The sequence below is a fragment of the Vibrio qingdaonensis genome (genome assembly GCF_026191675.1).
In the GTDB taxonomy this organism is placed as follows: domain Bacteria; phylum Pseudomonadota; class Gammaproteobacteria; order Enterobacterales; family Vibrionaceae; genus Vibrio; species Vibrio qingdaonensis.
The window spans coordinates 57,672-106,969 of sequence record NZ_JAKRRY010000018.1; the positions used below are offsets into that span (position 1 = coordinate 57,672).

General features: G+C 44.9%; 26 protein-coding genes (1 of these 26 only partly in view). 15 read left to right on the forward strand and 11 right to left on the reverse strand.

Translation table 11 applies throughout. The features are described 5' to 3' along the window. The 8 genes from MD535_RS14055 to MD535_RS14090 all read left to right on the forward strand — a co-directional run. Positions 1 to 1,101, forward strand: the 3' portion of a protein-coding gene (locus MD535_RS14055; protein ID WP_265675655.1) for a lipopolysaccharide biosynthesis protein. 111 nt of this gene lie to the left of the window's left edge; 1,101 of the gene's 1,212 nt are visible here — the last part of the coding sequence; its start codon lies off the left edge, out of view; its stop codon occupies positions 1,099 to 1,101. Beyond that, positions 1,098 to 2,474: a capsular biosynthesis protein gene (locus MD535_RS14060; protein WP_265675656.1), complete on the forward strand. Its 1,377-nt coding sequence runs from the start codon at positions 1,098 to 1,100 to the stop codon at positions 2,472 to 2,474. The genes MD535_RS14055 and MD535_RS14060 overlap by 4 nt, the downstream gene beginning before the upstream one ends. Continuing rightward, positions 2,471 to 3,469: a glycosyltransferase gene (locus tag MD535_RS14065; protein WP_265675657.1), complete on the forward strand. Its 999-nt coding sequence runs from the start codon at positions 2,471 to 2,473 to the stop codon at positions 3,467 to 3,469. The genes MD535_RS14060 and MD535_RS14065 overlap by 4 nt, the downstream gene beginning before the upstream one ends. Then, complete coding sequence (locus MD535_RS14070) at positions 3,466 to 4,677, forward strand: glycosyltransferase family 4 protein (protein ID WP_265675658.1); 1,212 nt, start codon at positions 3,466 to 3,468, stop codon at positions 4,675 to 4,677. The genes MD535_RS14065 and MD535_RS14070 overlap by 4 nt, the downstream gene beginning before the upstream one ends. Then, positions 4,674 to 5,780, forward strand: coding sequence for a glycosyltransferase family 4 protein (locus MD535_RS14075; protein WP_265675659.1), 1,107 nt, complete (start codon positions 4,674 to 4,676; stop codon positions 5,778 to 5,780). The genes MD535_RS14070 and MD535_RS14075 overlap by 4 nt, the downstream gene beginning before the upstream one ends. Then, the gene (locus tag MD535_RS14080; protein WP_265675660.1) at positions 5,773 to 6,201 is read left to right on the forward strand and encodes a hypothetical protein; all 429 of its coding nucleotides are present in this window, start codon (positions 5,773 to 5,775) and stop codon (positions 6,199 to 6,201) included. Before MD535_RS14075 ends, MD535_RS14080 begins: the two co-directional genes overlap by 8 nt. A 20-nt stretch (positions 6,202 to 6,221) precedes the next feature. Then, complete coding sequence (locus MD535_RS14085; RefSeq protein ID WP_265675661.1) at positions 6,222 to 7,655, forward strand: DUF4832 domain-containing protein; 1,434 nt, start codon at positions 6,222 to 6,224, stop codon at positions 7,653 to 7,655. A 136-nt stretch (positions 7,656 to 7,791) separates the two neighbouring features. Further along, on the forward strand, positions 7,792 to 9,045 hold the full coding sequence (locus MD535_RS14090; protein ID WP_265675662.1) for a DEAD/DEAH box helicase: 1,254 nt from the start codon (positions 7,792 to 7,794) through the stop codon (positions 9,043 to 9,045). Positions 9,046 to 9,155: 110 nt separating this feature from the next. Here the strand turns inward: MD535_RS14090 and MD535_RS14095 are convergent, their stop codons facing one another. Next, complete coding sequence (locus MD535_RS14095) at positions 9,156 to 10,415, reverse strand: adenylosuccinate synthase (protein ID WP_265675663.1); 1,260 nt, start codon at positions 10,413 to 10,415, stop codon at positions 9,156 to 9,158. 155 nt (positions 10,416 to 10,570) lie between these two features. On the opposite strand from MD535_RS14095, the gene MD535_RS14100 reads away from it, so the two are divergent. From MD535_RS14100 to MD535_RS14115, 4 genes are all read left to right on the forward strand, one after another. Next, positions 10,571 to 11,434: a LysR family transcriptional regulator gene (locus tag MD535_RS14100; RefSeq protein WP_265675664.1), complete on the forward strand. Its 864-nt coding sequence runs from the start codon at positions 10,571 to 10,573 to the stop codon at positions 11,432 to 11,434. A 202-nt stretch (positions 11,435 to 11,636) separates the two neighbouring features. Further along, positions 11,637 to 13,400, forward strand: coding sequence for an ABC transporter ATP-binding protein (locus MD535_RS14105; RefSeq protein ID WP_265675665.1), 1,764 nt, complete (start codon positions 11,637 to 11,639; stop codon positions 13,398 to 13,400). After that, positions 13,394 to 15,181: an ABC transporter ATP-binding protein gene (locus tag MD535_RS14110; RefSeq protein ID WP_265675666.1), complete on the forward strand. Its 1,788-nt coding sequence runs from the start codon at positions 13,394 to 13,396 to the stop codon at positions 15,179 to 15,181. The genes MD535_RS14105 and MD535_RS14110 overlap by 7 nt, the downstream gene beginning before the upstream one ends. Before the next feature lie 100 nt (positions 15,182 to 15,281). Then, the gene (locus MD535_RS14115) at positions 15,282 to 26,996 is read left to right on the forward strand and encodes a VCBS domain-containing protein (protein ID WP_265675667.1); all 11,715 of its coding nucleotides are present in this window, start codon (positions 15,282 to 15,284) and stop codon (positions 26,994 to 26,996) included. Between the two features lie 155 nt (positions 26,997 to 27,151). On the opposite strand, the gene MD535_RS14120 is transcribed toward MD535_RS14115, so the two are convergent. Genes MD535_RS14120 through MD535_RS14130 form a run of 3 tightly spaced genes read right to left on the reverse strand, consistent with a single transcriptional unit; the run spans position 27,152 to position 32,136 of the window. Next, complete coding sequence (locus tag MD535_RS14120) at positions 27,152 to 28,447, reverse strand: HlyD family type I secretion periplasmic adaptor subunit (RefSeq protein WP_265675668.1); 1,296 nt, start codon at positions 28,445 to 28,447, stop codon at positions 27,152 to 27,154. After that, positions 28,440 to 30,521 (reverse strand): ABC transporter transmembrane domain-containing protein, encoded by a 2,082-nt coding sequence (locus MD535_RS14125; protein ID WP_265675669.1) that lies wholly within the window; start codon positions 30,519 to 30,521, stop codon positions 28,440 to 28,442. The genes MD535_RS14120 and MD535_RS14125 overlap by 8 nt, the downstream gene beginning before the upstream one ends. Beyond that, positions 30,514 to 32,136 (reverse strand): ABC transporter transmembrane domain-containing protein, encoded by a 1,623-nt coding sequence (locus MD535_RS14130; protein ID WP_265675670.1) that lies wholly within the window; start codon positions 32,134 to 32,136, stop codon positions 30,514 to 30,516. Before MD535_RS14130 ends, MD535_RS14125 begins: the two co-directional genes overlap by 8 nt. A gap of 358 nt (positions 32,137 to 32,494) precedes the next feature. On the opposite strand from MD535_RS14130, the gene MD535_RS14135 reads away from it, so the two are divergent. Continuing rightward, on the forward strand, positions 32,495 to 34,315 hold the full coding sequence (locus MD535_RS14135) for a PhoX family protein (RefSeq protein ID WP_279348287.1): 1,821 nt from the start codon (positions 32,495 to 32,497) through the stop codon (positions 34,313 to 34,315). Positions 34,316 to 34,479: 164 nt separating this feature from the next. Here the strand turns inward: MD535_RS14135 and MD535_RS14140 are convergent, their stop codons facing one another. The 7 genes from MD535_RS14140 to MD535_RS14170 form a co-directional block, all read right to left on the reverse strand. Further along, complete coding sequence (locus tag MD535_RS14140) at positions 34,480 to 35,574, reverse strand: protein-glutamate methylesterase/protein-glutamine glutaminase (RefSeq protein WP_265675672.1); 1,095 nt, start codon at positions 35,572 to 35,574, stop codon at positions 34,480 to 34,482. A 2-nt stretch (positions 35,575 to 35,576) separates the two neighbouring features. Further along, positions 35,577 to 36,401 (reverse strand): CheR family methyltransferase, encoded by an 825-nt coding sequence (locus MD535_RS14145; RefSeq protein WP_265675673.1) that lies wholly within the window; start codon positions 36,399 to 36,401, stop codon positions 35,577 to 35,579. Then, positions 36,401 to 39,625: a methyl-accepting chemotaxis protein gene (locus tag MD535_RS14150; protein ID WP_265675674.1), complete on the reverse strand. Its 3,225-nt coding sequence runs from the start codon at positions 39,623 to 39,625 to the stop codon at positions 36,401 to 36,403. The genes MD535_RS14145 and MD535_RS14150 overlap by 1 nt, the downstream gene beginning before the upstream one ends. Next, a complete protein-coding gene (locus tag MD535_RS14155; protein ID WP_265675675.1) occupies positions 39,618 to 40,160 on the reverse strand; it encodes a chemotaxis protein CheW in 543 nt (180 codons plus the stop codon). Before MD535_RS14155 ends, MD535_RS14150 begins: the two co-directional genes overlap by 8 nt. A gap of 133 nt (positions 40,161 to 40,293) precedes the next feature. Continuing rightward, positions 40,294 to 42,453 (reverse strand): chemotaxis protein CheA, encoded by a 2,160-nt coding sequence (locus tag MD535_RS14160; RefSeq protein WP_265675676.1) that lies wholly within the window; start codon positions 42,451 to 42,453, stop codon positions 40,294 to 40,296. 383 nt (positions 42,454 to 42,836) lie between these two features. Continuing rightward, the gene (locus MD535_RS14165) at positions 42,837 to 45,668 is read right to left on the reverse strand and encodes a methyl-accepting chemotaxis protein (protein WP_265675677.1); all 2,832 of its coding nucleotides are present in this window, start codon (positions 45,666 to 45,668) and stop codon (positions 42,837 to 42,839) included. Beyond that, positions 45,658 to 46,203, reverse strand: coding sequence for a chemotaxis protein CheW (locus MD535_RS14170; RefSeq protein ID WP_265675678.1), 546 nt, complete (start codon positions 46,201 to 46,203; stop codon positions 45,658 to 45,660). Before MD535_RS14170 ends, MD535_RS14165 begins: the two co-directional genes overlap by 11 nt. A 293-nt stretch (positions 46,204 to 46,496) precedes the next feature. Here MD535_RS14170 and MD535_RS14175 point away from each other — a divergent pair, with 293 nt between their 5' ends. Next, entirely contained in the window at positions 46,497 to 47,882 is a 1,386-nt protein-coding gene (locus tag MD535_RS14175; RefSeq protein ID WP_265675679.1) for a TldD/PmbA family protein, read from the forward strand. Between the two features lie 29 nt (positions 47,883 to 47,911). After that, a complete protein-coding gene (locus MD535_RS14180) occupies positions 47,912 to 49,255 on the forward strand; it encodes a TldD/PmbA family protein (protein ID WP_265675682.1) in 1,344 nt (447 codons plus the stop codon). Positions 49,256 to 49,298: the final 43 nt, after the last annotated feature.

Consider the following 49,298-nt stretch of genomic DNA (forward strand, 5'->3'; position numbering starts at 1 on the left):
GGCTCATACGCGCTAACGTACAGTATTGCCTTAATAGGCGCGCAAGTTTGTACATTAGCATCGCAGCTACTCTTACCAAAACAACAACCTCATGCGCTAGGGCAGAATGTATCATTTTGCTTGCTGTTTAGTGTTTGTACTTCGTTCGTGTACTCCCTTGGCATTGCATGGTTTTTCGACCGTCCAATTCTTCAAATACTGATGTTAACGTTGGCGCACGCATGGGTTTTGATCTCTGAGAACCTACTGCTTAGAGAAGAGAAAATGAAGTCACTCGCCTTACAAAGAACGTCGATCTCGATGTTAGTGTTGCTACTCATTTTTGTCAGCGAAGACTTAACGACATTCTACTGGGCTTGGGGGGCATCATTGTTAGTCTACATGCTGCTATGTATTGCTTATTTGCTGCCAAAGAATGCGATCAATAGGAAGCAGTTCTCGCTGTCGTCGTTGTCATTGTTTATACGTAAGCACCAACATCATATCGCCAAAGTTGGGAGTGCTGAAGTTTTGGCAATGGTGAATAACAATTTACCAGTAATTCTCATTAACGTGTGGTTTAGCCCTGTTGTAGCCGGCTATTACGCTGTCGTTAGCCGATTTTGCTTGGCACCTATTGTGATTGTGGGTAATGCAGTTAGAAATTCTATTTTTTCCAGTTGGTCCGTCGACTTTCGTCATAATCAATTTAATTACGCTGAATTTGCCAAGGTGCGCCGATTACTCTTTGCATTGGGGACGATAGCAGTGCTCGGTGTCTTCATTTTCTACCCTGTGGTTATGCAACTTGGCTTTAGTGCTGAGTGGGTCGCGTCAGTGCCAACGTCTCGCTATATGTTGCCGTACTTGTTTATGGCGCTAGCAGTATGCCCATTGACGGTACTTGAATTGGTCTATGGGTCGCCAACGTATTTCCTTCGTATTCAATGTGAACAACTTGCAGTGGTGTTATTGGCTTTTGGTGCGCTTCCTTATTTTGTTAGTGATTATGCGTATTCGGTTATTGCTTTTGCAGTGCTATCTTCGATGCGATACCTGTTTATTTATTTCAAAGTAAATAAAACGGCAGTGAAACTTCGTCACACGATGGAGGTTACTTGAAGGTCAATAATGGGCGGTTCTTACAGGGTTACACCTTCGTTACATTAGTCGTTTGTGGGCTTGTGCAGTATTTAACAGGGGTAGGGGCCGTACTTTGGCTGCCGTTCGTTGCTGCCTTTGCAATGCTGTTGCTGCTATTGATGCAAACTAACTATGAGGCGGCTAAGTTAGATAATACAGAAACGGTACTCGCCGTATTGCTGGTTGGTGCTTATACGTTAATCTTAGCGTCGACAGTACTACAAAATGGGCTAACCGTGACCATTGTCGGTTGGAAAAATGAACTCGCACTGTCGCTTATTTTTCTGTGTTTACTGTTGGGATTTATCCGTGAATCTCAGCTCTACCGCGCCGTTCAAGTGTTGTATGGGATTTTCTATCTACAGTTTCCGGTTATCTTGTATCAGATTTTAGTTGTCGTTCCGCAGCGTGTGGCTGTTAAAGGTGAATTCGAAAAATGGGACTCTGTCGTCGGGACGTTCGGCGGCGATCCTATGGGGGGCGGAAACACGGCTGCGTTAGGGCTGTTCTGCTTACTTGTCATGCTCCTGAAGTTATCTGAATTTAGACACGGTGTAATCAGCCGACTTAACATGATCCTGCATATTGTCGCCGCGTTTATTTTGTGTGTCCTTGGCGAAGTAAAGTTCGTCATTTTACTCGCTCCTATACTTTTAATCTTTGTTTGGCTATGCCCCAGTTATGTTTATGGTGTTAAGCAAAAGGATATTAAGAAAGTGCTTCTTATGGTTGGGGCTATGGGGTTGTTGGTTGTGTTGGCGATAGTTGTCCTTGCCGCTTCGTATGCGACAGCTTTTGATACCGACCCTGACCACAGCGCACTAAAAGTGTTTTGGGACTCGTTAGAATACATATATGACTCAAATTATGTGTTACCAACGGGAGAACTAGGGCGGATGACCACGCTATTTTTTTGGTTGGAAAATAGTCAGCTGTATGGATGGTCCAACGTGTGGTTTGGCTATGGATTAAATGCTACCAATCACGGCAGCTCAGTCGCTCCCGGTTTCTTAAATCAAATATTTAATGTGCTTCTGGATTCTACATCGTTAAGTATGATGCTGTGGGAGTTCGGTATCGTAGGGCTAGTGCTATTTTTATGCCCCATTTTATTAGCAATAAAGGTGTCGATACCCAAGGAAACACTGATTCGAGAGCAGTTATCGACGCAAGATATCCAGCTACTTTCCTGGCAACCGGCGTTTATTGCCTTTGGTTTTGCCAGTTTATTAAGCTTGCCTTACAGCCAAATTTTAATGTTAGTGCCTATGTTGCAGTTCCTCTTCTATTTTTCACTTGGCGCGAGCCTAGTTATCCGCAAGTCTGTTATTCAATCGGGAGCAAGATTATGAGCTCTTTGCCTAGTATTACCGTGATTATCAAAACACTCAATGAACAAGATGGCATTGCCGCAACGATTAAAAGCGTTCAACGCCAACTTGAGAATTATCAATACCACGTCATTGTTGCTGATAGCTTATCCAATGATGACACGCAAAAAATCGCGTTGGAAAACGGTGCTAAAGTTGTGACGTTAATCAACGCGAATGATCGTTGTTGCGGTGTAGGGCATCAACTCGGTTATTTATATAGCGAGGGTGACTACTTACTGTTATTGGATGGCGATATGCGTTTGCAGGACGGGTTCATCGATGCGGCGATAGCATTTCTGGAAACAGAGCCGAGTTACGCTGGGGTCGCGGGAACGGTTGAAATGGATGAAGCGACGAGTTACGAATTTAAATCTCGTCAGCAAAGGCACCACAAAATCTATCCTATTGGTGATTGCAGTCATCTAGCTGGCGGTGGGGTGTATCGAGCGAGCGCCGTGAATGATATCGGTTATCTTACGCATCGTACATTGCATGCCTATGAAGAGGCGGAGCTTGGCATGAGGCTCCAGTGTGCGGGTTATAAATTGCGCCGTTTGGATACGCCGTTTTTTCACCATACCTCTTATGATATGCCGACGCTAATGCTATTGCGCTACCGATGGAAGCGTGGTTATTTGTTTGCCTCAGGCGAATTACTAAAGAGTGCGTTTGGAAAAGCGTATTTTCGACAAGCTGTGAGTGTGGTTCGCAATGAGCTGATCTTTGCTTGCTATCTTGCTTGGTTAATTTTGGTTTTATTGGTGGGCAACGGTTCAGTGTTGGTTATTAGCCTTTTGCCACTGATGTTGTTCTTTGCAATGAAAGTATTTAAAAACCGCTCGATAAAGGATGGGGCGCTGAGTGTTGTTAATTTGACCGTCTTCTCAGCGGGATTGGTCAATGGCTTGTTATCCCCTATCAAAGATCCGAACCAAGCGCCGCAACATAAAGTGCTAGAGCGAGAAGCGTCATGAAAGTGTTAGTGGTGAATAAGTTTTTTTTCTTAAAAGGAGGCGCGGAAACGGTCTTTTTTCAAGAAAGAGACATGTTGATAGAGCGAGGGTTTTCGGTTATCGATTTTTCAATGATTCACAATGACAATTTAGCGTCTGACTACAGCGCTAGTTTTGTCGATAATGTGGATTATCACGCCAACGCGAGTTTATTCGGCGCGTTGAAAACCGCAGTGCGGTTTGTGCATAACACCGAAGCGTGTGAAAAGCTTTCGGAATTGATTGCCACTGAACAGCCCGATATCGTCCATTTTCACAACATTTATCATCAACTGACGCCTTCAATCATTAAGATCGCTAAACAAGCTGGGTGTAAAACGGTACTCACGGCTCATGATACTAAAATCGCTTGTCCTAGCTATACCATGTATAGAGATGGACATACCTGTGAAGCGTGTTTACAAGGCAGTGTGTTTAACGCGTTAAAGTATCGATGCCAGCAAGGGTCATGGTTTAAAAGTGGTTTACTTGTTGCAGAAGCCTTGTATCAATCGCTCGTTAAAAACTATCAATGCCTAGATGTAATCGTGTCACCTAGCCAGTTTTTAGCCAATATTATTCGCCGTAAGCTCCCCAATAGTAGAATTGAGGTCATTGTGAATGGCATTGATGAGAATGTTAATCAGCAAGATGTCGCTGATCATCGATATTTCTTGTATTTAGGGCGATTAAGTCAGGAAAAAGGCGTCGCAACAATGGTTGCAGCTTACGAGCAGTCTAACCAATCGATCCCATTAAAAATCGCGGGAACTGGGCCGCTTGCTGACGCCTTGTCTGGTAGGAAGAACAAGGTTGAGTGGCTTGGCTTTAAAACGGGTGAGGCGTTGCATTTGCTCATTAAACAAGCCAGTGCTGTCATTGTTCCTTCTGAATGTTATGAAAACTGCTCGATGTCGGTTCTTGAAGCAATGGCGTATGGTAAGCCTATTATTGGCGCCAATATCGGTGGCATCCCTGAACAAGTTCGAGATGGAAAGGAAGGGCGTTTATTTGAAGCAGGTAATGTCCATGCTCTTGCCTGTGTGATGGATGAATTTGCGATACGTCCGGAGCTGACAAAGTACTACGGTGAACAAGCAAGGCAACGGTTAGAGACGCATTATTCATTGAGCTCTCATCATCGACAGTTGGTCGATTTGTACCAACGTTTATTGGGTGAACAATCATGAAAGTAACCGTATTAGGGACACGTGGCATTCCGGATGTATTAGGGGGCGTCGAAACACATTGCCAGCACCTTTATCCTCTTATTGTTGAACAAGGATTTGAGGTAGAGGTTATCGCACGCTCGCCTTATGTCTCTTACAAAGCCGCGAGTTATAAGGGGGTTAAGACCAAAGCATTGTGGGCACCTAAAAAAACCTCATTGGAGGCTATTGTTCATTCCACTATTGCGGCAGCTTCTACCTTAACTGATGGCTCGAATGTGGTACATGTTCATGCGATAGGTCCAGGGTTAGTCGTGCCATTGCTACGTCTAATGGGGAAGAAAGTGGTATTCACCCACCATGGCCCTGATTATCAGCGTGAAAAATGGGGGAGGTTAGCAAAGATTGTTTTGAAGCTTGGTGAACGTTTAGCTGTTAAATATGCCAACGAAGTCATTGTTATATCAGAAGTGATTAATGATCTTATTAAGCAATCTTATCAACGAGATGATGCAAAACTCATTTATAATGGCGTTAACTCTGCCAAAGCTCTGCCATCGGATGTCGTACAATCTACATTAGAGCGCTATCAGTTATCTGCTCGAGGCTATATGGTCGCAGTAGGTCGTTTTGTAGAAGAAAAAGGCTTTCATGATCTTATACAGGCATACAAAAAATCCAAGCTTGATATGCCTCTCGTATTGATAGGGGATACTGATCATGAAAGTGATTACAGTCACGCATTAAAACAGGCCGCGAAGGAGACACCTGGTGTGATCCTGACAGGCTTTCTAAAGGGAGAGGCGCTACAAGTGGTCTTTTCTCAAGCTAAGTTATTCGTCATGCCTTCTTATCATGAAGGTTTGCCTATTGCACTGCTGGAGGCGATGTCGTATTCCTTACCTGTGGTGGTGAGTGATATTGCACCAAATTGTGCGGTTGAACTTGGATCTGATTGCTACTTTTCCGTTAAAAATATCGATGAATTATCGCAGGCAATTCAGCAAAGGTGTGTGATGCCGCGACAAGATTACCAACACTTTTTAGCGCGATATGACTGGCATAAAATCGCTCATCAAACGGTGGGTGTTTACAACAAAACGTTGGGAATTGAGCGTGACTAATCATCTTAATAAAAGTAGTGACTCGGATGAGCCTGATAAGAGCCGGGCAGTGACTCAATTTTACCGAGTTTTACAGCAAGAAACGCAACAAAGCTTAAGCGAAGAGCAAAAGCAAGCCATTGAAAAAGCGGTGAATCAAGTTGGTTTGGTCGCAAAGCATTCGGTTGATATTCGCAAAAGCTTTCCTTGGTTCGGTAAGCGCTACTATGTGGTGGTGCTGAGTGGGCGAGATCGCCGTGCGGCGGCCCGTCAAGGCGAGTCGAAATGGATAGTCTACGCAACGACAGCATTGATCACCACGTTTGTTCTTGCGGGTGGGGTGCTCGTGTTGCTGGCATTGTATTTATTAAAGTCTGCGCTGGGTATTGACTTGTTCGAGAACTTTTCACTAGGAATCTGGGATTGGTTTCAATCATTGTAAGGATTGAGTGGGAGCGTTAAATGACAGGAAATAAACAAGGTCAATGGTCCGCTAAGCGGTGGTTAGGTTTATTATCATTATTGTACCCCGTTACTTTCCAAGCTTACGCTGTCGATGAGCTCGAGAAAGTCACATCGATCGTGGGACTTAACACGCCCGTCACCAATCCGGGTATGGGGGTTGAAACTTTCCACGATGGGTGGGGCACCGTCTTAACGCTAGAGCAATACCCTGTGTCAGGAATGGGATACTACCGGTATTATTGGAGTGAACTCGAGCCACGCGAAGGTGAATACAATTTTACTCTCATTGATGACTTGCTGGAAAATAACACGAAGCAATCACGGCGAGTCGCGTTGCGCTTTATGGCTCTAGATGAACCGTTTTCAGGTACAAAAATCCCACAATGGCTTATCAAAAAAGGTGTTGCAGGGCAGTGGGTTGAAAATGGCAAAACCTTTGTGGCTAATCTTGACGATCCAATATATATCGCCTACGTCGAAAAGTTACTCAGCGCTTTTGGAGAGCGTTACGATAATGACTCACGGCTTGCTCAGGTTGATATTGGCATCGTGGGCTCCTGGGGCGAGTGGCATAACAGCAACTTTCCTGAACTGGAGCCACTGCATAGTAAGTATTCATATCAGCAGTTAAATAAGTACGTCGATCTGCATTTTTCAGCGTTTCCAACTACTGAAAAATTAATGCTGATAAGCGGAGGTTCCTCTCTCGCATACGCGATTGAAAAAGGTTCAGGGTGGCGTGCCGATTGTTGGGGCGATTGGCATAATTTTTCCCCGACTTGGAGTCATATGAACGATGACTACCCGTATCGTATTCAGCAAGTAAAACAGCAGACGCCGTTATTTGATACCGCTTGGCAGCGTAAGCCTGTTAGTTTTGAAGTGTGTGGGGACATGCATGGCTGGTGGGCTACGCAACAATACACCCGAAATCAAGTGACAGCGTCACTCGATTGGGCAATTAGCCAGCATGCGAGTAGCCTAAATTTGAAATCGACACCCATTCCTGAGCAGTACCGCGATTTATTAGATAAGGCACTGCTAAAAATTGGCTATCGCTTTCGAGTTGATACGATTCGTCATTCTAGTTCCGTGTCGGCGGGGCAAGAGTTCGCACTGGAAACTCATATTTTTAACGATGGTGTGGCACCAACCTATCAACCTTATTATGCGTATTATCGATTAGTTAATAGCAGTGATGAGGTGGTGTCTGTTGTAGAAGACACGACAAGCACTGAGACTTGGCTTCCAGGGTTATATCAATCCACAGTGAACATGGTGTTGCCTAAAGGGATAAAGGTAGGTCATTATTTTGTCGAAATGGCTGTGAGCGAAAGCCGTGATAGTCAGCCTTTGAATCTCGCCAACGTGGGACAGCAACCGGATGGATGGTATCGCTTAAGCGAAGTCGTTGTTAAAGCATCACAGTGAGAATGACGATAGAAGTCGTCGCTATATAGCGACGGTATGTCGACAAAATAGGGATTTTTTCTGATTTTATTAACGGCTACGGGCGGAAATAGACTAATATACCCGGCTATTATTTTAGCCTGAGCCCTTTACATCAATGAGCACTATCACAACCCCAGCCAACTTTACTGAACTTGGCCTTATTCCACCGCTATTAGCCCGACTAACTGAGCTGGAATACCAACAGCCAACACCCATTCAGGCGCAAGCGATACCAAGTGTTTTAGCTGGACGTGATCTCATTGCTGGGGCCAATACCGGTTCAGGTAAAACGGCGACCTTTGCTTTACCGCTATTGCAGCAATTGCACGAAGAAAAGCCGTCGATGAGCAAAACTGCGAAAGGCAATTATGTCTCGGGCCTTATACTCGTCCCAACTCGTGAACTGGCTAAACAAGTTGCGGACACGATTCGCTCTTATGCCGTGTACTTTAATGGCGCGATCAAAACCGTTGCCGTGTTTGGTGGGGTGTCGGCCAACACGCAAATGCTTTCGCTGCGCGGTGGCACAGATATTCTTGTCGCAACCCCAGGTCGACTACTGGATCTCATTTCAAGCAACGCGATTAAACTCGATAAGGTCAAAACGCTAGTGCTTGATGAAGCTGACCGAATGCTAAGCCTTGGTTTTACCGATGAACTCACAAAATTGTTGGCGCTCGTACCACAGAGTAAGCAAACCTTATTGTTCTCAGCAACGTTCCCTGAACAAGTTCAGACTTTAACTCAAGGCTTGTTGAACAACCCAGTTGAAATCCAATTGCAAAGTGCCGATGCCAGCACTTTAGTACAACGCGTATTCTCTGTGAACAGAGGTGAGAAAACAGCGGTTCTTGCGCACTTGATTCAACAGAACCAGTGGCGACAAGCCCTCATATTTGTCAATGCTAAAAACGCCTGTAATCACCTTGCTGAAAAGCTATCGAAACGCGGCATTACCGCAGAGGTATTTCATGGTGACAAAGGTCAGGGCGCTCGTAGCCGAGTACTTGAAGCCTTTAAAGCAGGTGAGATTGAAGTACTCATTGCCACCGATATCGCCGCGCGTGGTTTAGATATTGAAAAATTACCCGTAGTGATCAACTTTGATTTGCCAAGAAGCCCGGCAGACTACATGCACCGTATTGGTCGAAGCGGTCGAGCTGGAGAAGTGGGTCTAGCATTGTCACTGATTGATTACGAAGATTACCATCACTTCAAAATTATTGAGAAAAAGAACAAAATTCGTCTAGAACGGGAAGAAGTCGCTGGCTTTGAAGTTGAAGAGGAGTTTAAAGAAGAATACCTTCAGTTAAACAAACCAATGGCCAAGCCTGCTGGCACTGGCAAGAAAAAGAACAAGCGTAGCTAGTTTGGTAAATAGGTGACTGGCGAGTAAACGTCATTTCGCTTAAATCATGCTTATTGAACGAATAAACCCGGCGATATCGCCGGGTTTATTCGTTTCTATACGGGTGGAGTCTAATCTCGAATGATCATCTGCTCACGCTCAGGACCAACAGATACCATACGAACGGGTACACCCATCAGTTCTTCAATACGAGTGACATAGTCTTGAGCACCTTTAGGTAAGCTCTCGAAAGTACGGCAGCCTGTAATGTCCTGTTCCCAACCCTGCATATTTTCATAGACAGGTTTAAGCGCAGCAGTTTGAGGCCAAATTGGGTTCTCCGTATGTTCACCGTCATACGCGACACAAATTTTTAAATCCTTAAGGCCAGTCAAGCAGTCGATTTTGGTTAGTGCAATTTCCGTTGCCGCTTGGAGTTCCACGCCATTTTTGGTGGCGACAGCGTCAAAGAATCCCATGTCGCGAGGGCGACCAGTAGTAGCACCGTATTCATTCGCGCATTCGCGGAAGTTGTCTTGCTCTTCCATTGCAGTCACCAGCGTACCCGTGCCGACTGAAGAGCTAAAGGCTTTGGCTACCGCAATAACTCGCTCTGGTCGTAGTGCAGGTAATCCACTGCCAATACCAGCATAAGCGGCAGTCACATTGGAGGACGTCGTCCAAGGGTACTCACCATAAACCAAATCGCGACCAGCCCCTAATTGAGCTTCAAAAAGTAAGTTTGCGTCTTTGGCTTGCAGCGCTTTTAGTGGCTCTGTTACGTTGCAGATAAATGGACGCCAAGATTTCGTCACTTCTAGCAACCATTCCGTGATTTCTTTTGCGCTTTGAGAGTAGTCACAGTTAGGGTAAAGCGCTTTAAGTTGAGGCATTTTCCAGTCGAGCATAAATTGCAGGCGCTGTTCAAGGACGTCTGGTTGCTTCAACCAACCAACAAGAATGCCTTTTTTCATAACTCGGTCACCATAGGCTGGCGCAATACCTTGCCGAGTGGATCCGTAAGCCGCATCACCTAAGCGTTGTTCCTCTAGCGTATCTTCAAGCGCGTGAAGAGGAAGACAAAGTGTCGCGCGATCTGAAATGCACAGATTAACGTTCACACCTGCCGATTCTACTTCGGCGATTTCTTCGCTAAGCGCGGCTGGGCTGATCACCATGCCAGGGCCGAGTACAGCGGTGCAATTAGGATTAAAAATGCCGCTTGGAAGTTGGTGTAATTTGAACGTACCAAAATCATTGACGACGGTATGACCTGCATTGTTACCGCCTTGAAAGCGAATACTTGCAGACGCATTTGCTGCTAAAAAGTCAACGATACGGCCTTTACCTTCATCACCCCAGTTAGCACCCACAACAACAATAGACGACATAATACTTCTCCTAATTGATTAGGGAATCAGCTTAATCTTGTAGAGTGAATAAGAAAAATTAATTATAATTATTAGCTTGATAAGAAACTCATATGGGGAGAGTTCGTTTCCTCAAACTAAATCTGTGTCCAAACGGCACGCAATGGAAGCGGAACATGTTAGATATTCATTGGCTCAAAACGTTTGTGGTACTCGCTGAATACCAGCATTTCGGTAAAGCTGCGAATGCATTGCACATGACCCAGCCCAATGTAAGCTTGCACCTGAAGCAGCTTGAACAGACGACGGGCGTAAAATTGTTGGATAGAAACCCTTTTCATTTAACACAGGCAGGCCAGCGATTGTTGGAAAGTAGCAAAAAGACACTTCAGGAATTGCAGGTCTGCCAAGCCGATCTCACAGCGCTTAATGACTTAAATCGCGGCACCATTACGATTGCAGCGAGTGATATTATTTCTAGGATGCTACTGATAGAAGCGTTTAAGCTGTTTAAAGAGGCCTATCCTGGAATGGATCTGGTTCTCCTTAATACGACGTCTTCACAGGCTTCAGCGCGCGTTAAAAGCGCGGAGGCAGACTTAGGATTTGTTATCTCTCAGAAGCAAACTCAACCCTTACATTTTGTCGAGCTTCAACAAGTAAAATGGGTCGCTTTTGGTCATGGTTTTGAACAACACATTAAAGACCAGAGCGAGCTCACGCTTATTCTTCTTGGGCATGATACACGAACGCGAGATCTGATTGATGAAGCGCTGCCAAAATTAAATTTGTCAAACTATCGAGTGATGGAGGTGGGGAGCGTAGACGCACAAATTGATTGGGCTGAAGCGGGGTTTGGTGTGGCGATTGTCCCAGAATTTGCTTTATCAACGAAGCGTAATACGCAAACCACAGTGACACCTTTACCAGACTTTCCCACAACCAGTCTGGGGTATATTGTTCGGCAAAATCAAATTTTGTCCAAAGCGATCAAGCAGCTCTTACAATGGGTTGGATACGACAGTGTAGTGGATAAATAGAACCTAAATATTGTTTGTATAGTGATGGTTGATTAATAAAATACGTCGATAGGGTTCGCTATTTTTATGGAATATGTCAATAATACACGAGATGCTTAAGTGCCGTTTTCGTTTTCCAAACGATTCATCATGACTCTAGGTGTTGGTTAGCAAGCTCAGGCAATTTCTCTTCATAACAGCGCACATGATTAAATAAGCTTACATGACTAAAAGACAGTTTATCGCGCACTATGTGCGTATGAATCGCAAGTCGTACACGCTCGCGATTATTTTCATTTTTCTCGTTAATTGGCTTCAAGTTGAAATCCCGCGCTACATTCAGTTGGCGATCGACCTTATTGATGATGCGAGTAATGTTGGGCACCAGCAACTTCAGACTTATGTTGGCGTCGTGGTTGGCATGTCGGTGGCGATGGTGTTGGTTCGTATTTTATCCAGAATGTATGCGTTAAACCCAGGGAGGGTGACGGAAGCGGCGCTTAAAAATACGTTGTTGGAGAAGTTGAATCGCCTACCGAATAGCTATCACGAAAAGTTTGCGTCAGGACGGCTCATTTCGATCATTAACAATGACGTGATGGGTATTCGACTCTTATTTGGCATCGGTTTCTTGCAATTTTTTAATACCATGTTCGCGTTGTCACTCACTCCTGTCTACATGTGGCGGATCTCGCCAGAGTTAACATTGTATTCCATTCTTCCTATTTCCATCGCGTTTGTGATTTTCCGTGTCGGTTTCATCCGTATGAAAGCACTCCATATGGAGCATATGAATCGGCTACAAAACTTGTCGGCGCAACTGATGAGCTATTTATCGGGCGTTGATTTAATTAAAAGCCAGCAGATGTCTGGTTGGGTATCGGCAGAAATGGAGAAGCTCAACCAACAATTACTGCGTTGCCGCTTGCGCATTACGCGTATTCAAGTTTTCTTCATGCCAGTGTTGGATTACGCGAATGACTTGATGAAGATCCTCATTCTTGGTTTAGGTGGCTACATGCTGATGAATCAAGCATTGACGCTGGGTGAGATAACCGCATTTTTGACCTACTCCGTGCTACTAGCGATGCCATTAATGCAACTCGGACGAATCGCAACAGTGTATCAGCGGGGGATTGTGGGGATTCAAAGTGCACAAACTATTCTGAATGCGGAAGTGCCAGCTAATGATCAATCCGAGCTTTCCGCTACGGACGTTGAATCACTGAAAGGACAAACCTTTTCTGTTCGAAATCTTAGCTTTCAGTATCAAGGAGAAACCCGCAGGGTGCTTGATGACATCAGTTTTGATATTCCAGCAGGTAAAAAAGTGGGGATTTTGGGCGGTATTGGCGCAGGGAAAACAACATTAGTGAATTGCTTGAATCACCATCTCGATGTACCCAAAAGTACGGTTTTTCTCGGCGACAAAGATGTGACTGGCATCTCCCGCAGCGATTTAAGGCGTTATGTTAAAACGGTCACTCAAGACCCGTACTTATTTTCAGCAACTGTTGAAGAAAACATTCGTTTTGGCAGTCCGCACGCCGATGTGGCAAAGCAGCAAGTAGATGAAGTTTTGGAGTTGAGTCAGCTAGCGTCAGATGTTGCGCGCCTTGAAAACGGCGATCAAACGTTAGTAGGTGAGAAGGGAATTATGCTTTCCGGTGGTCAAAAGCAGAGGCTGAGCATTGCTCGCGCGCTGCTTGAACCTGCCGATCTTATTATTATGGATAACGTGCTTTCAGCGGTGGATTATGAAACCGAGAGAAAAATTTTGGACGCATTGTTTCAACGCTTAGCGCATCAATCTGTATTAGTGGTCTCTCATCGAGTGAATGCGTTGGAATACATGGACGAAATTATTGTACTCAATGAAGGAAAAATTATCGCTAAAGGTGACCACATAACGCTGTTGGCGACCTGTCCCTATTACAAGGAAACCTGGCTATTGCAGCAACATGAAGCGGAGACCTCAGTATGTTAAAAGGGGTGGACATAAAGTATTTAAAGCACTTTTTTAAGTTTGCTAAGAAATACAAAAAGACCGCGATGATTGGAATCGCAATGCTTCCGCTCTCGGTCATGACGAGTTTGTTGTTCCCATGGCTTATTATTCAAGTGATTGATGTACAGCTGAGTCAAAATGATCTTAGTGGCTTATTGCAATATGTGGCTTATCTCGTCATTGTGCTAATTGCGAGTTACGTCGTGGATACGACGTATTCGTATAACCTTCGGAAAACGGGCCAGCATACGATTACCGACATGCGCTCGGTATTATTTGAACGAGTACTTAAGCTTCCACGCCGCTATTTCGATACCACGCCTGCGGGTGTCACTCTCTCCCGTCTCACTAGTGACTTAGAGACCATCGGAGAAACATTCGTTCAGTCTGTTGTCGGGCTGGTAAAAGACTCGATCAATACCATCGCATTGCTCGTGATGATGCTTTTCATTGATTGGAGGCTGACGTTAATTGTATTGGTGGTGATGCCACCTGTGATGTATCTGACGGTGCGAGTGAGAAACAAGTTACGTGCGATGCATAAAATCACGCGCTCAGCGCTGGCGAGAGGGATTGGGTTTTTGCAAGAAGTGCTGTTCGGCATGGATACGGTTCAGATGTATCGTGCGGAAAAGCAGGTGGAAAAAAAATATCATGGCCATATTGATGAATTCTTAGTGGCTCAAAAGAAAATCAACAAGTATGACGCCATCTTGTTTTCTTTTATCTCTGGAGTAACGTCCATTACCATTGCGTTGATGATTTGGTACGGTTCTGAGCAAGTATTGCAAGGTACGCTGACATTAGGCGTGCTGATTGCGTTTATTAACACGTTAGAGAAAGTGTTTGTGCCAATTCGCGATTTCACTTCTCAAATTGCGTCGATTCAAAGCTCGTTCGCGGCATTTGATCATATTGAAGAGCTTTTTACGGAGCGAACGGAAGAGGAGGGGCGGAATTTACTTCCCGGTCATAAGGTTGAGAAGCCGTTGCAAACGTTCCGTCGTTTAGAATTTAACAACGTCAGTTTTCGCTATAAACCAGACTCGCCGTACGTGTTGAAAAATGTATCGTTTGTGTTGGAAAAAGGACACCAGATTGCGCTAGTGGGGGCAACGGGTTCGGGTAAATCAACGATCATGCGCTTGATATCGAAAACCTATCAAGATTATGAAGGCAGCATCTTATTAAATGGTATTGAATTATCGAAGATTTCTGCAGATGACACTGCGCATCTTTTTTCAATGATGATGCAAGATGTCCATTTATTTGAAGAGAGTATTCAGTTTAACATTGCGTTGGGCAAAACCGGTATTTGTCGTGAGCAAGTAGAGCAGGCCGCACAATATGTCTATGCCGACAAGTTTATCGCACAACTTCCCAATAGCTATGATTTTATGCTCGACAAAAACGGTTCAAATCTGTCGGTAGGACAAACTCAGTTGGTCTCGTTCGCACGCGCGATTGCGCAAGGCGGGCAGGTGATGATGTTAGATGAAGCGACCAGCTCGGTAGACTCGATTACGGAAGATCTCATCCAAAAAGCGATGCAACGTTTGTTTAAAGAAAAGACGGTTATCGCCATCGCGCACCGTTTAAGTACTATCAGACATTCGGACAAGATTCTGGTGTTAGAGCAGGGGCAGATTGCTGAGCAAGGTAATCATCGTGAGTTGGTGGCTCTTAATGGCATCTACGCAGGTTTATTGAATGAATCGATTGTGGTCCCCCAAGAATCTGAGTGCCTAATCGTTCGTTAGCATTGATGTTGGAGTTTAAGATAAAACAGCGAGAATAATTAGCAAAATTGCTTTCTATATCCTTAACTTAATGAAAGGTTTTGAAGTTAGGATTGGAAGAATGACGGATAAGAGAAACGAACTCGCCAATAGTCAAGATAAAACGGAATTAACGGGCTCACGTTCGTCTGCGTCCCCTCGCCATGATAAGCTACCGCAACGGAAGAAAAAACGTCGCCTTTTTAGTACGTTACGTTATCAGGTTAGTCTTCCTCCAGCACTGAGCCTTATTTTACCGTCTTTAGCGAGTCATCACGCGAGCGCGAACGTTGACCTGGAGTCAGACAGTGAACGTTCAAATGCAAAAGTGGATAACAACGCTGACAAGGTTTCGTTGAGCCAGACGGAACGAAGTGTTGACTTATCGTCATCAGAAGTCGCCACCTCTGAAACGCAAGCGTCAGTGGACAAGGAGGGCGTAGCTCTGCCAAGCCGGAGACTCGAACTCCACCATTATCCAATGCATGTGTCGACGCACGCCAGTTTGCTCACTCGCACCGGAACGACGTCTACTTCATTATCGAACTCGCAAGTCACACCTCTGGTGATGACGCCATCCGATAATACACATGCACAACATTCGAATTCCACTTATCAACCTGTGTTTGTTAAACCAGACATTCAAAACCAAAACATCTCGATAAAAGAAGATGACCACTTACTGCATGGACAGTTATCAGCGACAGACAAAAACGTAGGAGAGACGATCCGTTTTACCAGCGCAGTAATGGTAGATGGTTTTACTCTCAATCCGGATGGTTCTTTTACGTTTGACCCAAGTAACAACGCCTATCAAAGCTTAAAAGAGGGGGAAGTCGATCATTTAACGGTCCCTGTGACTGTCACGGATTCGTCCGGTCTTCAATCGCATGCGAATTTTGTAATTAAAATCACCGGCACCAATGATGTTGCTCAGGTTACGGGGCAAATTACAGGCCAATTAAAGGAAGACGTTAACGTTAATGCTGCGGGTTTGCTAACGGTTAATGGCCAAGTGTTCGTGCAGGATGCCGATCATGGGGAGTCCCATACTATTGCAGAAGTAGTTAATGGACAATTTGGGGCGCTCACCATTGATGAGCATGGCCATTGGCGCTATCAAGTTGATAATAGTTTGGGCGCTGTTCAGCAGTTAAACTCGAAACAACAGTTAACCGAAGTTATCACGATTCACACCGCAGACCACACAAGCCAGCAAATCCAAATCGTCATTGGTGGTCGTGATGATAATGCCGTTATTTCTGGTATCGATTCTGGGAATGTGGTTGAAGATCTCAACGTTATTAATGGCAGTTTGAAGACGACTGGCGATCTACATGTTGTCGATGCCGATAAAGGAGAGGCTCATTTTTTGCCGCAGTTACTGGTCGGTCAATATGGTAATTTGACGATAGATAGCAATGGACATTGGTACTTTGAGGCAAGCAATCAGCAATCGATTATCCAGCAAATGGGTAAGGGAGATGAGCTTAGAGAGGCGTTTACGGTTTCGTCGGTAGATGGAACGACACATCAAATACATGTCGAGATCGATGGTGTCAACGACCTGCCTCATATGATTGGCCAGTCACAAACCGTCAAAGAAGACGGGGCGGTGTTTAACGGCCAAATGGTTGCCACCGATGTTGACCACGACTTACTCACGTTCACCACTTCTCATCCCATTGACGGGCTAACGTTTAATGTCGATGGCAGCTACACCTTTGATCCAAGTCATACGTCCTATCAGCACCTCGCGAAAGGGGATACGCAAGTGGTGACCACCACGGTGACGGTCACCGACAGCGCAGGTGGGACTCACGATGAAGAATTGAAATTCACCATTGAAGGTACGAACGACCTGCCGACCATGAGTGGCCAATCTCAAACCCTCAAAGAAGACGGAGTGGTGTTTAACGGCCAGATGGTCGCGACGGATATTGACCACGACTTACTGACCTTTAGAACTTCCCATCCAATTGACGGGCTAACCTTTAATACCGATGGTAGTTACACCTTTGATCCAAGCCATTCGTCCTATCAGCACCTTGCGAAAGGGGATACGCAAGTGGTGACCACCACGGTGACGGTCACCGACAGCGCGGGTGGTACTCATCGAGAAGAATTGAAGTTCACCATTCAAGGCAGTAACGATTTGCCGACCATGACCGGTCAGTCTCAAACCCTCAAAGAAGACGGGGCGGTGTTTAACGGCCAAATGGTTGCAACGGATGTTGACCATGACTTACTGACCTTCAAAGCTTCTCATCCCATTGATGGGCTAACCTTTAATACCGATGGCAGTTACACGTTCGACCCAAGCCATGCCTCGTATCAGCACTTATCGAAGGGGGATACACAAGTCGTAACGACGACTGTCACAGTCACTGACAGCGCGGGCGGTATTCACGATGAAGAATTGAAATTCACCATTGAAGGTACGAATGATTTGCCGACCATGACTGGTCAATCTCAAACCCTCAAAGAAGACGGAGTGGTGTTTAACGGCCAGATGGTCGCGACGGATATTGACCACGACTTACTGACCTTTAGAACTTCCCATCCAATTGACGGGCTAACCTTTAATACCGATGGTAGTTACACCTTTGATCCAAGCCATTCGTCCTATCAGCACCTTGCGAAAGGGGATACGCAAGTGGTGACCACCACGGTGACGGTTACCGACAGCGCGGGTGGCTCTCATCGAGAAGAATTGAAATTCACCATTGAAGGTACGAACGATTTGCCGACCATGAGTGGCCAATCTCAAACCCTCAAAGAAGACGGAGCGGTGTTTAACGGCCAGATGGTTGCGACGGATGTTGACCATGATTTACTGACCTTTAAAACTTCCCACCCAATTGACGGGCTAACGTTTAATGCCGATGGCAGCTACACGTTCGATCCAAGCCATACGTCCTATCAGCACCTTGCGAAAGGGGATACGCAAGTCGTGACCACCACTGTGACGGTCACTGATAGCGCGGGCGGCTCTCATCGAGAAGAATTGAAATTCACCATTGAAGGTACGAACGATTTGCCAACCATGATTGGCCAGTCACAAACCCTCAAAGAAGACGGAGCGGTATTTAACGGCCAAATGGTTGCGACGGATGTTGACCACGACTTACTCACGTTCACCACTTCTCATCCAATTGATGGGTTAACGTTTAATACCGATGGTAGTTACACCTTTGATCCAAGCCACGCCTCGTATCAGCATCTTGGAGAAGGGAGCAGCCAAGTCGTTAGAACGATGGTAACCGTCACAGATACGGCAGGTGGAACCGATCAACAAGAGCTTGTCATCACGGTTTCTGGTACCAACGATGCGCCAACTGTCCAACAGATACACCGTCAATTTACCGAAGATCAATTAACACACCTAGATATTAACTTACTGACCGGATCGCAAGACATAGAAGGCGATACGTTGAGTGTAGGGAATCAATTTCAAGTTAAAATTGATGGTCAGATTTCGGGGTTGCCTTCCGGGTTTAGCATTGTGAACGGGCATCTGAAAATTGATCCATCCAGTCAACGATTTCAACATTTAGCGCAGGGTGAAACATCCACTTTTGAACTCCTATATCACGTCACCGACAGTCACGGGGCAAGTACACCACAAAGTACGATTGTTGATATAGTAGGCACTGACGATAAAGCGAACTTAGCGTCTAGTGCCATTAATATCCAAGAACATACAGCAGAGCAAACCTTCAGGTCTGTGAGTCATGTATCAGGAAAATTACAACTCACTGATGTGGATACGAGTGATCATCCTGCGTTTATCGATGGTGGCTATCAAGCCAGTTCAAGAATTGGTGTGTTCGCGTTGCAATCGGATGGCACCTACGATTACTTTCTTCAGGGTAACTACGTTAAAGGGACGAATGCGCAAAAAACGGTCGCGGCCCTTAAAGCGGGCGAATCAATAACTGAGACATTCCAAATCAAGACGGCAGATGGACAAACGAAACCGGTCACGGTGACGATTCATGGTGAAGAAGACAGTGCTCGTATTATTGTCGACATGGGGACTTTAAATAACACAATTGATGAAGAGCATCTTACATCTCCAGCGTATCCAACCGAGTTATTCCAAACTGGTCACCTTAGCGTTATTGACCCTGATCATGACGATAACGCCCTCAAACCTCAAACCATTACAACATCAAAGGGTGGTACATTCCTCATCACTGAAGGAGGGATGTGGCAATATCACATAGACAATAGCCTTGCTGTTGTTCAAACATTAGGCGCCGGAGAGAGCTTTACTGAGCAGATCACGGTTGAATCTAAAGATGGCTCTGCGCATAAGGTCATTTCGGTTACCGTGCATGGCACTAATGATAACCCTGATGTTTCATCGGCAGTGACCTTACCGCAAGGCCATGAAGATAACCCTTATGTTATTCACGCATCGAGCCTGATTGCCAATGCAAGCGATACGGATGCCAACGACATAGGGCAACTTCATCCTGCGCATGTACAAGCATTGAAAGCTGATGGGACATCCGCCGGAACCGTGGTTGATAATCGCAATGGTACGTTTACGTTTACGCCAGAAAAAGATTATAACGGACACGTTGAGTTTAAGTACGATGTGCAAGACGTGCATGGCGGAAGCACGGCGGCGAGTGCGAATGTGGCATTGGCACCAGTCGCAGATAATGCCCAAATTGGATATGCTGCAATTGATCACCGTCAAAGTGGCGTGACAGAGGATCGCAGTTATATTGATACACACGATAATTTGCATTTCGACGGGCGCTTAACTATCACTGATCCTGATGCAGGGGAAGGCTATTTTGACATCAACCTTGGCAGTCAAACCTATCAAGGGATTGGTTACGACACCAAGCTAGGTGGGCATGTTCTTCTTCTGCGAAATGGCGAATATACATATACAATTCGCGATCATCAGCCTTTGGTTCAAGCACTTAAAGAAGGTGAAGTGATTACGGATGAGTGCGTGGTTCGAGCGAAAGATGGCACGACCTTTACGATTGAAGTCAATATCCACGGTACCAATGATGCACCAGTTCTGAGAGCCCAAACTCAGACTGTCACCGAGGATGGGTTGGCTTTAAGTGGACAAATGCAAGGGACAGATATTGACCATGATGCGACACTCCGTTATTCCATTGCGAACTCTGTCGCCGGGCTTACGTTTAATAAAGATGGGTCGTATACGTTTGACCCATCGAATCAAGCATACCAACACCTAAAGTCAGGTGAACTCGATACCCTTACTATTCCCGTCACACTCACCGATGAACACGGCGCTACCGCGACAGAGAATTTAGTTATCAAGATTACCGGCAGCAATGACGCGGCTGTTATTTCTGGCACTGATACGGGTGATTTACACGAAAATCATGGCTACAAAAATGCAGGGTTTGATTACACTGATCGCTCACCTGACTATGCTCATGGCAACATTGCGAAGCTCTGGAATGACGACATTCACATTGATGGTAAGCTTACGATTACGGATGCTGACCAAGGACAAAGTGAATTCGATACACGTAATCTTGGTCAATATAGCGGTCAGTATGGTCAGCTTATCCTGCAAAAAGACGGAAGTTGGTCGTACTTTATTTCAGCAGGGCAAGATGCGGTAGGTCGAAAAGTTGACCACCTTGGTGAAGGGCAGCAGTTTACTGATTCGATTGTCGTTAAAGCGCTGGATGGAACGATGCATACAATTGTTGTGACGATACATGGTGATAACGATAGACCATATTGCACGTCAGAAGTGACGTTAACCCCTGGCATTGAAGATACGTCGCAAATTATTAGTGTCGCGGATTTGCTAAGTCATAGCATTGATGTTGATGAAAATGATGCGGGTAAATTATCTATTACTCATTTACATGCCGACAATGGCTCACTTCAAGATAATCACGATGGGACATTTACGTTTACACCCGGCAAAGATTACAACGGACAGGTTCATTTTAGTTACGACGTAATAGATGCGCATGGCGGAGTGACTTCAACGGGTGCATCTGTCCAAATCGCAGCGGTTTCGGATGCCGCTCAGATTACGGCAGTAGGAGATACACTCAAAGAAGATAATGTCCAGCTTGGTTCCACCAACCTTCATTCAGAAGGGAATTTTCATGTGACCGATCCGGATGGTGTGTCAGAGTCCTTTTTCGCGACGACTTATCTTGGTATGAATGCTTTTTATAAAGGGACGTTAGGGGGAACGCTTCAAGTCAATAAAGGCGGTCACTATTTCTATAATGTGAGTAACTACAACGTTGACCACTTAAGAGATGGTGAGGTTATTAAAGACTTATTTACCATTAAAAGTGCTGATGGCACAACGAAGCAAGTTGAGTTTACGATTCAGGGAACAAGCGACAAACCAACCATTGCTCAAGCAAGTTTGCATCATTATATGTTTGAAGATGCAAAAGTGCTGCATGGTACGCTGTATGGCATCGACCCAGATCTCGGCGACCAACAAACGTTAACGTATAGTGCAATGGGGGCGACGGCTGGCTTTACGTTACATTCTGATGGGCGTTATACATTCGACCCATCCGATAAAGCTTATCAACACAATTCGTTGTCATCCGGGCGTGATGAACACGTGATTGTTGCCGTTAAAGTCACCGATAGTGAAGGGTTGTTCACTATCCAAAATTTGCGATTAAGCATTATTCCACAAAACGACGCGCCTACCGTCACCAGTTCAATTTCCCTTACGTCTGGTCATGAGGACCAAGTAATCGTGTTACGCAGTGCCGCCTTATTAGCTCACGCTACCGATGTGGATGATTACGATAGACTTAGCGTGACAGGTTTACAGGTGGATCACGGTGTGGTCACCGACAATCATGATGGGACGTTTACCTTTGTTCCCAAGAAAAACTACAACGGAGCGGTGAAGTTTACTTATGACGTTACTGATAACCATGGTGCGTCGACTCACACCGATGCCTCATTAACATTAACGCCTGTCGATGATAGAACCGAATTTACGGGTATACATCATGGTGTAGCAACAGAAGATGTCGCGACCTCAATGAGTACCCATGTCAACATACTTGATGCGGTTGATTGGCAGGCGCTACAGATAACCGATGTTGATAGTACGAATAACCAGGTGACGGTGGAATTTTCAGGCAAGCAATACATATGGGATCTTGGCCACGATCTCGATGTGACGACGCCTTATGGTACGTTCCAGTTTCATACCATCACAAGTGGTCCCCACAAGGGTGAGCATGCATGGAGTTATATTGGTGACAACAACAATAGTGATGTTCAAGGCCTAAAAGGTGGTGAGTCCATTCACGAATCCATTAAGTTGATTGCAAAAGACGGCACAGAATTCCCCATTCAGGTTGAAGTTAAAGGCACCGAAGATGGAGTGGTGATCGACTCGACCAGTGAGCTGGGGCATGTGACGGAGAATGCTCAAACGGGCGCGTCCGTCAGTGGTCAGCTCAATGCGCATGATGCGGACATACACGACCAAGTACATTGGACGGCAACGCCAGCTGCCGGGACATCGGGAAGCTATGGGACGTTCCATGTTGATGCTTCCGGTCATTGGCACTATTCGGTCGATCAAGGCTTAGCGACAACACTCGGTGCGGGTGATGAGAGGTGGGAGTATTTTAATGTCGAAGCGGTATCAAGTGATGGTAGTCATGTGAGTAAGAAAGTGGCTGTGGTGGTGCATGGGCATAACGATAACCCAACGGTCACCACGGATGTCATCTTGAGTCCGGGAACAGAAGATAAAACAATTCATCTATCGCCTGCGGATCTACTTGCCCATGCTGCTAATGTTGATATTAATGACCGTGGATGGCTACGTGTCGCTAATTTAATCACTGACCACGGTAAGATCACAACCAATCCTGATGGGTCTTTCACCTTCACCCCAGAGACGGATTATAACGGCGTTGTTAACTTTGATTATGATGTGGTGGAGCGTCACGGTGGCAGTACGCCCGCCCATGCTTCCGTCTTTCTGCAAGCGGTGAATGACTTGCCAGTGATTCAAGGGGACATCTCAGGTTCGGTAGTTGAGCAAGGTATAGATGCTCAAGGTGTTGGTATTGGAACGGCATCGGTACAGGGTATTTTAACATCGACCGATCCAGATACGGGTGACACTATCGTTTGGAGTACGGCCTCACAGACCAGTGTCTATGGCAGCTTAACGATTGATCAACATGGTCGGTGGCACTATCAACTTAATGATGCTAGCCCAAGCGTTCAACAATTGGCTCATGGCATTACCGTTCAGGACGCGTTTGTTGTTACTGCGACCGATCGTTCCGGTATAGCGGTACAACAAATCGTCACTGTTGACGTTCATGGCAGCAATGATGGTGCCTCCATAGATGGACATGCGACGTCGTCTCTTAGTTATGATTTAACCGAAGACTCGGTAACGTCTACGTTAATGGGGCATTTACAGTTAGTGGATGTCGATAGTGGTGAAGATCAGTTTTTACCGCTCCACCAGTTGGCTGGGACCTATGGTCACTTAACGCTGGATGGGAACGGCGACTGGTCTTACACACTGGACAATCAACTAACAGCGACCAATGCGTTGCATGTAGGGCAGACCGTTACTGACCATTTCACTGTGCAATCCCCTGACGGTACGGCATCAAAGACCATTACCGTTAACGTACATGGTCATGATGATTTACCAACACTCACGGTAAATGAAGGCGACGGTCAACATAGTTTAGATTTATTTGCAGGGATTAAAGCTCAGGCAATACAAGGCATCCAATACTCAGCAGATGGGGTTCATTTCACTCATACACCGCCAGCGGGCTTCTCGCTCGCAGCTGATGGCCACACACTCCAAGTTGATGCATCGGGTAGCCACTATGACCACCTAGCGACAGGGGTGAAACAATCGATCTATATTAACTATGATCTAGTGGAAGGCGCGGGTAGCGGTGCGCCTGTTTCTCACCAACATGGATTAGTGGAAGTGATCGGTACGAGCGATGCCCCTATCATTCATAACTTTTCTCCACGTGCCAACCAGTTCTCTGGGCCAATTAATGGCAATGTGTTGTCGGGTGCGACGGACGCGGATGATGGTGCCCATTTAACGCTTCATGATATTCAGTATAAGGAAGGGGGACGTTACCATGAACTTCTTCCTGGTCAGTCACATACCATTGTTAATGTTGGCACATTGAGTATTGAAGCCAATGGCGATTACACATTTACGCCGGAACCGACATTTACGGGCAGCGTTCCGGCTATGTGGTATCGCGTGGTCGATACGACCGATAGCCAAAATATACAAACACAACGCACCCTTCATATTTCGATTGATGCGAATCATCAGCCGACGGTAACCGCACTGTCGGCAAGCTTTAATGAAGATACCGATCTTATCATTTCTGCTTCAGACTTTGGCTATACGGACCGTGACTCAGATGCGCTTCATTCTATTACTATTACTCATACACCGGACGCTTCGCATGGTCATCTCATTTTGGATGGTCACGTAATAACCGATGGTAGCGCTATTTTGGCCGCTGATGTGGCTAGACTGATTTTTAGGCCAGTGGCTAACTATAATGGCTCAGCCACTTTTAGTTATACTGCGAATGACGGTCATTCGGATTCATCAGAACAGCATGCTCAATTAACCATTACTTCCGTAAATGATGCTCCGGCTATTCACTTAGCACCCGTCACACCACTTACCGGCGTGGTCACTCAAACGGATGTGGATGTGGGCGACACGCACCAGTTTAGTGTCGGCCTTTCGGCGGGCAATTTTGGTACGCTAACCGTTGATCCAGATAGCGGTGTCTATCAATATGTGCCGAATGGGCAGATTACGGGTATGCGCTATGACCAAGGGACGGGTCACTATACTGGCCAAGATACCTTTGAAGTTACAGTGACGGATAAGGCTGGGGAGAGCGCTTCTTTATTCGTTACCTTTAATGTGGATGGAACGGTAACGGCCCCAGTGGTGTCGGGTCAAGCGCCTAGCGTTGCAACGCATATCAATTCACAACCAACCGTCACGCATAGCATGCCAAACATGTTGCTTGCCGCGCATCAAGTCACGAATCATGTCACGGTTGATCTTGCCTCCACCAGCGATAGCGGCCGTTCGCATAGTGATAATTTAACCAACGACGAGACGCCTACCATCAGGGGCCATACCGATATTCCTTTCTCCAAAGTCAATATTTATGACGGTTCCAAAGTGGTGGGGAGTGGTTATTCAGATGCCCATGGTCACTATCAGGTTGATAGCTCTTTACTGAGTAACGGAGTGCATAACATCAGTGCGATAGCGTTGGCGCCGGGCAGTGTCGTCCCCGTGATGTCTTCGCGGTTTGCCATCACTATCGATACTCATGCACCTGCCCCAACGATTTCGGTGGATACGGTGACCCGTGACAACGTTATTAGCGCTTCCGAGTCACAGTCTGTTATTGCCATCACTGGCTTATCGTCTGGTGACGCTCATCAAGGTGACATTGTCACCTTGTCGGTTGGAAGGCATAGCTACACTGGCCAAATAGACGCAACGGGACATTATAGTATTGATGTACCTGGCGCGGAGTTGGAAAAGGTTTCGAAACTTAACGTGAGCATTTCAACAACGGATGCGGCGGGTAATACGGCGACGACGTCGTTGGAACATCACTATGATGTTGATACAAGTGTAGGCAGTCCAACCATCAGCTTTGAAAATCCGGGGGCCGATAACCTGTATAGTAAAGCGGAAATCGCGCATGGCGCTGCTGGTACGATTACCGCCACTATCCACGCGGCATCAGATGCAAAAGTGGGTGAACACCTTAACGTTAATGGTGTGGATCATGTATTAGATGCGCAATCTATTCAGCATGGTGTCAATGTAGAAGTGGCACCGAATAGCGTCGTTAAAGCCGTGATGACCGATGAACATGGGAACGTAAACTCAGCGATTAATGTTGCCGCTGGAGCGAAACCAGAGCCGATAGTGGTGACAGCCCCATCAGGAAGCCATCACATTAGTGCCTCTCTCGGGGCGCCTGTATTAATGCCGACTTCCCAACCAGTGCCAACCGCGCAACAAGGATGGAAGATCCTCGTAAACGGGCATTATCACACGACTTATACCAGTCAATGGGGAACCTTGTCGATAGACCCGAAAACAGGGGATTTGAGTTATCAGGAACATGCTAATGTTCACACTGGCCCCCATGGCTCAGCCCAGAATGTTGGCGTGCATGCCGACCATTTTGAAATCGCCCTTCAGGGCTCTCATCAAGATGACGTATTACTGCATGTCCAAGTGAGTATTTTAAGTCATGGACCCGGTCATAGTGGTAAGTTAACGTTAGGATCGGAGGTGTTAGACATGACAGTAACGCCCGTCATCTCTCATAATCCGCCACCGCCACCACCCGCTCCCCATGTATTGGCGGATGAACCTATGCAAGATTCAGAGAACACGGTGTTCGATAGTATGACGATCATGTCGGAGTTGGGTATTCATAAGGGCATGGTTAAGGATGACTCACATCATCAGCCTGATTCTGTACATCACTACATGGATAAGTTGGGTATTAGCAATGAGCATCATCAAAATACCTCTCCCGGCGTTCAGACGGCGTTGCCTGATGATATAGATGTGGTTCTTAATGATGATGAACAGAATAAGGTCGACACTGGTCATGCTGATTCTCATCACGATGTCCACTCTGGTGTGGAGCACCTTCATGATGCAGATACGGATCATCTGCACGATGACCCGACATTACCGGATGATCTCAATAGCTAATATCAACAAATCGCGAATTTCAATAATTAGCCATAATGAAAATGCCCTTAATGAATAAGGGCATTTTTGTTTGTCTTTATCAAGGTTATTGGTCTGGTTTGATTAAGATAGCACGTCGTTTTTATAGAACTAGTTTTCTCCCTCGAGCATGATGGCTAGCGCTCACCAAATGCGCGACTCACATTGGTGAATATGGGCTTCCATAAATATTGGAACACGGTTTTTTCACCAGTGGTAATGTCGACTTCGCCCGTCATGCCCGGTAAAATCGCGAATTTCTCAGGGTTATCTCGAAAGAACGGCTTTTCAACGGCAATCGTCACCTCATAGAAAATATTGCCTTTTTCATCTTTTCTGGTGGTAGGGGAAATCGATTCTACAACGCCTTGTAGGGCACCAAATCGACTGTAATCGTAGGCATCTATTTTAACGCGAGCATGTTGCCCTTCACTGACAAAGCCGATATCTCTGGGGGAAAGCTTGGCTCTAAAGTCTGCGACACCACCGATAGGCACAATCTCAACAACTGTGCCCCCGGGCTGAATAACGGTACCAACTCTTGTACTTGGTATGCTCTGTACGAGCCCTTGAAGAGGGGAGGTAAGTACGGTGTTAGTGAGTTTTGCTTCACCTGAGCGGACCCTTGCTTTCAAAGCTGATAGTTGGGAGGCCGCTTTGGAGCGTTGGTCAGCTACTTCAACTTTCGCTTCTGCAAGTAGTTGAGTGATTTTTTCATCATTAGAATCGGCTTGCTTAAGAAGTAAGGCATTTTTACCGCGCGCCTCTTCAATTTGCTGCTCTATAGACGCCACCTTTTGCTGCATCTCCAATACTCTCAAACGAGAAATGTTACCACTTTTAAGACCTTTCTGAAGGATCACCAATTCTTGCTTAGACGCGCTTAATTGACGTTCATAGGCTGGAATGGCGTTGTCGGTGGTACGAAGCTGCTCTGCGATTTGCTCCGCTTCTTTTTCTAAGACAATGCGTTTTTGATAATAGAGTGCGATTTGAGCGCTGCGTTGGGCACGTTGTTCTGCCACTAATTCAGGGTAGCGTGCTTGATATTGTGCGAAATCAGGCTCGCGCTCATCGATAAGCGACGACAATCTCTCGATTGTTAGGTTTAACGATGCTGATTGGGCTTTGAGTTCTTCTAGTGCGGTGGTTTGAAAAGTGGCGTCGAACTCTACGAGGACTTGTCCAGCTTCCACTAAATCGCCTTCTTGGACTGAAATGGTCTTTAATTTCCCGCCAATATCACTTTGAATAATCTGGCGTTCACCTTCTGGAATTACGGTACCTTGTGCTTTTGCTATTTCATCCACTTGCGTTAGCGCTGACCAAGCAACGAAAGCAATGACACACAATGCGATGGCATAGGTAGTAATAGAGAGAAGTCTTTTAGTTTGCTGCGATTCTATTGCTTCAGCGTATTGAGGATTACTCATTAGCAACGCCCTCCATAGTGTTGTCATGTGGTGTGGCTTCTGCCGTTTGTTCTTCAGCAAGAGGTCCGAAATAGGCGACGCTGCCTTGGTTAAGAACCAGAACTTTATCAGCAAGTTTAATTAACTCAGGATCTTGTGAACTATAAAGAATGGTTGATTTGCCGCGTTTTATGTCTAAAAAAAGCTTAAATAATTCAACAGATTTTGGCGATAAATCATGCAATGGATTATCGAGTAGGTATAAAGGGTAGTGTATGGCAAGTGCCTTTGCGGCAATGAGCATTCGCGCCTCAAAGCGTGAGAGTAAATCGTACATTGTCGCTGGCCAGAACTCCGTCAGTTGTGTATCAAGCCCAGCGGGTAAGGATTCAAACCAATCTTTGCCACCGGCCTGTTTTATGGCGTTCACTATCTCGGAATCTTTGATAAGTTGCTTGTCGGAAAACCAATCTCGAATGTTAGTAAGCAGTACTTCTGGGTGTGATGCTTTATAAAACATCCAGTGTCGATAGAGCAGTGGTGCGTACTGGCTTAAATTAATGCTATTGATGTTTACAATGCCATTTTGAATGGGTTGAAAGCTGGCAATAGTATCAATAAGGCTCGTTTTACCGCTGTTTGATGGACCCGTAATGGCAACAATTTCTCCAGGTTCAATTATCGCACTGATGCCACTTAAGGCGGGTTTAGCTTGATTAGCGTAGCGGAGTGTTATTTGGTCTAGCTCAATTTGCGGCGCCGATTCAGGAAGATCATGATGCTGATATCGGTAAGCTTCCTCAGAGTTTAGTGTCAGTGTTCGGTTGATTGTTAATTGTGTTTGTTGGATTTGCTGAAGGCGAAGCGCGCTATTCGCGAGTGTTTGCGCAGGACCGGTGACGCGAGAAATAAGCATCATCGTCGCAATCAGCCCACCCGCAGACATGACTTGATTGAAAATTAACTCGATACCTAACCCTACCACCGCGATGGTTGAAATCACCCCAATGGCATAATAAATCGAGGTATATTTCGCTTGATGTACGGTTTGTTTGAAGCCGTTCTTAGTGGCGAGATGATTCGCTCGATCAAATCGAGTGAGCCAGCCGTCGACTAAATGACTACTTCTCATGTAACCAAGTTGGCTCGATAATTCGGCAATTAAGGTTTGCCTATTTGTCCCTGAAATAGTGGATTGATTGGCTTTAAGCGCCGAGTTTTTAATGCTGCTTGTTGCCACGAGGTAGTAAAGAATAAGCGATACAATAGGGACGATAACAAGCCATCCACCGAGCGCCGCAATAGCGATTAAAAAAATTAACACAAATGGGATGTCGAATAGCGCATTACCGAGCGGTCCGGCTAAGACTCCGGATATTCTTTCGGCAACCCCCATCTGACTGACTTGGCTTTGTTGGGGCGTTAATTTACAGACATCGTAACTACCCGTGAGTAGTTTTTTAATTAGCGCATCGGATATTTCACGGCTTATTCGGTTTGCCACAGTGGCAAGAGTTTGGCTACGTAGTACTCTGAGTAGCCATAACATGAAAAATAAAATCCCCGCCCCAATTGCGATGCCTTGCAGTTCGTGGGCAGCGTCACCTCCAATGACGTGATCATAGATTGACATGGTAATGAACGGAATCGCTAGTGCAAATAAATTCGCGAACAAACTGGCGAGAGCGACCTTGGGGATCACGGCTTTGTAACTGTCTAAACGAGACCCCATCCAGTTGGCATCGGGTTTATCTGGTGGTGTGTCTTCCAATAAGATAGCTAATTTGAAGCGCTTAAGCGTTTTTGAATCAAACGGCTGTCGAGTATTTATACATTCTAAGGTTTGATTATTGAGTTGAGCAACAACGAATTGATCATCGTTGACCAATACCGCCACTTTAAATGCATTGGCGTTGAGTTGCTCATGAGTGCTGATGATACGATAGGGGACATTAAGGCGATCAAGCATACTCAAATAGTCTTCGAGGTTATTGAGCCCATTTTCTTTCACCCATTGATGGGCGAAAACATCAATATTACTGCTGACCTCTAACACCCTTAGTGACTTCAATGATGCACTTTCTAACTCATTCATTCGTCACTCCTTCTTGTGCTGCCAGTGGACGTTCTAGTCGTAAACTTTCAGTGCATAGGTTGGTAAATATAGGATTGAAGCTGACTAACAAGACCAGCCTGCCGTTGTTTGCTTCTTGCTGCAGGACGTTGGCGAGTTTCGGCCATGTGTCGATGTCTAAATCAAGTTCAGGTGTGTCGATACATATAACCGAAGTTGGGCGGGCAAGTTGAAAACAAATATTGATAAGGCGAATACTGCTATGACTAAGTGGAATGGTCGGTAGTTCCCCAAGCTTGGTTTCTAGTCCGTCTGGGAGTTGAGTCAGCACGTCGTACAGCCCAAGGGATTGACAATAACTTAAGGCCTGCTCTGATAATTCGGGTTTGAAGCCACATAAATTGTCTAATATCGATCCGTGCAAGATAGATGATCGTGATCCGATGTATGACGTTCTTTTTAAGCGAGAAAACTCTTCGACGTTTGTGTCGTTAAACGCGATGTTGCCCGAATGTCCCGGGCTGACTCCAGCAGCAATAGTCAGAAATTGACTGGCCGCTTCTTTATCGACGCAGATCGCTTGGCAGACTGTACCAGCAGGTAAATGTGCATCGACTTGGTAGTGTTTTGAAAAACGAGAGATGACTAAAGCTTTGAAGTGCAGGGATGCCAGTTTCTCTGATGCGGTGGACTCTTCAGCTCTTGAGGGAGAGAGGGATAAAAGGGCTTTGACGCTTTGAATCGATGTTTGCATATTCGCATAGCGGATATTCAGATTGGTTAGAGCGCTGAGCGGTGCTACTGCTCGGCCTGCTAATATGGAACAGGCCGCTAATCCCCCAGTGGTCAAGTCTCCTGAAAGTACATGAGAAGCCCCAGCAATAACGAGAATAACAGAGGTGCCTAAGGAAGCGAGGTAGATGCATTCTTGTGCCAACGCGTTTTTTCTCTCGTCTTCTGCAATTGTCAGTCGATGTGCTTGGTTAATTCCTTTGTACGCGCTAAACGCTTTGTATTCATTGGCTTGTCGTTTAATACCTAAAATATTTCTGTATAGGTTGAGTAAGAATCCTGCGCGCGCATCTTCTGATTTGGCATGTTGCAGGCTTCGTTGTTTTGCTCTTGCCCCAGATAACCACACAAACCCAAAAGTGACCGACCAAACAACAATGGGAACGGCAACCAATGCCCCCCCCACGTAGTAAACCAAAAACAAAAATAGTAGCGCAAAAGGAATATCAATGAGTCCTGACAATAACCCCCCTGAATATAGGTCTTTGATTTTGGCGATGGAATCGAGGCCATTTTGGACGCCGCCCACTTTGAGCTGTTTTATCTCATTGACAGGCGAGGTGGCGAGCGCACGAACGGTGTCTGAATAGCGTTGTTGCTCCATCATTGAGGATTCTGCCGCGAGAACACGAGAGCGCACATATCGCAACAATGCATCTAGCAAGACGGCAAGCGTTGCGCCTGCGAGCAATAAAGTCGCAGTGCCGTAACTTTGGTTCGGTATGATCCGGTCGTAAATCTGCAAAACCGTAAGAGGGACGGCAAGTGAGAGTATATTGATCAGCACAGAAGGAACTAACACTTTTTTTATGCCATGAACGCCTGCTGAGAATGTCGTATCCATACTTAACTCATTTCTTATCCATTTAGATTAAGACTCGGACAAAAAACACGATATTTCAAACAGTAACAGTAAATAATTTTCATAAGGGATCGTCGATGACGTGCGTCGTCCTTATGACATGGTTTACAGGGAATACGAAAGGGGCCATGACGGTTGAATAGCAATTAATATAAGTGTTAATTATTTGTAACTAACGTGTCATAAATGCCGGGCATGATAGCGGCCATAATATCAATATGGCCATTTGAATGGCCTTTTCTTCAATAGAAAGGAAGTCACTGTGAAGCTATTTGACCAAAACCATGATCAGCGTTTGTTAGAATCTGAACCCGAATTCAATAAATTGGTTGACGCTGCGATGTCTCGTCGACGTTTTTTAAAGGCAACGGGGGCGGCTGGCACGGTTGGTTTTTTTGCAGCAAGTCCCGTTAGTCAAGCTATTGCAAATACGAAACCCAGCCAGTCATCGCTATTGGGTTTTGACGCGATCGCAATTTCTACGGCTGATACGATAGAGGTGCCAGAGGGCTACCAAGCGGATGTGTTGATTTCATGGGGTGATGCGATTAAGAAGGGGGCGCCAGCCTTTAGCCAGTCCAATGACGCCAAAGCGCAGGAGATGCAATTTGGTGACAATAATGACGGCATGACTTTTTTTCCGATTTCAGATGATCGCGCAGTGCTTGCTGTAAACAACGAGTACACCAATAATGAGTACTTGTATCAACATCAAGGTAAGAATATTTCTGCAGACGACGTACGCAAAGGGCAAGCTGCTCACGGCGTCTCTGTGATTGAACTGAAGAAGACAAATGGCCAGTGGCAAGTCAATCTTGAAGGGCGCTTAAACCGACGAGTTACGGCGTTTACTGAAATGGAAATGACCGGTATAGCCGCAGGACACGATCTGTTAAAAACCAATGTCGATAAGTCAGGTAAGGCAATACTCGGTACCTTCAACAACTGTGCGAATGGACAAACACCGTGGGGCACGTACCTTACGTGTGAAGAGAATTTTAACGGCTATTTTGCAGATACCTCCGATAATCCATTGTCAGAAAGCAATCAGCGTTATGGCCTAGGTAAGAAAGACCGAGGGTACGACTGGTATAAGTACGATACTCGCTTTGATATGGCACAAGAGCCCAATGAACCGCATCGCCATGGTTGGGTGGTTGAAATTGATCCAATGAACCCTAATTCAACGCCTAAGAAGCGTAGTGCACTTGGACGCTTTAAACACGAAAATGCCGCACTTACAGTGAATGATGATGGACACGTTGTGGTTTATCTTGGCGATGATGAGCGTGGCGAGCACCTTTATAAATTTGTCTCAAAGAATAAGTATGTGCCTGGCGCAGATTCCAATCGAGATCTACTCGAAGAGGGGACGCTATACGTGGCTAAATTTGAAGGCACAGAAGGTGAGCTCAACGGCAAAGGGCAGTGGTTAGCGCTGACGTGGGGCAAAAACGGACTCACGCCTGAGAATGGATTTCCTGATGCCGCATCAGTGATGATTTTTGCGCGCATGGCTGCAACACAAGTAGGCGCGACAACGATGGATCGCCCAGAGTGGGTCGCTGTTCATCCAAGTAATAAATCGGTCTTCTGTACGTTGACGAACAACAAGCATCGTGGTGTTAAAGCGTCGCAACCGATTAATGCGGTGAATCCACGTGAGAAAAACCCTTACGGACACATTGTTCGTTGGAACCCAATGAATGGTGATCATGCATCAGAGCGATTTGAATGGGATATTTATGTCTTGGCAGGCAATCCAGACGTTCATCAATCGGGGTTAATGGCGGGTAGCAGTAATATAAACAAAGACAATATGTTTAATAGCCCAGATGGCATTGGCTTTGATATGGCAGGGCGCTTATGGATTCAGACCGATGGCAAATACTCCAATAAAGGAGACTTTGCAGGGATGGGAAATAACCAGATGCTGTGTAGTGATCCACAAACGGGTGAGATTCGCCGTTTCTTAACGGGTCCAATCGCGTGTGAAATCACCGGGCTCACTTTTTCACCGGATCACAAAACTATGTTTGTCGGAGTTCAACACCCCGGAGAAGACTTAGCACCGTCACATTTCCCAGATGGAGGAAACACCGTACCACGCTCATCGGTTATGATGATTACGCGTAAAGATGGTGGTGTCATCGGTGCGTAATTCATAACGCGAAAGTTAAGTCAAAAGGAGGCAAGTGTGTCTCCTTTTTTGTGGGTGGTAACGTCGGATGTTGAGGGTATTTGAGTCATGGTTGTTGCGTAATAAGCCATCCAGTCATTAGGGCGTAAGGAATAAGCGATTAACGATAAATACTCTCGATAGGTCTATTTGGACCGTTTTGAGGTTTGCTTAATGACGCTCAGAATTGCCTGTGCCATTTCGTCTATGGGGAGCTCTTGCAATACCGCTCCTATTTTTTTTGCCTCACGTGGCATGCCGTAGACAACACTACTTTTCTCATCTTGAGCGAAGGTTTTTGCGCCAGCTTGTTTCATTTTCAATAAACCTGCCGCCCCATCTTTGCCCATGCCAGTTAGAATCACTCCGACACCTAACGTCTTGATGTTTTCAGCAATGGATTCAAACAATACATCAATGGAGGGCTTATGCAGGTTGACAGGTTGCCCTTCACTTAAAATGGTGTAATACACTCCTGCACGTTTTTGGACAAGAAGATGAGTATTTCCTGGAGCAATATACGCATGACCCGACCGAATTATTTGGTCGTGTTGCGCTTCTTGAACCTTAATGGCGCATAAACCTTGTAGACGGGCAGCAAATGAATGAGTAAACCCCGGGGGCATATGTTGAGCAATGACGATACCGGGACAGTCAGTGGGTAGACCTTTTAAGAGCAGAGTAATTGCTTCCGTCCCTCCTGTTGATGCGCCGATTGCTATCAGGTGATGAGTGACATCCCCGAGAGATGGTTTATTGTTTGGAGGGCTAACGGCTGATTTAGCAACTGATTTAATGGTGTTAGTCAATGGAGAGGATTTCTGTTGCTCATATTTAAAGTGTACCGCGGCGTGTTTGAGCTGTTTAATCACTGATATTGCGAATGCCTCAAAGTTGGGGTCTTGTGATTGATGCACGTGGGGTTTGGCAAGACAGGACATGGCGCCAAGTTTTAGTGCTTGTTGTGCGATTGAAGGGTTTCTGTCAATGAGCTTTGAGATAATCACAACAGGCATTGGGCGAAGTGTCATTATTTTATCTAAAAAATCCAGTCCATTCATACCGTCAAGTTCAATGGCGAGAGTAACAACATCTGGTTCAATACGTTTTATCAGGGCTCTTGCTTGCTTTGCATCATGGGCGATAGCTGCGACCGTCATATTGGCTTGGCTGCTTATGATTCTATTTAGAACTTCGCACGTTTCATGACAAGAGTCGGTGATGATTACTTTTAATGGCATAATCACACTCGCGTATACGTCGTTTGCCGTAGCAATACAAACTGGTTCTGATGATCAGGAAAATTCTCCGAGTGACCCAGAAACAGCAGAGAGCCTGCCGGTAAATAGTGAGCAAATTTATTCAAAAGAGAACGTTGAGTATTTTTGTCAAAATAAATCATTACATTTCGGCAAAAAATCGCCTGAAATTGACTATTCATTGGCCATTGTCTATCCATCAAATTCAAACGCTTAAAGTGGACAAGTGCTTTAATTTCCGGCTTGATTTCGTACGTATTATTGTGTTTATGAGTAATAAAAAACTGATGCATTTGCTTTTCCGTGACACGCTCAAGTTGGTCTGGTGTGTAATGCCCTTTTCTGGCGATGGATAGAACATGCGTGTTGAGATCGGTGGCCAATATTTTTACTGGAGGTTTACTTGTCCCAAATACTTCAACCATTGTCATAGCGATACTGTAGGCCTCTTCACCGGTGGAACAGGCTGAGCACCAAATCCTCACAGGTTCCGTTATCGTTGTGTGCACAAAGTGCTCATTAACATAGGCTTTCAATAACTCAAAGTGATAGTGTTCCCTAAAAAAGTAGGTCAAGTTAGTGGTAAGAGCATTGACGAAATATTCCCATTCAGTATGGCTATTGTCACCCAACATCTTAATATACTGGGCGAAATTTGAGAGTTTATTTGCCCTTACACGACCAATTAAGCGATTGTATACAAGATTCTTTTTATTCTTGTGTAATGAAATGCCCACCCGGTTATACACTAACGAGGCAATAGCGTTAAAGTCCGCTTCTGTATAGTCAAGTTGAGCGTTAATTAACATCAAAACTCAGACCAATCGCTGTCATCAGCATGGTTATGAGAGCCTAGTGCTACGTGCATACTTCTCTCACCAAAATGGGATTCACTGGCTACATGCTGAGGGGGGAGTTGCTGTTCACCCGTATCAAATGCTGCCACGTAAACGGCAAGATTAGCGACTTGTTCTTCTAGTGAACTAGCCGCGGCCGAGCCTTCTTCGACTAGGGCTGAGTTTTGTTGTGTGACATCATCGACTTCCAAAATTGATCGGGTAACTTGATCAATCCCAACACTTTGTTCAACAGAGGCTTGGGTAATTTCCTCAATCAATTGCGCGACTTCTTGAATTGAAATGACCACGCTAGAGATTGAGTCACCAGCCTGGGTCGCCAGTTTTGAGCCTACCTCAATCTTGCGTACTGACGAATTGATCAGACTTTTTACTTCTTTTGCCGCAGCGGCAGAACGCTGAGCCAAGTTACGAACTTCGGTCGCCACAACGGCAAAACCCCGACCTTGTTCACCTGCACGTGCGGCCTCAACCGCGGCATTTAGAGCCAGAATATTGGTTTGGAAGGCAATGCTGTCGATAACTGAAATAATGTTCATCACTTCTTGTGAACTGGTATGAATATCGGACATATTTTCAACCACTTGCTTCACGACCTCGCCACCTTTGAGCGCATTTGCCGACGTGTCTTTTGCTAAGCGGTTCGCTTGTTTGGAGTGTTCAGAATTTTGCTTAACGGTAATAGTGAGCTCTTCCATGCTGGATGAGGTGACCTCAAGGCTACGCGCTTGTTTTTCAGTTCTCTGTGCTAGATCTATATTACCAATCGCTATTTCTTTAGTGGCAGTGTTGATGGTGTCGGCAGAAATCTTTATATGCAGAATCATCTCTTTCAATTTGGTGACCGTTAAATTGGAGCTTGTTTTGAGTTCTCCAAACGCGCCTGAATAGTCGGCTGTAATTTTTGACGTCAGATCGCCCTTTGCCAAGGAAGAGAGGACGGTAACGATATCGGTTAGACTGACTTCACTGATTTCTAATAGGCGGTTCATATTGCCGCAAAGCATAGTGAAAAAGGTGTTTTTTCCGTCTAGAGCCATGCGCTGAGAAAAGTCCCCTTCAACCGCGGATTGAATGACATGTTCTATTTCTTTTTCGACGCCTATTTCGGCAGTTCGATCGACCCATTCAGTCACATAGCCAATTTGCTTCCCAGCTTCATCGATAACAGGGTTACTGATGATGTTAAATATTCTGCCATTAATATCGATTTCTTGATTTTTTTCCACTTCAACCGTTTGCTGAGTGTCGTGCTTATCTTGTTGGTTAATTTTGATTAGATTAAGGTCGTTGATGTTGACACCTAATAATTCATTAGTATCAAAATCAGGTGAGTAGGCTTTTAACTCCGCTTCTGCGTGTTTGAACATATTGATGATTGATGGGTTAACATAGATGATGATATTGTCACTATCTACAATCATCATGTTAGTACTTACGTTATCAAGGGCAATCTTGATACGCATTGCCGCCCTTGCTTTTTGACGAACGCTTCCTATCTCGATGGTTCGATCGGCCCATTCGGTAACATAGCCAATTTGTTTTCCGGACTCATCAATAACAGGGTTACTGACGATGTTAAATATTCTGCCATTAATGTCGATTTCTTGAGTTTGTTCAACTTCAATGGTTTGCGGAGTGTCATGTCCACCTTGTTGATAATTGTTTGAGAGTCGGTTTTGCTGATGGATGGTGACTAAATTAAGGTCGTTGATATTCACACCTAATAATCTATTGGCATCAAAATCAGGTGAATAGGCTTTTAGTTCTTTTTCAGCTTGTGTGAACATATCGATGATCGACGGGTTAACGTAGATGATGGTGTTGTCGTTATCTACAATCATCATGTTAGTACTCACGTTATCAAGGGCAATTTTAATACGCGTCGCTGCGATGGCCTTTTGACGGACGCTTTCCATATTATACGCTAACTGTACTTTCATTATTTTTAGCGATTGTAGTACTTGTCCAATTTCATCATTTTTTTCAATGTTAATCTCAAAGAGATAGTCTTTTTTAACAAGGCGAGTAAAGTAACGTCGAATATCACTTAATCTAGAGTTAATATCTCGGTTGAAGATAAAGGCGAAGATTAGATAAGCGACAATGCAAAGTAGGGTAATAATGGATGAGAGCGCGACTTCAAACCAAAAAACGTACTTGCTTTCTTCATAAATATCAATGGATTGTTGTCGGTTTTCTAAAATAAGGTCACCAATAGACTGTTCGTAAGCCAAAATCTCCGTTACGGAGGCGAGGATGAGAGAGCGGAAGTCAGCATTACTACGCCTGCTTTCGTCACTAGAAGATAAAGTCGAATAAATGTCTAATAGTGATGTGGCAGCTAACTGATCGCTTTGTTCGGCGATGATTCGGTATCTCTCGATTTCCGAGGTATGTTCTAAGTCAAATTTATCGATCAGGTTAGTGGTAATTTGCTTAAGTGTTAAGGCATTGTCTTTAAGCGTTTTACTGATATTGAGATGTTTTTCGAAGTCATCGGTTAGCAGCAAGGATTGCAGCAATAGTCGATTTTCTATCCACAGTTTATCGATGGTGAGTAAACGGCTGTACGATTCAATGTGGTTGTTATAAAGGTGTTCAACCGCTTCTTTTTCAGTGTATGAACTGTGTATACCGATGCCGAGCACGGTGAAAAGAGATATCGTTGCGATTAATACTAAACCGAATAGACGTTGTTTGATGCTGAGTGCGTTAATTGAGTTAACATGCTGCTTTTTAACTACTTTCCCACGTTTGATGACGAGATCACCCTGTTCTCCTTCGTTGAATTGTGAATATTGAATCTTTACTTTTTCTAGGTCGACTTTATTAGGCATTGAGCGAACGGACATAAAACCGAGTTGAACCCCATCTTTGTATAATGGGGTTACATCGGATTTCACCCAATAATATCCACCGTTTTTTTGGCGGTTCTTGATAATACCTGACCAGCAATTCCCTAAATTGATTTCGCGCCAAAAGTCTTTGAATACTTCTTTAGGCATATCTGGATGGCGGACGATGTTATGCGGGCTACCTAATAGTTCGTCTCGCGAATACCCACTGACTCGAACAAAATTATCGTCAGCATAGGTAATTTTCCCTGACATGTCAGTCGTCGAGACGAGTATTTCATTTTCCTGAATGAGGTATTCTCTATCTTCATTATTCATGATCATGACCTTTCTTAGTTTCATGAGCTGGCGAGCTGTCAGTTTCAATCTGGTTAAATAGCGCCATATCTTGGCTGCTCATTAATTTGTTTATGTGAATCAAGATGAGCATTAACTCATTTTGCGAGGCAAGCCCTTTAATGTATTTTGTGTCTAATGCACTGGCAAAATCAGGGGGAGGCTGCACATCGACCGTGTCGAGTAATAGCACATCCGCGACACTATCCACGACAATACCGACAATGCGTTCATCAATATTTAAGATAATAACAACGGTCATGTCATGGTACGTAATATCAGACAAGTTAAACTTAATACGCATATCTACTATGGGTATAACCACACCACGTAAATTCATTACACCCTTAATATAAGGTGGCATATTGGCGATAGCGGTGACTTGACCATAGGTTCTGATCTCTTGGACAGTGAGAATATCAATGCCGTAGTACTCTTGACCGAGCCAAAAAGTGAGGTACTCTTTAGCGACGGTCTTGATACTGTTGCCTGAATTGTTTTCGATGCTCAATGTCATGATATGTTCCGTGTCGATTGTCATCTATCCATTTAAAACTGTGTATACCAAGCGCTACATTGGTTGTTCAAAAATAAGCATTAATAACATAGTAGGAAATGGTGGCGTGAGTTCTTGTTAGAGTGTGAAAAAATTAGCGCTGCCTGACTAAATCGGCAACATCTAAAATGAGCGAAACACGCCCGTCGCCCATAATGGTGGCACCGGAAATACAAGGGATCTTACGAAAGTTGTTTTCTAGATTTTTAAGAACGACTTGCTGTTGCCCAATTAAGCTGTCGACAAACAATGCAATTATTTTGTTGCCATGCTCTAACAGTACGACAATACCTTCATGCAGTTCTGTTACGTCCGTATCCAGATTGAAAAACTTATGCAGTCGAAGGATGGGCACGTATTCGTCATGAACTCTGATCATGGTTTCGCCGCTGTTGAGTTTTTTAAGATCATCGATATTGGGTTGAATTGACTCAACAATATAGGTTAGGGGAATAATATAGACATGTTCTCCCACACAGATAGACATCCCTTCTAATATTGCTAAGGTTAGGGGGAGTTGAATGGACATTTTTGTCCCAACCCCCAGTGTTGAACTAATTTCGACAGTGCCACCCATACTGGAGATATTGCGTTTCACCACATCCATACCTACGCCACGACCTGATACGGTAGTAACTTGCTCAGCGGTTGAGAAACCGGCAGAAAAGATCAGCTGAAAGATGTCTTGAACATTCATGTTTTGAGGCAAGTGCATACCATTTTTCTGAGCTTTTTCTACGATTTTTTTTGGGTCAATGCCCAACCCGTCATCTTCAACATGCACAATGACATCACCACCGCGGTAGACCGCTGAGAGTTTTATTGTGCCTTGCACCGGTTTATTTGCTTTGGTTCTTTCTTCGGGGGATTCAATACCATGATCGATACTATTTCGTATTAAATGGGTCAGAGGGTCCACCAGTTTTTCCAATAAGCCTTTATCGAGCTGGGTTTGTTCGCCTTCTATAATCAACCTGATGTCTTTATTTAACGAATTAGATAAGTCGCGCACGATCCGAGGAAAACGACCGAAAACGGTGCCTATCGGCATCATTCGCACAGACATGACGGAAGCTTGCAGGTCACGAGTATTGCTTTCTAATTGGTTAAGTCGTGCGGCTAATAACTCGTTAGCGTCCAACCCAAGATCAAAGGTCAGTTTTTGTAACATAGATTGCGTGATGATGAGCTCACCAACTTGATTGATAAGCTGATCCACTTTTTGTGTACTGACTCGAATCGAAGAAGCCTCGTGTTGCTTGCTTCGAAGTCGAGGGTTCGAACTTCTCTTTCGTTGAGCAGCGTTATTCGGTTCTTTCGGCACTGGTTGATGGCTTGGTATTGAATCTTGTGCGCGGTGATGCCATCGTTTAATGATGTCATCGACAAGATTGGCTTTGATGGGTTTCACTAAATAATCGTTCATTCCTGTTTGTAGGCATTTTTGTTTTTCTTCTTCACCGACCATAGCGGTCATTGCGATGATTGTAATACCTTGGTGCACGTCACCGGCGAGGCCTTCTCTTATGGCTCGGGTTGCTTGGTAACCATCCATTATGGGCATTTGACAATCAAGTAAAATGAATTGATAAGGCTCATTGAGTGCGGCATTTAGACTGTCTAACGCTTGTTGGCCATTTTCTGCGATATCCACAAAGGAATATCCCAGTTTACTCAAAGTGAAACTGGCGACTTTTTGAATCACTTTACTGTCTTCGACCAGTAGGATCTTCAGAGCGGATTTTTCTGAATCAGAAAGATCATGCAGGTTCGAAGAAGGAGGTGTATACGCTGGGTCGGCGGCTATCGGCGGTTTGGCCGAACAGTCTTCTTTGGACGTCGGGGAAGAAGGGAGTGAACTGAAGTGGTTTAATGCTTCACAGACTTGCTTTATGTGTTCATTTGAAACCTCCTCTTCATCATCAAATTGATGGGCAGCTTTCAACGACTCAAGTACGTCTCTGGCTTGCAAGAATACATCAACCATTGTTCGTTGTAATGATATCTGCCCCGTTCGAAGTTGGTCCAATAGGTTTTCGAGAATGTGCGTTACGTGGGATATGTCATCAAAACCAAAAATCCCGGCACCGCCTTTAATTGAATGTACGGCTCTAAAAATGGCGTCTAATACCTCTGATGAGACGGACTCGTTGCCACTTTCATTCATTTCTAGCAGCAGCGACTCCATCTCTTCAAGATGTTCGGTCATCTCTTCAAAAAAGATTTTCTCAAACTGTTGGGCAGAACCGGACATAGTGTCTCTCTATCAATAACCGTATAATGGGTAGCGTTCTAAATACCTATTTTGTGACACTGACAAAATAATAAATAGAGCGTGTTAGAAAGCAGTATGGGAAGGAATGATGGGCTTTCAACTATTTAAGCAGGTTATATTTGATATAATGAACCGTCACATGTAAGCGCCCAGCTCACGGGTGAGCAAAGGCATAATTCGAGTTAGTCGGCATGCCTTTTACATGGCGTAATCACACTCACGTATAGAGAACATTGCCAATATTCGTCCTCCAACGATTAATTAAACGATGGTATGCGAGGGTCTATTAATACAATAATTGCACGCTTATACACTCGCGTTAACGCCAACTTTGATAGAATAAAATTGAGTATTCATCAACGTCAGAATTCAGACCAATCGTTGTCATCATCATGGTTATGCGACGCTGTTGTTACATAGGCATTCTTTTCTCCAAGGTTTGATTCACTGCCACTATTTTGGCTGGAGAGCCTCTGCTCACCCGTATCAAATGCGGCAACATAAATAGCAAGATTGGCGACTTGCTCTTCTAGGGAGCTAGCGGCTGCGGAACCTTCTTCAACCAAGGCTGAATTCTGCTGTGTGACGTCATCGACTTCTAAAATGGCTCGGGTAACTTGATCAATCCCAACACTTTGTTCAACTGAGGCTTGGGTGATTTCCTCAATCAATTGCGCGACTTCTTGAATTGAAACGACTACGCTAGAGATTGATTCGCCTGCCTGGGTCGCGAGTTTAGAACCTATTTCAATTTTGCGTACAGAGGAGTTGATCAGACTTTCTACTTCTTTTGCTGCGGCAGCGGAACGCTGAGCCAAGTTACGAACTTCGGTCGCCACAACAGCAAACCCCCGACCTTGTTCACCTGCACGTGCCGCCTCAACGGCGGCATTAAGAGCCAGAATATTGGTTTGAAAGGCAATGCTGTCGATAACTGAAATAATGTTCATGACTTCTTGTGAGCTGGTATGAATGTCAGCCATGTTTTCCACCACTTGCGTCACGACTTCGCCACCTTTAAGCGCATTCACCGATGTCTCTTTTGCCAAGTGATTCGCTTGCTTGGAGTGTTCAGAATTTTGTTTAACGGTGATAGTGAGTTCTTCCATACTGGATGAAGTGACCTCAAGGCTGCGCGCTTGTTTTTCAGTTCTCTGTGCTAGATCTATATTACCAATCGCTATTTCTTTAGTGGCAGTGTTGATGGTGTCGGCAGAAATTTTTATATGCAGAATCATTTCTTTCAATTTGGTGACCGTTAAATTGGAGCTTGTTTTGAGTTCACCAAATGCGCCTGAATAATCTGCAGTAATTTGCGAGGTAAGATCGCCTTTCGCTAAAGAGGAGAGGACGGCAACGATATCGGTTAAGCTCACTTCACTGATTTCTAATAGGCGATTCATATTGCCGCAAAGCATCGTGAAAAAAGTATTTTTTCCGTCCAGAGCCATGCGCTGAGAAAAGTCACCTTCGACCGCTGATTGAATGACATGTTCAATTTCCTTTTCGACGCCTATTTCCGCGGTTCGATCTACCCATTCAGTCACATAGCCAATTTGTTTCCCGGACTCATCAATAACAGGGTTACTGACGATGTTAAATATTCTGCCATTAATGTCGATTTCTTGAGTTTGTTCAACCCCAGCAGTATGCGGGATATCATGCCCACTTTGTTGGTAATTATTTGAATGTCGATTTTTCTGATGTATAGTGACTAAATTAAGGTCGTTGATATTTAAGCCCAATAATCCTTTGGCATCAAAATCGGCTGAATAACTTTTTAATTCTTTTTCGGCTTGTGTGAACATACCAATAATCGACGGGTTAACATAGATGATGGTGTTGTCGTTATCTACAATCATCATGTTAGTACTCACGTTATCAAGGGCAATTTTAATACGCGTCGCTGCGATGGCCTTTTGACGAACGCTTTCCATATTATACGCTAACTGTACTTTCATTATTTTTAGTGATTGTAATACTTGTCCAATTTCATCATTTTTTTCAACGTTAATCTCAAAGAGATAGTCTTTTTTAACAAGGCGAGTAAAGTAACGTCGAATATCACTTAATCTAGAGTTAATATCTCGGTTGAAGATAAAGGCAAAGATTAGATACGCGACAATGAAAAATAGCGTAATAACCGACGATAGCGCGACTTCAAGCCAAAAAACGTACTTGCTTTCTTCATAAATCTCATGAGATTGCTGTCGGTTTTCTAAAATAAGCTCGCCAATGGACTGTTCGTAAGTTGAAATCTCAGATATGAACGCGAGGATGAGTGAGCGAAAGTCAGCATTACTGCGCTGACTTTCGTCACTAGAAGATAACGTTGAATAAACCTCTACTAGTGATGTGGCAGCTAACCGATCGCTTTGTTCGGCGATGATGTGGTATTTCTCGATTTTAGAGTTATGTTCTAAGTCAAATTTATCGATCAGGCTAGCAGTAATTTGCTTTAGTGTTAAGGCATTGTCTTTAAGCGTTTGGCTGATATTAGTGTATTGTTCCAAGTCATTAGTTACGGTTAGGGGTTGCAACAATAGTCGATTTTCAGCCCACAGTTTATCGATGGCGAGTAGATGGGAATAAGATTCAATGTGGCTGTTATAAAGGTGTTCAACTGCTTCTTTTTCAGTGTATGAACTGTGTATACCGATGCCGAGCACGGTGAAAAGAGATATCGTAGCGATCAATACTAAACCGAATAGACGTTGTTTGATGGTAAGCGCATTAAGTGAGTGTGCGTTTTGTTTTTTAACCACTTTCCCACGTTTGATGACGAGATCACCCTGTTCACCTTCTTTGAATAGTGAGTATTGAATCTTTATTTTTTCTAGATCAACCTTATTAGGTATTGAGCGAACGGACATAAAACCAAGTTGAACCCCATCTTTGTATAAAGGGGTCACATCGGATTTTACCCAATAATATCCACCGCTTTTTTGTCGGTTCTTGATAATACCTGACCAGCAATTCCCTAAGTTAATTTCTCGCCAAAAATCTTCGAATACCTCTTTAGGCATATCTGGATGGCGGACGATGTTATGCGGGCTACCTAATAGCTCGTCTCGTGAATACCCACTGACTCGAACGAAATTATCGTCAGCATAGGTAATGTTCCCTGACATGTCAGTCGTCGAGACGAGTATTTCATTTTCCTGAATGAGGTATTCTCTATCTTCATTGTTCATGATCATGACCTTTCTTAGTTTCATGAGCTGGCGAGCTGTCAGTTTCAATTTGGTTAAATAGCGCCATATCTTGGCTGCTCATTAATTTATTTATGTGAATCAAGATGAGCATCAACTCATTTTGTGACGCAAGCCCTTTAATGTATTTTGTGTCTAATGCACTGGCAAAATCAGGGGGAGGCTGCACATCGACCGTGTCGAGCAATAGCACATCTGCGACACTATCTACGACAATACCGACAATGCGTTCATCAATATTTAAGATAATAACAACGGTCATGTCATGGTACGTAATATCAGACAATTTAAACTTAATACGCATATCTACAATGGGTATAACCACACCACGTAAATTCATTACGCCCTTAATATAAGCGGGCATATTGGCGATAGCGGTGACTTGGCCATAAGTTCTGATCTCTTGGACAGTGAGAATATCAATGCCGTAGTACTCTTGACCTAGCCAGAACGTGAGGTATTCGTTGGCTACCGCTTTTATATTGTTGCCTGAATTGTTCTTGATGCTTGATGTCATGGTAAGTTCCGCGTTTACTAGCGTTTATAATCTGAAATACTGATAAAAAAGTGAGTAGAGCCTGTTAGGAAGCAGTATGGTAAGGAATGCTTGTCTTTCAAATAATTCCGAGCATTTTAGTTGTGTTTGAGAAGGGAACTCTGCCGCTAAAAATGATAGAGTCCTAATTGTCGCTATAGGCTTTTATCCATTTAATTGAACCAATAACTTCTATTAAATCGCGCCGTCGTCTTCTTCATACTTTAAGATCTTAGTGGTTAAGGAAGGCGACAATCAACGAGCAAGGAGAGTTAATGCTTAATTCTGAAACAGCGAAAGCGGTGATCGATCATGCACTTTTTTTGGGGGCTGATTTCGCCGAATTATTCGTTGAACATCATCAAACTAGCACTGTCCAGATTGCGTCAAGCGAAGTGGACAAAGTCAATTCAGGTATCGATTTTGGTATTGGTATCCGTCTTTTTTTCGGTTACAAAGTACTTTACGGTTACACCAACAGCACAAATGAAGCGGAATTAAAACGCGTTACGTCGCTGCTGGCTGCAAAAGATAAACGCGATCAAATCGCCTCTGCGGGTAGCTTGAACCTAAATCGCTATCCACTTCAACATCGTTGCCGCCTACCTTTGGGAAAAGACGCGAACCTAGATTCAAAGATTGAATTTCTACTTAACGTTGATCAGGCAACGCGTTCTGAAAGTGAATACATCAGCCAATTTATTGGCAGCGTACTGCAGCGTGAACAACAGGTTTCTATCTTTAATTCTGACGGTCTGCATGTGGATGATACTCGTCACTACATTCGTGTCGCGGGAAATACGGTTGCGCAGAAAGATAACGAGCAATCTTCAGGTTCGGAAGGCCCTGGTGCGCTAGCTGGTTGGGAATTTAGTGAGCAACTGGATGCGAGGGAGCTTGGTCAAACCATCGCCCAGCAAGCATTGGTGAAGTTGGGAGCGGATGCGTGTCCATCAGGCGAAATGCCAGTAGTGATAGGCAATGGTTTTGGTGGTGTTATCTTCCATGAAGCATGTGGTCACTTGCTTGAAACCACGTCGGTTGCGAAAAAGGCCTCGGTATTTCATGACAAAATGGGTGAAATGATTGCGAACAGCGCGGTTAATGCGGTGGATGATGGCACGATGACCAACGAGTGGGGATCCATTCATGTTGACGATGAAGGCATGCCAACGCAGCGTACCCAACTCATTAAAGACGGTAAGCTCTCCAGTTTTATGGTCGATAAAATGGGAGGCCTGAAGACGGGCTATGAGCCGACCGGATCTGGACGTCGCCAAAACTACAAATTCGCCCCGACATCACGGATGCGTAATACTTTCATTGAAGAAGGAAAACATTCGCTCGATGAGATGCTGGCGGGAATAGAGCGCGGTATTTACGCGAAAAAAATGGGTGGTGGCTCTGTGCAACCGGGAACGGGCGAATTTAACTTTGCTGTTCGCGAAGCCTATTTGATCGAAAACGGTAAAATTACCAAGCCTTTAAAAACGGCAACACTGATTAGTACCGGACCAAAAGTACTGCAAGAAATTAGCATGGTCGGCAAAGACATGGCACTTGCCCCTGGTATGTGTGGCTCGGTGAGTGGCGCGGTGCCAACAACGGTCGGTCAGCCTTCGCTGAAAGTGGACAATATCTTAGTTGGAGGCGGTAACTAATGAGTCAAGAACGGATGAGTCAAGAACAAATGAGCCAGCAACAAACACTTATTAATTCGATTGATCACGTGCTGTCTGAAGCGAAACGTCAAGGGGCTGAAGCTGATGTCATTGTTAATCGCAATAGCAGCTTTTCTCTTAAAGCGAACCAAGGTCAGCTAGATGAGTATAAGGTGAGCTCAAGTCAAGTACTGGGGGTGCGAGTGGTAAAAGACGCTCGGGTAGCAACCAGTTACTCAGAGTCACTAGAGCAGCCAAGCCTAGATTTAATGCTAACGAATGCCTTACAAAGTGCGCGTTTCTCTAAGCAAGATGGGCATCAAAGTATTCGCTGCGTAGAGAGCGTAATTACAACGGATATCGCGGAAATTGCTCAACAAGACACCACGTCAGTAGATGAAAAAATCGCGCTGTCCTTAGCACTGGAGCAAGGTGTTGTTTCGCGTCCTTATGCGACCAGTTCCCCTTACAACGGCTACAGTGACGGTGAAGCGCAACTGATCATTGCCAATACTCAAGGGACAATGTGTCAGCACTTTGAGCGTTCATTTAGTTGCTATGCGTATACGCTGTTTGAAAAAGACGGCAAACAATCTATGGCAGGTAAGGTGTCGGTAGGTCGTCGTTTTGACGAGTTAGACGCAGCATTCTGCATTGATGAGGGTTATAACCTTGCTCGGGATTTAATTGAAGGCGCTCCCGTTGCCACTGGCAATTACTCTGCAATTTTTAACGTTAATGCGTTAAGCAGCCTATTTGCTGCCTTTGGCAGTGCGTTTTCCGGTGTCAGCGCAATGAAAGGTATCACGCCACTCGCTGACAAGCTTGGACAATCTGTGGCGAGTGAGTTGATTACATTAACGGACGCTGCGTATATGCCGAACGGTATGGCCATTGCCGCTTTTGATAGTGAAGGGTTTGCCACTCAAGATAATATTCTTATCGCCGATGGTCGGTTGAATACGTTACTGCATAACAGCCAAACAGCAAGTTACTTAGGCGCAACGTCAACGGCAAGTGCGTCTCGTGGGGCCAAGTCGAGCTTAGATGTATCCGCTAATCATAAACTTATAGCATCAGGTAACAGCAGCGTCTCAGAGGTAAAAGCTGGCGAATATTTGGAGCTTATTGAATTGCAAGGCGTGCATTCCGGGGCGGACGCGGTCAGTGGTGATTTCTCATTTGGTGCGAGTGGCTTCTTATGTAGAGATGGCCAACGTGTTCAGCCCGTACGCGGCATCACGGTTGCAGGGAATTTCTATAAAATGTTGAAAGAAGTAGAAGCGGTAGGGGAGATTCAGCTTATCAACGATAGCCGTACCTTCTTTGCGCCTGACATTCGCTTTGCTCGCTTGAGTATTGGCGGTAAATAGCGAGTTATTGCGCGATGTTAGTTACCTAAAGGGGCTCGATTGA

Bases quoted from the DNA above. Each gene is read 5' to 3' on its own strand.
- MD535_RS14065 (WP_265675657.1), top strand. From the start codon at position 2,471: ATGAGCTCTTTGCCTAGTATTACCGTGATTATCAAAACACTCAATGAA.
- MD535_RS14070 (WP_265675658.1), top strand. From the start codon at position 3,466: ATGAAAGTGTTAGTGGTGAATAAGTTTTTTTTCTTAAAAGGAGGCGCG.
- MD535_RS14075 (WP_265675659.1), top strand. From the start codon at position 4,674: ATGAAAGTAACCGTATTAGGGACACGTGGCATTCCGGATGTATTAGGG.
- MD535_RS14085 (WP_265675661.1), top strand. From the start codon at position 6,222: ATGACAGGAAATAAACAAGGTCAATGGTCCGCTAAGCGGTGGTTAGGT.
- MD535_RS14090 (WP_265675662.1), top strand. From the start codon at position 7,792: ATGAGCACTATCACAACCCCAGCCAACTTTACTGAACTTGGCCTTATT.
- MD535_RS14095 (WP_265675663.1), bottom strand. From the start codon at position 10,415: ATGTCGTCTATTGTTGTTGTGGGTGCTAACTGGGGTGATGAAGGTAAA.
- MD535_RS14100 (WP_265675664.1), top strand. From the start codon at position 10,571: ATGTTAGATATTCATTGGCTCAAAACGTTTGTGGTACTCGCTGAATAC.
- MD535_RS14105 (WP_265675665.1), top strand. From the start codon at position 11,637: ATGACTAAAAGACAGTTTATCGCGCACTATGTGCGTATGAATCGCAAG.
- MD535_RS14110 (WP_265675666.1), top strand. From the start codon at position 13,394: ATGTTAAAAGGGGTGGACATAAAGTATTTAAAGCACTTTTTTAAGTTT.
- MD535_RS14115 (WP_265675667.1), top strand. From the start codon at position 15,282: ATGACGGATAAGAGAAACGAACTCGCCAATAGTCAAGATAAAACGGAA.
- MD535_RS14120 (WP_265675668.1), bottom strand. From the start codon at position 28,447: ATGAGTAATCCTCAATACGCTGAAGCAATAGAATCGCAGCAAACTAAA.
- MD535_RS14125 (WP_265675669.1), bottom strand. From the start codon at position 30,521: ATGAATGAGTTAGAAAGTGCATCATTGAAGTCACTAAGGGTGTTAGAG.
- MD535_RS14130 (WP_265675670.1), bottom strand. From the start codon at position 32,136: ATGGATACGACATTCTCAGCAGGCGTTCATGGCATAAAAAAAGTGTTA.
- MD535_RS14135 (WP_279348287.1), top strand. From the start codon at position 32,495: ATGTCTCGTCGACGTTTTTTAAAGGCAACGGGGGCGGCTGGCACGGTT.
- MD535_RS14140 (WP_265675672.1), bottom strand. From the start codon at position 35,574: ATGCCATTAAAAGTAATCATCACCGACTCTTGTCATGAAACGTGCGAA.
- MD535_RS14145 (WP_265675673.1), bottom strand. From the start codon at position 36,401: ATGTTAATTAACGCTCAACTTGACTATACAGAAGCGGACTTTAACGCT.
- MD535_RS14150 (WP_265675674.1), bottom strand. From the start codon at position 39,625: ATGAATAATGAAGATAGAGAATACCTCATTCAGGAAAATGAAATACTC.
- MD535_RS14155 (WP_265675675.1), bottom strand. From the start codon at position 40,160: ATGACATTGAGCATCGAAAACAATTCAGGCAACAGTATCAAGACCGTC.
- MD535_RS14160 (WP_265675676.1), bottom strand. From the start codon at position 42,453: ATGTCCGGTTCTGCCCAACAGTTTGAGAAAATCTTTTTTGAAGAGATG.
- MD535_RS14165 (WP_265675677.1), bottom strand. From the start codon at position 45,668: ATGAACAATGAAGATAGAGAATACCTCATTCAGGAAAATGAAATACTC.
- MD535_RS14170 (WP_265675678.1), bottom strand. From the start codon at position 46,203: ATGACATCAAGCATCAAGAACAATTCAGGCAACAATATAAAAGCGGTA.
- MD535_RS14175 (WP_265675679.1), top strand. From the start codon at position 46,497: ATGCTTAATTCTGAAACAGCGAAAGCGGTGATCGATCATGCACTTTTT.
- MD535_RS14180 (WP_265675682.1), top strand. From the start codon at position 47,912: ATGAGCCAGCAACAAACACTTATTAATTCGATTGATCACGTGCTGTCT.